Source organism: Methylobacterium organophilum (assembly GCF_022179465.1).
GTDB classification, from domain to species: Bacteria; Pseudomonadota; Alphaproteobacteria; order Rhizobiales; family Beijerinckiaceae; genus Methylobacterium; species Methylobacterium organophilum.
In genome coordinates this window covers 226,477-282,533 of sequence record NZ_BPQV01000004.1, presented here as the reverse complement: position 1 = coordinate 282,533, position 56,057 = coordinate 226,477, and the positions used below count along the sequence as shown (strand labels likewise).

Sequence of the window (56,057 nt, the reverse complement as noted above, 5' to 3'; positions counted from 1 at the left end):
AGAGCAACACCGCCCTGCCGGGGGTGTTCGAGGGCAATCCCTATCGCAGCCCCCTCGGCACGGTCTGGACCCTGAAATACGAGGTGATCTGCTATTGCGGCGTGCTCGCCGCGGGGCTCCTCGGCGCGTTCAGGGCCCGCTGGCCCGTGGCCCTGCTGGCGGCTGGCCTCGCCCTGGGGCTCGTCGGGGCCGAGATCGCTTATCCGGACCTTCCCAAGCACATCGAGACGAGCCTGCGCCTGCCCTTGATCTTCGCCGCGGGCGCCGCCCTCTATCTCTGGCGCGCCAGAGTCCGGCTCGTCGCCTGGCCCCTGCTCCTGCTCGCCCTCGCCCCGCTGCTCCAGGGAACGCCGTTCTACCGGGCGACCCTGTTCCTGGCGGAGAGCTACGCGGCGATCTGGCTCGGCCTCGCGCCCTTCCTCGGCCGCGCCCTCCTCGACCCGCCGGCCGACCTCTCCTACGGGGTCTATCTCTACGGCTGGCCGATCCAGCAGACGCTGCACGCCCTGGTCCCGGCCCTGTCCGCCTCCGTCCTGCTCGGGCCCTCGCTGGTCCTCGCCCTGCTCGTCGCGGCCCTGTCCTGGTATGCGGTCGAGAAGCCGGCCCTGCGGATCAAGGCCCGCGCCATGGGCCGGCGCACCCTCGGCACGATCGAGCCGGCCGGGCCGTGAGGCGAGGCCCGTGAGCGCCCTGTCCCCGGAGGCCGCGCGGGCGCTGGCCCTGCGCCTCCTCGAAGCCGAGGGCTTCGCCCTCGCCGCCCGCAACGAGCGCGGCGACAGCCTTTACCTGACCCGCCCCGGCGAGGACTGGTCCCTGCGCGTCTCGAACCATGCGCGCCGGCCGAAGCAGCGGCGCGGCCATCCCGAGGTGCTGGCGAGCCTGATCCTGCGCACGCCCAAGACCGCGCCGCAGGTCGCAGCGATGGTCGCCGCCGCGATCCGCGATTTTTCCGCGATGCGGCTCCGAAGGAGCGCGCCGGCCGATCAGGCCTCCGCGGAATCGTCCCGGAAATAGGGCTCGACGCTGCCCTTCAGCTTCACCGTCATCGGGTTGCCGGCCCGGTCGAGGGCCTTGCCGGCGGAGAGGCGCACCCAGCCCTCGCTGACGCAATATTCCTCGACATTGGTCTTCTCGACGCCCTTGAAGCGGATGCCGACCCCGCGGGCCAGCGCGGCCTCGTCGTAGAAGGGGCTGTTCGGGTTCACCGAGAGGCGGTCGGGGGGCGTGTCGGACATGGCGGCGTGACTTCCTGGCGGACGAGCCGGCCGGTTACGGCAATCGAGCCGGACGGGCAATGCCGCTCGGGGGCAGGCGTCGCGATCTTGATATCGATCGGCTGCTATGATGGCATGGCTGTCCTCGCGCCGGGATGCCATCGATGCGCTCCGTCACCATTCGCAATATTCCCGAGGACGTCCACCGTGCGCTGCGGGTCCGGGCCGCGCGGCACGGGCGCAGCACCGAGGCCGAGATCCGGGACATCCTCGAGCAGGCGGCCAAGCCCGAAGGCCGCCTGAAACTCGGTTCGCTGCTGACCTCCATCGCCCGCGAGGCCGGACCCTTGTCGGAGGAAGAGGCGGAGAATTTCGATCAGCTTCGCGACAGGAAGCCGGTCGAGCCGCTCCGCTTCGAATGATCGTCCTCGACACCAACGTCATTTCCGAATTGTGGAGGGTGGTGCCCGATCCCGCCGTGCGGGCTTGGATCGATGCCCAGGTCGTCGAGACCCTCTACCTCTCGGCCGTCACCGTTGCCGAACTCCGTCTCGGCATCGCGGTGATGTCGGCCGGCAAGCGGCAGAGGACCTATCGGGATCGGCTGGAGCGGGAGGTGCTGCCTGCCTTTGCCGGTCGCGTGCTTCCCTTCGACCTCGATGCCGCGCGGCATTACGCGGACTTCATGGCGCAGGCGCAGACGGCGGGACGGGCAATTGTCCAGGCAGACGGCCACATCGCGGCCATCGCCGCGGCACGGGGCTTCATCGTCGCCAGCCGCGACACGAGCCCATTCGAGGCCGCCGGGGTGAGAGTCGTCGATCCCTGGAAAGCCGAGGCATGAGATGAGGGGCGCGTGACGCCGCCCCGCGGGCCAGGCTCTTACGTTGCCCTCGCCGCCCGCGCCGCCGCGACGACCTCCTCCACCCGTCCGCTCTGGAGCAGCGGGACCCAGCGCGTCACCGTCTCGTGCGGAAACGCCCACCAGGCCGTCTCGACCAGGGCCGCCACCGTCGCCGGGTCGAAGCGCATCCGCACCACCCGGGCGGGGTTGCCGGCCACCACCGCATAGGCCGGCACGTCGCGGGTGACGACGGCCCGGGCCGCCACCACGGCGCCGTGGCCGATGGTGACGCCGGACAGGATCATGCAGCCCGAGCCGAGCCAGACGTCGTTCCCGATCGTCACGTCGCCCCGGGAGGCATGGTAATCCTCGGGCGCCTGCGCCTCCGGCCAGAGCCCGCGCATCGCCGCGAAGGGATAGGTCGAGACCCAGTCCAGGCGGTGGTCGCCGCCGAGCAGGATCTCGACCTTGTCGGCGATGGAACAATAGCGGCCGATCGTCAGGCGGCGCCCCGATTCGGGGAAACGCACCTTCGGACAGCCGTAAGAATAAGCGCCGATTGAGAAATTCCAGCGCTTGGCGAGTTTTTCGAGATGCCGCCGCGTCTCGTTGTGCGGGTTGCGCCCCCGCTTCAGGCGTTGCAACAGAGCCTTCAACGATGCGGGTCCCGCCTTGAGCGCAGGGCCGGCGCAGGCGCACGACCCGGAGAGGATGCCGAAGCGATGGCCGAAAACATGTCCGAGGACCTGAAATCCGGCGCGCTCGTCTACCACCGCCTGCCGAAGCCCGGGAAGCTCGAGATCCAGGCGACGAAGCCCCTGGGCAACCAGCGCGACCTCGCCCTCGCCTATTCCCCGGGGGTGGCCGCCGCCTGCATGGCGATCCACGACGACCCGCAGGAGGCCGCGACCCTCACCATCCGCCAGAACCTCGTCGCCGTGCTCTCGAACGGCACCGCGGTGCTCGGCCTCGGCGATATCGGCCCGCTGGCCTCGAAGCCGGTGATGGAGGGCAAGGCCGTCCTCTTCAAGAAGTTCGCCGGCATCGACGTGTTCGACATCGAGGTGAACGAGAAGGAGGTCGACAAGCTCGTCGACGTCGTCTGCGCCCTGGAGCCGACCTTCGGCGGCATCAACCTGGAGGACATCAAGGCCCCCGAGTGCTTCGAGGTGGAGGAGCGCTGCCGGGAGCGGATGAACATCCCGGTCTTCCACGACGACCAGCACGGCACGGCGATCATCGTGGCGGCGGCCGTCCTCAACGGCCTCGAGTTCGCGGGCAAGAAACTGGAGGACGCCAAGATCGTCACCTCCGGCGCGGGCGCGGCGGCGCTGGCCTGCCTCAACCTGCTCGTCTCCCTCGGCGCCCGGGTCGAGAACATCACCGTCACCGACATCAAGGGCGTGGTCTACAAGGGCCGGCCCGAGCTGATGGACCGCTGGAAGGACGTCTACGCCAAGGAGACCGAGGCGCGGACGCTGGCCGAGGTGATCCCCGGGGCCGACATCTTCATCGGCCTCTCGGCGGGCGGCGTGCTCAAGCCCGAATACCTGGAGAAGATGGCCGAGAAGCCGCTGATAATGGCGCTCGCCAACCCCTATCCGGAGATCATGCCGGATCTGGCCGAGAAGGCCCGCCCGGACGCGATGATCTGCACCGGGCGCTCGGATTTCCCGAACCAGGTCAACAACGTCCTCTGCTTCCCCTACATCTTCCGCGGCGCGCTCGATGTCGGCGCGAGCAAGATCAACGAGGAGATGAAGAAGGCGGCGGTGAAGGCGATCGCCGCGCTCGCCCGCGAGACGCCCTCGGACGTGGTCGCCCGCGCCTATGGCGGCGAGGCCCGGCCCTTCGGCCCCCGCTCGCTGATCCCGAGCCCGTTCGACCCGCGCCTGATCCTGCGCATCGCCCCCGCCGTGGCCAAGGCCGCGATGGAGTCCGGCGTCGCCGGGCGCCCGCTCGAGAACATCCAGGCCTATACCGAGTCGCTCGACCGCTTCGTGCACCGCTCCGGCTTCATCATGAAGCCGCTCTTCTCCAAGGCGAAGGAGGCCCCGAAGCGGGTCATCTACGCCGAGGGCGAGGACGAGCGCGTGCTGCGCGCGGCGCAGGTGGTGGTCGAGGACGGGGTGGCCAAGCCCATCCTGGTCGGCCGTCCCCGGGTGATCGAGACCCGGATCAAGCGCTTCGGCCTGTCCCTGCGCCAGGGCGAGCATTTCGACCTGATCGATCCCGAGGACGATCCCCGCTACCGCGCCTATGTCGCGACCTATCTCGAGGTCGCCGGCCGGCGCGGCATCACCCCGGATCTCGCCCGCACCCTGGTGCGCACCAACAACACGGTGATCGGCGCCCTGGCCGTGCGCCGCGGCGAGGCGGATGCCCTGATCTGCGGCCTGGAGGGCCGGTTCGAGACGCGCCTGCGGGTGATCCGCGACATCATCGGCCTGAGCCCGGGCGTGCTCGACTTCGCCGCGATGAGCCTGATCGTGACGAAGAAGGGCGCCTATTTCCTCGCCGACACCCATGTCCGCCCGAACCCCTCGGCGGAGGAGATCGCGGACGTGGCCGTCGCCTGCGCCGACCACGTCACCCGCTTCGGGCTGACGCCGAAGATCGCGCTGCTCAGCCACTCGGATTTCGGCCAGTCGGACAGCGAGTCGGCCCGCAAGATGCGCAGCGCCCTCGACCTGATCCGTACCCGCGCGCCCCAGCTCCAGGCGGAGGGCGAGATGCAGGCCGATTGTGCCCTGTCCGAGCTGATCCGCGACCGGGTGCTGCCGAATTCGAACCTGAAGGGAGCGGCCAACGTGCTGATCTTCCCCAACCTCGACTCGGCCAACATCTCCTTCCAGTTCGCCAAGGTGCTGGCCGATGCCCTGCCGGTCGGCCCGCTGCTGATCGGGCCGGCCAAGCCCGCCCACATCCTCACCCCCTCGGTGACGGCCCGCGGCATCGTCAACGTCACGGCGGCGGCGGTGGTGGAGGCCCAGGCGAGCGATACCGCCCTCCTGACCGACGCCGCCGAGCCGGGGGCGGGGCCGATCTCGGAGTAATCCGACGCTTCGGGGCGGGATCCGCGCAGACTCAGGCTTGCCGCTTGTGTGCGCCGCAATAAGCTGAGGTCCCGCCCTCGAAAAGCGAATCGGTCGATCATGCTTCGCGCAGGCTCCGCGTTCGGTAGGGATCCCGTCCTGGCGCCGGGCCGGCCGTGACCGGCGCCGCCTGGGCCTTCGCGGAGGCCGGCCCTGCCGCCCCCCTCGATGCGGACGACCTGCCGCGCGGCGTCCGCGAGAAACGCATCGGGCCCGACACCCTGCTCGTCCCGCCGGGCGGGACGGCGGGCAGCCCGGCCGGCGAGCTCCTGCCCGCCCTGTTCCAGCGGCCGCCGCCGGACAGCCTGCCGGCCCGCCTCGATTTCCGGGACACGAGCCCCCATCCCTGGCGGCGCTACGCGGCCCGCCTCCTCGACTTCAACCTCGCCGCGGTCTGTCTCCTGCTCCTGCTCCTGGCGGTGTCGGTGCTGCTCGGCCCCGATCGCTTCGCGGCGCTGAAGGCCTTCGCGGGCACGAAGGCCGGCGGCTTCCTCATCGGGTTCGCGGCGCTCGTTCTGACGATCCCGCTGAATGCCGAGCTCCTGGCCCGGTTCGGCGCGACGCCCGGCAAGGCGGTGCTCGGCCTCCGCGTGCTGCGGGACGGGCGGCGGATCGATCGCGGCACGGCCCTGCGCCGGGAGCTCTCCGTCGCGCTGCGGGGGCAGGCGGTCGGCCTGCCCGTCCTCGACGGGGTGGCCATGGCGCTGGCCTATCGGCGCCTGAAGAAGACGGGCCGCACGGCCTGGGACGAGGCCCAGGCCCTGACGGTGCATCACCGTCCGCGGGACTGGGCCATCGCGCTCTGGCTCGCCGTCATCCTTCCCCTCGCCCTCCTCCAGATCACGGCCCTGCTGCGATGACGAACGAAGGTGTCTGGTGGCGGATCGGGCCGGACGGGCACCCCGAGGGGCCTTTCCTCGCCGCGGAGATCCGGGCGCTGCTGCGCCGCGGCCGGATCTGGTGCGCGGATCCGGTCTGGTCGGCGCAGACCGGCGCCTGGGCGGCGCTCGAACGGACGCCGCTCCTCGACGGTGACCGCGCCACCCGGCCTCCCCTGCTCGCCCTGGCCGTCGCGGCCCTCGCCTTCGGCGCGATGGTCTTCGCGGGCTTGCAGATGGGCAGCCTCGTCGCCTTCGCCGAGGCCGTCGCGCCGGCCGCGACCTGGCTGCCGCGCGCGGCCCTGGTCGGCGAGGCCCTGGTGATCGTCGCGGTGGCCCTCGCCCTGTGCCGCCTCGGCCGCCTCTGCGCGGCGCGCCTGCGGGGCCGTCCGGGAGCGGCGCGGGCCCTCCGCCTGGGGACGGGCGTCGCCGTGATGTGCGCCGTCCTGCTGGGCGGCGGCCTGATCGGCGCGACCGCGCTGCTGCCGCAGGACGCCACCGCCTTCGGGGCGGAGGCCTACACGATCGAGACCGGGCCCGATCCGTCGCGGATCGTGGTCAGGGGCGTGATCGGCCGCGGCTTCGGCCGGGCGATGCGACAGGCCCTCGACCGGGCGCCCGACCCGGTGCGGATCGAGATCGACAGCCCCGGCGGCCTCGCCGGCGAGGCGCTGGAGGCGGCCCTCGCCATCGAGCAGCGCCCCGGCGCCACGGTGGTGGCGGGCGAGACCTGCGACAGCGGCTGCATCGTCGTGCTGATGGGCGGGACGCGCCGCCTGGCGCCGAAGGGGAGCACCCTCGGCTTCCATGCGCGCTCCGACATCCGGGCGCGGAGCGAGCGGCTGGTGCTGTTCGGCTACGATCTCGAGGCGGCGCTGATCGATGTGCCGACGGACGCCTTCCTGATCCGCCGCGGCGTCCCCGCCCAGATCATCGACATCGTCAACCGGCGGGGGACGCGCTTCGTGTACAGGGTCTCCAACGAAGTGCTCGTGCCCTTCGACGTGCTGACCGACCTCGTCGATCCGCCGCAGGAGTGAGGCCGCTTCCGGATGCGGGAAGCCGTCGCCGTGTATTCTCCTCGCCCCCTGCCCTGCCGGGCTCGAAGCGCCGACAGACCGGGCCGGATTGTCACGTCCGGTCGATGACTTGTCCCGCGTCCGGTCCATCATGCCTCACCGCCCGACGGGAGGCGGTGGGAACGGGGAACTGTCGATGACGAGGACGATCAGCCGTGGCGCCGCGGCGCTTGTGGCGCTCGCGCTGCTTCCGGGGCCGGCCCTGGCGGCGGGGGATGCGCGGCTCACCGGGCTGTGGAAGCTCGTCTCCTACGTCGTGGAGGTGAAGGAGACCGGCAAGACCGAACCGGTGATGGGCGAGCACCCGACCGGCTACGCCTATTTCACCCCGGAGGGCCGGGTGTTCTTCAATCTCACCGGCGAGGGCCGCAAGCCGGCCGGCGACGAGGCCGGGCGGGCGAAGCTCCTCGACACCATGGTCGCCTATACGGGCACCTTCACCACCGAGGGCGACAGCTGGACGGCCAAGCTCGACGTGGCCTGGAACCCGGCCTGGGTCGGCACCGCCCAGACCCGCCGCTTCACCCTCGACGGCAAGCGCCTGCGCGTGCTGACCCCCTGGCGGATCATGCCGAACTGGGCCCAGCACGGGGAGACCCGCAGCATCGTCACCCTGGAGCGGGCCGAGGGCGAGTGAGGCCGTTTCCGCTCGGACGCGAGCGAAACGGCAAGCCGGCGCGGCCCTTGAGCGAAGCCCCCTCCGCCCTCCCGAAGGGATCGACCGGAGGGGGATGGGGCTGCGCCCTCACGGCGCCGGCTCGATCGCCAGGAGGCCGGCGCCGATGGCGAGCCAGACGAGATGGGCGTCGGTGCGGGCGCCGATCTTGGCCTTGATGGCGTAATGGTAGTTCTGCACCGTCTTCTGGCTGAGGTTGAGCGCCCGGGCGATGCGGTCGCTGGTCTGGCCGGAGGCGACCAGGCGCAGGATCTCGACCTCCCGGGGGCCGAGGTCGCGGATCGCGTCGTAGCCGCTCGACAGGCGGTCGGCGGCGATCTCGCGGGCGATGTCCTCGCTGAGCGCCCGTCCGCCGCGGGCGACGGTGCCCACCGCCCGCACCAGCTCGGAGGGTGCGCTGCTCTTGGTCACGTAGCCGGAGGCGCCGGCCTCGAAGGCCTTGAGGGCGAAGGCCGCGCCGCCATGCATGCTGAAGACGAGGATGCGGGCCTGCGGGTCCCATTGCCGGATGTGGCGCAGGGCCTCGATCCCGCTCGGGCCGGGCATGGCGATGTCCATGACGACGAGGTCGGGCTTGGCCGCCTTGTAGGCGCGGTAGGCGCCGGCCGCGTCCTCGGCCTCCGCCACCACCCGATAGCCGGGCTGGCGCTCCAGGAGCAGGCGGTAGCCCTCGCGCACCACCGGATGGTCGTCGACGAGGAGGATCGCGAGGCTCATCGCTCCGGCCTCACGCGGCGGCGACCTGGGGCACCAGCCGGGGGCCGGCCAGTGGGATGATGGCGGCGATGCGCAGGCCGCGCTCGGCCCGGCCGATGGCGAGCGAGCCGCCGAGCGCCGCGATGCGCTCGCGGATGCCGAGGATGCCGTGGCCGCCCCCGCCCTCGACCCGGGCCGGGTCGCCGCCGCCCTCGTCCTCGACGGTGAGGCGGATCTGGGGCAGGCCCTGGCCCGCATGCTCCACCCGCAGCCGCACCTCCGCCGGGCGCCCGTCCGCCCGCGGCCGGCCGTGGCGGGCGGCGTTGGTCAGGCATTCCTGGGCGATGCGGTAGACGCTCAGGGCCGCCTGCGCCGGCACCGCGCCGAGATTGCCGGCCACGTCCAGGCGGTAGACCGAGCGCTTGGCGTCGCGGGCGTTCCAGCCGGCGACGAGCTGGGCGAGGCTCGCCTCCAGGCCGAGCTCGTCGAGATCCTGGCTGCGCAGCCGGGCCAGTGCCTCCTTCAGGCTGCCCATCATCCGTGCGGTGACCCGGGAGATCGAGCGGGCCTGGGCGGCGAGGTCCGGCCGCCCTTCCTCGGCGCCCGCCTCGATCGCCGCGGCCAGCGCCGCGCTGGCGGTGAGGCATTGACCGAACTCGTCGTGCAGATCGCGGGCGAGCGCCCGGCGCTCCTCCTCCTGCACCTGGAACAGGCGCTTGGTCAGCGCCGCCCGCTCGGCCGTGGTGCGGGCCAGCCGCTCGGCGAGGTCCTCCACGGCGCGGGCGATGTGCCGGAACTCCTCCCCGGCGAAGCGCGGCAGGCGCGCGGCGTAATCCCCCGTCTCCAGCCGGCGCAGGGCCCGCACGATGGTCCGGGCCGGCATCACCGCCTGCCCGATCAGGAGCGCGGCGAGCAGCGCGATGCCCGCCGCCATGGCGCCGGCGAGGCCGACCACGATGCGCACCTGCCCCCAGACCTGGCGCAGGGCGGCGTCCCGGTCCGGCGCGGCGCTGACCGTGCCGGACCGGCGCTGGCGCACGGTGAGCGGCAGGCTCACCGCGGGATGCGCGCCGAAGGCGGCGCCGTAGAGGGTGGCGAACCAGTCCGGCGGCGCCGCGCCGAGGCCCTCGACCTGGCTGCACAGGGGAGCGGGGTCGCGGCCCTGAACCGCGAAGGTGACGCAGATGCCCGGGGAGACGACCCGCAGGGTCGAGACCGTCTGCCAGTCCGGCCGCGGCAGGATCGTGCGGCGGTCGAGCCCGTCGCGCCAGAGCAGGTCGCGCCAGTAGAGATTGGCGAGGTCGCGGGTCACCCGCGCGGCGGAGGCCTGAGTCTCCGCCCGGATGCCCCGGTCCGCCTCGTAGACGATCCAGCCGATCGCGCAGGCGAGGCAGAGCAGCACCACGCCGACGAGGCGCAGGATCAGGTGGGCGAGCAGGCGCATCGGCGCGGTCCTCCCGGTCTCTTTCGGGGAAGTTGGAGCCGGGCCGTGCGGGCTTGGCAAGCGCCGATCGCGGCGCTCGGGCAAATTGCCCGGCCTCTTCCGGGCGCGCTGCCCGTGCGGGGGCCGCGCGCGCCGCCGATCCTCCCCGGTCTCGACACCGTGAGGAGACCGCCGATGCCCGCCCGCCTGCCCGGATTCCTCCGGCTCTGGTTCGCCCTCGACGTGGTGCTGGCGCTGGCCCCGCCCCTGCACTGGCGCCTGAACGGGGCCGCCCCCGTCCTCGGCCTGCCGCCGGTGCTCGCCTATCTCTGGGGCACGAGCCTGTTCATCGCCGCGAGCACGGTCGCCGCCTATCTCGCCGAGCGGCGGGAGGCCTGAGCATGGGTCTCCTCGTCACCTACGGTGCCCTGGCGCTGTTCTTCGCCCTGGTCGTGCTGATCCTGCAGCGCTCCTACGTCGCCGACCGGGACTTTTCCGATTTCACCGTGGCCGGCCGCTCCTTCGGCGGCTTCTTCCAGGCCATGGCCTTCTTCAACACCTACCAGCCGGGCACGGTCTTCCTCGGCGCCTTCGGCTTCATCGTCGGCAGCGGCGTGGTCGGCCTCGGCGTCTCGACGCTGCTCGCCCCGGTGGTGATGTATCTGATGGCCGCCCGGGTCTGGACCTGGGGCGCGACCCACGACCTCAAGACCCAGCCCGACCTGATGGCCCTGCGCTACCGCTCGCGCGGCATCCGCGTCGTCGCCGCGCTGATCGGCGTGCTCGGGCTGTTCCCCTGGATGGTGCTCGGCATGCAGTCCCTGGGGGCGGTGTTCCACGCCCTGTCCCTCGGGTATCTCGGCTTCACCGCCGCCGTGGTGCTCGGGGTCGTGGTGATGTCGGTGCGCCAGGTCTGGACGATCCGCATGGGCATGCGCGGCATCGTCATTTCCGACGTCTTCCAGGGCGCGGTGGCCTATCTCGCCGGCAGCGCCCTGATGATCGGGCTGATCGCCTGGCTCTTCGCCACCGGCGCCTCCCTCGACGCGCTGCCCGCCGAGAAGCTCGCCCTGCCGGATCTGGGCACGGACCAGCCGCTGCTGTTCTTCTCCCTGACCCTGCTGCCGCTCCTCTGCTCCCTGTGCTGGCCGGACCTGTTCATCCGGCTCTATACCGGTTCGGGCATCGAGGCGGTGAAGCGCTCCTCGGCCTATTGCGCGCCCCTCGCCCTGGTCTTCGTGACGAGCCTCGGCTTCCTGGCTCTGCTCGCCTCGACCCGCCCGGACGTGCTGGCGAGCCCGGAGACCGCCTGGTTCACCCTCAACCGCGCGGCCGGCGGCGTGCCCCTGCTGGCCTTCGCCGGCGTCGTGGTCTTCGCCGCCTCCATGGGCAATATCGACGCCACCGTGCAGTCGATGGGCGCGCAGATCGCCAACGACGTGGTCGCCCCCTACCGGGCCTTGAGCGAGCGCGGGCTGGTGCGCGTCTCGCAAGGGGCGATGGCGGCGATCACCGGGATCTCGGCGCTGATCGCCTGCCTGCCCCTGCCCTCCCTGTTCTCGATCGCCCTGTTCGCGTTCCAGGTGATGGTGCAGATCGCAGTGCCGCTCTATCTCGGCATCTTCTCCCGCCTCGGCAGCGCGGCGGGGGCACTCGCCGGCATGGTCGCGGGCATCGTCACGGTCGCCCTGCTGCAGGGGCTCTATCCGGTCGGCATCCCCTGGGCCTACGGGCTGACCTCCGGCTTCGTCGGGCTCGTCGTCAATCTCGCGATCTATCTCGCGGCGGCGCTCTGGCTGCCGAACGACCGGGCGGAGCGGGCGCGGCTCGATGCCCTGTTCGCGACGGCCTCGCCAGCGTCACGCCTGCCGGAGGCGATGCCCGTTGCGGAAACCGCCTGAGACGCGACAGCCCCCGGATCCGGGATCCGGGGGCCGCGCGAAGCGTGACGGGGCGTGAGGCGGGGCGCTCTCAGGCGTGGAGCCTGCGCACCGTGCCCAGGAAGCCGCCGAAGAAGGCGGCCAGCGCGCCGAGCACCAGGGCGAGGGCGGCGTAGAGGGCGCCCTGCGCGGCGGCGCGGCGGGTCTCCTCGGCCGTGGTCTTGGCCTTCTGCTTGGCGTCGGCCAGGGCCTGCGCGTACTGCTTCTCGTAGGTCTGGATCTGGGTCTTGGCCTGATCGACCGGGATGTTCTGGGCCTTGGCGAGGGCGTCGGCGGCCCGGTCCTCGGCCTGCTGCTTCTGGGCCTGGTCGCCGGTGAGCAGGGCGCGGATGGCGCTCACCGCAGCGTCGCGGGCGGCCTGCGGATCCTGGCCGGCGGCCTGCTGGCGCACCTGCTGCTCGATGCTCTCGATCGGGTTCGAGATCTTGGACAGGGAGGGGGCCGCGGCCTGGGCCGCCGTCTGCACCGTGCCGCCGACCGCCTGGCCGGCTCCGCCCAGCACGCTGCCGAGGGTGCCGAAGGCGCCGCCGACGAGGCCGCTCAAGGCCGAGGTCAGGAGGTAGAGCACGAAGAGCGTCGTCACCGCCCAGGAGACCAGGCCGTGATAGGCCGCGGTCGAGGCCGAGGGGCGGCCGGAGAGGCGCCCGGCCAGGTAGCCGCCGATCAGCGCCGCGACGATGCCCGAGCCGACCCACCAGCCCGCCGCCGCGAGGGAGGCGGTGCCGGCGCTCGGATTGCCGCCGCCGTCCACGTCGAGGGCGGACAGGCCGAGCCCGACGCCGGCGAGGTTGATGACGATCTGCGCGACGAGGGCCGTGGCCGCGCCGGCGAAGATGGCTCCCCAGGAGACCGAATGCATCAGGGGCAGGCGCGTCTCCGCGGCCGGGGCGAGGGGTGTTGAGACAGCCAAAGAACGAACTCCCAGTCGGATCGTCAGGACCGGGCGGCCGGAGGGGCGGGATCGCGCCCCCGGAGCGCCCGAATGCCGGCGGCCGGGAGCGTGGGGCCCCGGGCCGAGCATTGTGCGCTCGCTGAACGCGCGATCTTGCAATTCGTTCTGAGAGAAATGCGCGAAGCTGTTCGAATTTTCGGATTATTCAAAATCATCCGGCGGGGCGGCGGGGCTGCCCCCGCCGGTCACGCGATGTCGACGCGTCCGTCCAGGCCGACCACGCGGCCGAGGCCCCGCACCCGGTTGAGCAGGCGCTCGCCGGAGAGGGCGCGCCATTCCGCGGGCAGGCGCAGGACCACCTTGCCGTCCTCGATCGTCAGCTGGATGCGGCTCAGGGTCCCCTCCATCCCGGCGGAGATCGGGAAGGCGACCCGCAGGAGGCCGCCGATCAGCCGCGCCCGCTCGAACAGGCGGGGGCCGGCCATGGCGCGCAGGGTCGCGCTCGCCTTTTCCGGGGCGATGCCCTCGTGCCGGAAGAAGCCGGACAGGGCGAGATAGGCCCGGCCCGGATGGTCGATGCCGGTGAAGGTGGCGTTGGCGATGACGTTGAGCCCCTGCTCGCCCCGGTAATCGGGATGGGCGCGCCAGCTGATGTCCGAGAGCAGGCAGGCGGCGTGGCGCAGGCGGCGCTCGTCGGCGGTCTCCGGCCCGTCGAGGGTGGCGACGAAGGCGTCGGTCCAGGCCCGCAGCTCCTCGCCGTGGCCCGGGGAGCGCGCGCGCTGGCGGTTCAGCTCCTGCGCGGAGACGATCAGGGTGTCGAGGGCGCGGGCATCCCGGTCGAGCCGCTCGTAGAGCAGGCCCTCGCGCACGCCGGTGGCCGAGATCGCCACCTCCCGCGGGCGCCCGGCCCGGATGATCTCCTCCAGCACCACGGCGCCGTAGGCGAGCAGCGGCCGGCGCGCCTCGGAGATGGCGTCCACGTCCTGGAGCTGGGCGGCATCGACCCGCTCGACGATCTCCAGGAAGCTCAACTCGTCCGAGGGCTCGACGCTGTAGCCGTGCATGACGTGGAGCGGATAGCCGCGGGCGGCCATGTGCAGCCGGGCCAGCGCCCGCCAGGTGCCGCCCACCGCGTAGAAGGAGCGCCCGCGCAGGGTCTCGAGCTGCGGCTCGGCCTTCTTCAGGTTCTCGCGGACGATCTTGGTGGCCTTCTTGAGGGAGCCGCCGGAGAGGTCCTGCAGGGCGAGGCCGCCGAGCGGCATCGTCACCCCCTGCCCCACCGTGGCGCCGCGCACGTCGACGAGCTCCAGGGAGCCGCCGCCCATATCGCCCACCACCCCGTCCGGGGCGTGGAAGCCGGAGACGACGCCGAGGGCCGAGAGCTCGGCCTCGCGCCGGCCGGAGAGCAGCTCGATGGGGCAGCCGATCGCGGCCTCCGCCGCCTCGATGAAGGCGGGCCCGTTCTCCGCGTCGCGGGCGGCGGCGGTGGCGAGCACGAAGAGCTGTCCGACCTTCATCGTGTCGCACAGCACCCGGAAGCGGGCCAGCGCCGCGAGCGCCCGCTTCACCGCCTCCCCGTTCAGGCGGCCCGTCGAGAGCACGTTGCGGCCCAGGCCGCACAGCACTTTCTCGTTGTAGAGCGGGGCGGGGGCCCGCGTGAGCCCGTCATAGGCGACGAGGCGGACCGAGTTGGAACCGATATCGACAATCGCGACGGGAGCGATGCGCAAGGCGGCCGGCTCTTCGGAAAGATGGGCGAGGGCGAGGTGGGGGCGGGTCTGTCCCATGGGCATGGCCTAGCCGAGGAGGGGGCCGCAGGGCAGGCGGGGGTCACGCCTGCGGGTCGCGTCGGCTGCCATGGTCCGCCTCGCCGTTGGATCAGGCGCGCTGCGCACGGCGGCTGAGCGCGCGGGGGCTCGACTTCTTCGACGACTTGCCGCGCCCGGACAGGCTCGGATTCGTCATGAAGTACTTGTGCGCGTTGAACGGCTCTTCGCCCTCGGCGGGGATGATCCGTTCGCTGGCGCCCGACGCCAGTACACGCCAGCTCTGCCGGTTGTCGAGGAGATTGGCGAGCATGATCTGGTCGAGCACCTGCTGGTGCACGGTCGGATTGAGGATCGGCAGCAGCGCCTCGACGCGCCGGTCGAGGTTGCGGCTCATCAGGTCGGCGGAGGAGATGTAGACGATGGCCTTGGGGTGGGGCAGGCCGGCGCCGTTGCCGAAGGCGTAGATGCGCCCGTGCTCCAGGAAGCGCCCGACGATCGACTTCACCCGGATCGTCTCCGACAGGCCGGGGATGCCGGGCCGGAGGCAGCAGATGCCGCGCACCACGCAGTCGATCTGCACGCCCTCCGCGCTGGCATCGTAGAGCGCGTCGATGATCTGCGGGTCGACCAGCGAGTTGCACTTGATCCAGATCGCCGCCGGCCGCCCGGCCCGGGCATGCAGGATCTCGTCCTCGATATGCTGCAGCAGCTTCGCCTTCAGGGTGAGCGGCGAGACCGACATGCGCTCGAGCTCGGCCGGCTCGGCGTAGCCGGTGATGAAGTTGAAGATGCGCGACACGTCCCGGGCGATGGCCGGGTCGGCGGTGAAGAAGGACAGGTCCGTGTAGATGCGCGCGGTGATCGGGTGATAGTTGCCCGTGCCCACGTGGCAGTAGGTGACGAGACGGTCGCCCTCGCGGCGCACCACCATCGACAGCTTGGCGTGGGTCTTCAGCTCGACGAAGCCGAACACCACCTGCGCGCCCGCCTTCTCGAGGTTGCGCGCCCAGCGAATATTGGCCTCCTCGTCGAAGCGGGCCTTCAGCTCGACGAGGGCGGTGACCGACTTGCCGGCCTCCGCGGCCTCGGCCAAAGCCGCCACGATCGGCGAGTTGGAGGAGGTGCGGTAGAGCGTCTGCTTGATCGCGACCACGTTCGGGTCGCGGGCGGCCTGGGCCAGGAACTGCACCACCGAGTCGAAGGACTCGTAGGGGTGGTGGACGATGAAGTCCTTCTGGCGGATCGCCGCGAAGACGTCGCCGCCGGATTCGCGGATGCGCTCGGGGAAGCGCGGGTTGTAGGGCTTGAACTTGAGGTCGGCCCGGTCGATCCCGACGATCTGGGAGAGCTCGTTGAGCGCGAGCATGCCCTCCACCAGGAAGACCGCGTCGGCGGCGATCTCCAGCTCGTCGATCACGAAGGCGCGCAGCTCCTCCGCCATGCCCGCCTCGATCTCCAGGCGGATGACGACGCCGCGCCGGCGCCGCTTCAGGGCGGATTCGAAATGCAGGACGAGGTCCTCGGCCTCCTCCTCGATCTCGAGATCGGAATCGCGCACGACGCGGAAGGCGCCCTGCCCCTTCACCGTGTAGCCGGGGAAGAGCCGGCCGACGAACTTCACGATCACCTGCTCGATGGCGAGGAAGCGGGCGGTGGGGTCGCCCTCCACCTCCGGAAGGCGCACGAAGCGCTCCAGCAGGGCCGGCAGGCGGATCAGCGCCCGCAGGGTGCGCCCGTCCCGGGGCCGCGACAGCATCAGCGCGACGGTCGAGCCGAGATTCGGGATGAAGGGGAAGGGATGGGCCGGGTCGATGGCCAGCGGGGTCAGCACCGGCAGCACGTGCTGCAGGAAGTAGTCGTCGAGCCAGGCGGCATGGGCCTCGGAGAGGTCGTTCGGATCGACGAGCTCGATGCCGGCGCCCTGCAGGTCGACGCGCAGGCTGCGCCAGCGCTCCTGCTGGTCGAGGGCCAGGCGGGAGACCTCGCTGGCGATGCGGGCGAGCTGCTCGGAGGGGGAGAGGCCGTCCTGGGAGGGCACGGTCAGCCCGGCCCGGACCTGGTCGTGCAGGCCGGCCACGCGCACCATGAAGAACTCGTCGAGATTGTTCGCCGAGATCGAGAGGAAGCGCAGCTGCTCGAGCAGCGGGTGATTCGGGTTGGAGGCCTCCTCCAGCACCCGGCGGTTGAACTGGAGCCAGGACAATTCGCGGTTCACGAAGCGCTCGGGCGAGTGGCGCAGATGGCGCCCCGCCTCGATCACCGGCTCGCGGGCGGCCTCCCCGGCGGTGCCGCGCTCCGACGCGGCGGGGGCGGGCTCGGCGGCCTTCTCGGCGGCGAGGATGCGCGCGGCACGGGCCGTGCGGGCGCGGGCGGTCTCGCTGCGCACGCCACGCTCGGTGGCGAGGCTCGTCTCCTCGACCTCGGCGGTCTCCCTCTCGTTCAAGGGCGCATCCGCTTCCGTGTCCTGCAACGCCGATCCTCCAGTCTTCCGCCTGCGGGGGCGGCTCCCTAGCACAGGCGCCGCCGTGCCGTTTGACGTTTTCGTGACGGTGTTCCCTGTTCGTAAACCTCCGCCCGGCGCGGCGGGTCGGGGCTTACTCTCCGTCATCGGGATCCTCGTCGGCGGCGACCGCGCCGGGGAGCCGGGCGAGCACGTCGAGGGCCAGGGGCCGGGTGATGCGGCGGCGGCGCTGCAGGGCGTCCCGGTCGAGCTCGGCCACCACCTCCCGGGCGCGGGCGAGGGAACGGTCGATCCGCAGGGCGAGGGCATCGATCACGCGCAGGTCGACCACGAGCTGGCGGTCGACGAAGAGCTTCACGATCACCGCCCGCAGCAGCGCGTCGTCGGGGGGCAGGATGCTGGCGCCGGGGGCGAGCCGCAGTCGCGAGCGCAGATCCGGCACCTGCAGGCCGAAGCCGTCCACGGGGCCGCCCGCGGTGAGCAGCACCGGGCAGCGCCGCTCCCGGGCGAGGTTGAGCAGATGGAACAGGGCGGCCTCGTCGCGGCCCTCCGGCCGGTCCACATCCTCGATCACCAGGGCGCCGTTGGAGATCAGATGCGTGACCCGGCCCGCGCTCACCTCCGCGGCGGTGACCGTCCAGGCCCGGGCGCGGCTCGCCCAGATCGAGGCGAGATGGCTCTTGCCGCTGCCGGGCGGGCCGGAGAGCAGGAACACGGTGTCGGGCCAGTCGGGCCAGGCCTCGATCAGGCCATAGGCGACCTCGTTCGAGGGGCTGACCAGGAAATCCTCCCGGCCGTAGCGGGGATCGAGGGGCAGCTCGAAGGCGAGCTGCTTCGGGAGGGCGATTTCGCGCATGGGCGAATCATACATCCCGGGCGGTGAAGATTTCGAGCCCGCCGAGCCGCGCGTTCCGCGCAATTCACCCGTACCCCCTGATCGGTGCCAAGCTTGCGGTCCGATGCGTTGACAGACGCCGGGAGAGCGAAAGATTCAGAAATCTTCCCGTCTGGAGTGTGCGATTGGCCGGCGACGACCTTCGATACGGGCTGCTCGTGGGGGCCGCCGTCGCCGCAACGCTCGCCGCCTGGTTCCTGCTCCCGGTCGAGGAGTGGTTCCGGGCCTTCGGCCACTGGGCCCGGGGGCTCGGGCCCCTCGGGCCGGCGGTCTATGCCGGCCTCTTCGTGGCCGCGACCCTGCTCGTGATCCCCTGCACGCCGCTGACCATCGCCGGGGCCCTGGCCTTCGGCTGGTGGGCGCTGCCGATCACGCTCGCTTCGGCCACCCTCGCCTCCTGGCTCGCCTTCGTGGCGGGGCGCCACCTCTTCCGCGAGCGGGTGCGCCGCCTGGTGGCGCGCAAGCCGGCGCTGCGCGCCACCCTCGAGGCGGTGGGGGACGGCGACTGGCGGCTCCTCACCCTGATGCGGCTCAGCCCCTTCGTGCCCTTCAACGCGCAGAACTACGCGCTCGGTGCGACCGGGATCACGACGGGGGCCTATCTCGTCTCCACCATGGTGGGGATGCTGCCGGGCACCGTGGTCTGCGTCTATCTCGGCGTGATCGGCCGCGCCGCCGGCAGCGACGAGCCGACCCACTGGCTGATGCTCGGCCTCGGGCTCGCGGCCACGGTCGCGGCGGTGGTGCTGACCCGGCGGCGGGTCCAGGCCAAGCTGCGGGCCCGGGCGATCGGGGCGCGGGCATGAGGATGGAGCGCGACCTCTTCGCCGAAGGGCCGGCCGGGCCGAGCGGGATCCTGCGGCCCGGCGAGACCTGCTGGCGCATGGCGCGGGCCGGGCGGGTCGCCCTGCTCCATGACGGGGCGGCCTATTTCCGGGCCGCCCGCGCGGCGATGCTGCGGGCGCGCGCCTCCATCACCCTGATCGGCTGGAGCCTCGATCCGCGGGTGCGCCTGACGCCCGACGCGGCGGGCGCGGCCGGGCAGGAGACCCTGGCGGCCTTCCTGCAGGGCCTGAAGGCCGCGCGGCCGGAGCTGGCGATCCGCCTGCTGATCTGGCGGATGCCCTGGGCCTTCTCCCTCGGCAACGAGATGAAGCCGGACCGGATCCGCGCCCTGCTCGGCCCCGGCATCGACTACCGGCCCGATGCGAGCCTGCCCTTCGGCGCCTGCCAGCACCAGAAGATCCTGCTGATCGACGACCGGCTCGCCTTCTGCGGCGGCAGCGACTTCGAGGCCAACCGCTGGGACACGCCGGCCCATCGCGACCGCGACGCCCGCCGGCGCCTGCCCAGCGGCGAGGGCTATCCGCCCCGGCACGACGTGATGATGGCGGTGGACGGGCCGGCCGCCCGGCTGCTCGCCGCCCTCGCCCGGCAGCGCTGGCAGGAGGGCACCGGCGAGGTCCTGGCCCCGGCCGCGCCGCCGCCCGGCCCGGAGGACGATCCCTGGCCGGAGGGGCTCGCCCCGGCCCTGGAGGATGTCGCGGTCGCCGTGGCGCGCACCGTGCCGGCGCGCGGCGGGGGCCCGGCCCTCCTCGAGAGCGCGGCGCTCTACCAGGCGGCGATCGCCGCCGCCCGGCGGGTGATCTATCTCGAGAACCAGTACTTCACGGCGCCGGCCATCGGCGCGGCGCTGGCCGCGCGGCTCGCCGAGCCGGACGGGCCGGAGGTGGTCGTCGTCGTCTCCGAGCACAGCCCCAACGCCTTCGACCGGCTCACCATGGACAGCGCCCGCCGCGGCCTGATCCTGCGCCTGCGCCGGGCCGACCGCTTCGACCGCCTGCGCATCGTCTCGCCGCACACCGCCCGGTCCCGGCCGATCCTGATGCATTCCAAGGTCGCGATCTTCGACGACCGGATCCTGCGCGTCGGCTCGACCAACCTGAACAACCGCTCCCTGGGCTACGACACCGAATGCGACCTCGCCCTCGAGATCCCGGAGGGCGCGGCGCGGATCACGCAGGTGCTGCACGGCCTGCTCGCCCATCATGCGGGCCTGGAGCGCGAGGTCTTCTCCGCCGCCGTCGCCGCGCGGGGCAGCCTGAGGCAGGTGCTCGACGACCGCCTCGCGGCCGCGCCCGGGCGGCTCTGCCGGGTGGTCCCCTCCCGGCGCGGGCCGCTGGCGCGCTTCGTCGAGGGCTGGCATCTCGGCGATCCCGTCGGGGCCGCCGATGCCTGGCGGCCCTGGCGCCGCCCGCAGGCCCTGCGCCGGGCGCCGGATTAGGCTCTCCCCGTCAGACGGGGGCCACCGGGCCCGCCTCCCCGCGCACCCGAGCGGGCCCAAGCCCGACCTGGCCGCGCTCGTCTCCGGCCCGTCAGGCGGCCTGACCGCCGGAGGCCGTCACCGTCCCGCCCGCCGCCGCCGCGGCGGCGGGGCGCGCCGAGGCGGGGACGCGGATCTCCGCCAGGAGCGGCAGGTGGTCGGAGGCCCGGCGCGGCCCCCGCCCCCGCAGCACCCGCACCCGTCCCACGCCGAGGCCGCCGCCCACGAAGACGTGGTCGATCCGCAGGATCGGGCAGCGGCTCGGGAAGGTCGCCTCCCCGCGGTTGCCGGCAAGGCGCCCGGCATCGTCGAGCCGGCCGGTCAGGCGGCGATAGGCCCGCGACCAGCGCGTCGCGTTGAAGTCGCCGAGCAGCACGGTCGGCCCCCGGCAGGCGGGCGCGCCGAGCCAGTCCGGCCCGAGGAGTTCCTCGGCCTGGGCGATCCGCTCGCCGCCGAGCAGGCCGAGATGGGTGGTGAGCACCTGCACCGGGCCGGCCGCGGTGGCGATCTCGATCCAGAGCGCCCCCCGCGGCTCCAGGCCGGGCCGCCGGTGCAGCCCCGGCAGCGCCCCCGCCCGCACGAGGCGCGAGGGCAAGGCGGTCAGGATCGCGTCGCCGTAGCGCTCCTCCTCCACATGCAGGGCCGGGTGGAAATGGTGCGTCATCCGCAGGATGCGGGCGAGGGTCTCGGCCTGGTCGTGCCCGCCGGTGCGGGCCCGGCCGACATCGACCTCCTGCAGGGCCACCACGTCGGGTCTCGCGTCGGCGATCACCGCCGCGACCCGGTCGGGATCGACCCGGCCATCCGTGCCCCGGCAATGGCGGATGTTGTAGGTGAGGAGCCGCAGGCCGGTCGTCCCCGGCCCCGTCACACCTCGCGCTCCGGCAGCAGCACCGGCGAGTCCCCCTCGAGATAGAGCCGGCTCTGCAGGTAGCGCTCCACGCCGAAGCGCACGATCACGCCGATCGAGGCGGCGATGGGCACGGCGATCAGCAGGCCGAGGAAGCCGAACAGGGAGCCGAAGGCGAGCAGGGCGAACATCAGCCAGACCGGGTGCAGGCCGACCGAATCGCCCACCAGCTTGGGCGAGATGATGTTGCCCTCGAGGAACTGGCCGACCACGAAGACGCCGAAGGTGAGCCCGATCTGCAGCCAGTCGCCGCTGGGCCACCATTGCACCAGGGCGACGCCGATGGAGAGCAGGAAGCCGGTCAGGGTGCCGACATAGGGGATGAAGGTGAGGAAGCCCGCGATCATCCCGATCAGCACGCCGAAATTCAGCCCGACGAAGAACAGGCCCACCGCGTAGAAGCTGCCGAGGATGAGGCAGACCAGGGTCTGCCCGCGCACGAAGCCCGTCACCGCCCCGTCGATCTCGCCCGCGAGCCGGCGCACGGTCGGGCGGTGGCGCGGCGGCACCCAGCGGTCGAGGGCCGCGATCATCCGGTCCCAGTCGTGCAGCAGGTAGAAGGCGACGACCGGCGTCACCACCAGCAGCGAGGCGATCGAGATCAGGGTCTGGCTGCCCGACCAGACCGATTTCAGGAAGGCCAGGAACCAAGTGCCCCCCTGCCCCACCAGGGTGCCCACCGAGGATTGCAGCTCGCTGACCACGTCGCTGCCGCCGATCCTCTGGAGGAGCGGCCCGGCCCGCTCGACCAGGATGCCCTGGAGCTTCGACACCATCCCCGGCAGGGCGTTGACCAGCCCGGCGATCTGGCCCGCGACAAGGGGCACCACGATGATGAGGAGCACCACGAAGCCGACGACGAAGGCGGCCAGGATCAGCAGCGTGGCGGCGAGCCGCCCGAGGCCGAGGCGCTCCAGCCGGTCGGCCAGGGGATCGAGCAGATAGGCCAGGGCGAGCCCCGCCGCGAAGGGCAGGATGACCTCGCGCAGGGCATAGAGCAGGAAGACGAGGACCGCGAGGACCGAGAGCCCGATGATTGCCCGCCCGCGCATCGAGTCCCCTTCTGCCGCCGTCCGTCGCGGGGGAGAGTGGGAAGCGCGGGGGCGCCGGTCAAGGCACCGGCCGCGCTTCGCAGGGAGGCAGCTCTGGAGGTGGGGCCGGCCCGACGGTGGCGCTTTCCGCGGGAATCTTCGTCGCGCGCGGCGGATGAGGCCGTGGCCCGGCGCGGGAGGTGGTGGTCATTCCGGCCGCGATGTGGCAGCGGAAGGCGCAGGATCGACGACAGCCGGACAATGGGACAGTGATGACGGCGCAGGACGGGACGGGGCTGACCTACGCGCAGGCGGGCGTCGACATCGATGCCGGCAACGCGATGGTCGAGACGATCAAGCCGCTGGTGCGGTCCACGCGCCGGCCGGGCGCGGATGCGGAGATCGGCGGCTTCGGCGGCCTGTTCGACCTCAAGGCGGCGGGCTTCAAGGACCCGATCCTGGTCGCCGCCAATGACGGCGTCGGCACCAAGGTGAAGATCGCCATCCTGACCGGGCGCCACGACACGATCGGCATCGACCTCGTGGCGATGTGCGTGAACGACATCATCGTCCAGGGCGCCGAGCCCCTGTTCTTCCTCGACTATTACGCGACGGCCAAGCTGGTGCCGGGCGTCGGCGCCGACATCGTGCGCGGCATCGCCGAGGGCTGCCGGCAGGCGGGCTGCGCCCTGATCGGCGGCGAGACCGCGGAGATGCCCGGCCTCTACGACGGCGCCGATTACGACCTCGCCGGCTTCGCCGTCGGCGCGGCCGAGCGCGGCACGCTGCTGCCGCGGCCGGGCATCGCCCCGGGCGACGTGGCGATCGGCCTGCCCTCCTCCGGCGTGCATTCGAACGGCTTCTCGCTGGTGCGCCGCATCGTCGAGCGCGCCGGGCTCGGCTACGACGCCCCCGCCCCCTTTGCCCCGGGCAAGAGCCTCGGCGAGGCCCTGCTCGCCCCGACCCGGATCTACGTGAAACCGCTGCTCGCCGCCCTGAAGCAGGCGGGCGGCATCAAGGCGCTGGCCCACATCACCGGCGGCGGCTTCCCCGACAACCTGCCCCGGGTCCTGCCCGAGGGCGTCGGCATCGAGGTCGATCTCGACGCGGTCGCCGTGCCGCCGGTCTTCGGCTGGCTCGCCCGCGAGGGCGGCGTGGCGGAGGCGGAGATGCTGCGCACCTTCAACTGCGGCATCGGCATGGTCGTGGTGGCCGATGCCGACGCGGCGGAGGCGGTCTGCGACGCCCTCGCCGCCGCCGGCGAGGCGCCGGTGCGGCTCGGCCGGATCACCCCCCGCGGGGCCCAGCCCGTCACCTTCACCGGGTCCCTCGCCCTGTGAGCGCCGCCCCGGGCCGGCCCCTGCGCGTCGCGATCCTGATCTCGGGGCGCGGCTCCAACATGGTCTCGCTGATCGAGGCCGCGGCGGCGCCGGATTTTCCCGTCGAGATCGTGCTGGTGCTGTCGAACCGGCCCGAGGCCGGGGGGCTCGACCGGGCGCGGCAGGCCGGCCTGCCGGCCCGCGCCCTCGACCACCGGGCCTATGGCAGCCGCGCCGCCTTCGACGCGGCGCTGGATGCGGCATTGCGGGCGGCGCAGGTCGATCTGGTCTGCCTCGCCGGCTTCATGCGCATCCTGACCGACGGCTTCGTCGAGGCCTGGGCGGGCCGGATGATCAACATCCACCCCTCCCTGCTGCCGCTGTTCCGCGGCACCCACACCCACGAGCAGGCGCTCGCCGCCGGGGTGCGGCTGCATGGCTGCACGGTGCATTACGTGGTGCCGGAGCTCGATGCGGGGCCGATCATCGCGCAGGCCGCGGTGCCGGTGCTGCCGGGGGACGATGCCGACGCCCTGGCCGGCCGGATCCTGGTGCAGGAGCACCGGCTCTATCCCGCCGCCCTGCGTCTCATCGCCGAGGGCAAGGTGCGCCTCGACGGGGGGCGTGTGGTGTTCTCGGACGGCACGAAGGGCGCCGAGGGCGCCCTCCTCTCGCTCTGATCCGGCCGCGCCGGGCGCCTCGGGCGCCGGCGCGGCCCTGTTCCCGTGATCAGACCGGACGCGGCAGCTTGCAGGCGTCGAGCGCCTCGTAGGCCTTCGCGGTGGCGGTGTCGTTGAAGTAGCCGGTGCTGCGGTAGGCGGCGATCTCCGCCGGGGTCATCGCGCGCACGGTCTGCTTGGCGTAGCAGCCGCAGGGGGCGGCGAGGGCGGCCGGCTCGACCTTCTGCTGGCGGCCCTGGACGATGGTGCAGGCGTTCTGCACGCGGGCGACCAGGTTGCTCTTCGGCGCGGTCTTCAGCGCCGGATCCGGCGTGTAGCCTTCGAGGGAGGCGTTCGCGGTCGGGACCGACTTGCCGGCATTGCAGGCGGCGAGCAGGGAGAGGAGGCCGGCGCCGAGGAGGAGCCGGGCTGTGCGCGGAAGGCTGGAGCGCATGGGGGTGATTTGTCCGCAAAGGAGATTCGGAAACGAACCTTCCTTCGGGCCGCGGTGAGTCCGGCGCAATGGCGCCGGAGACACACCGATTCAGCGAATGCGGGCGGCCCGTCGCCGGACCGCCGCGCGGGCCGGATCAGCCGGCGATGTCGGCATCCGTGAAGAACTGGGCGATCTCGATCTGCGCGTTCTCGGCGCTGTCCGAGCCGTGCACGGTGTTCTCGCCGACGGATTCCGCGAAGAGCTTGCGGATGGTGCCCTCGGCGGCCTGGGCCGGGTTCGTCGCGCCCATCACCTCACGGTACTTGGCCACGGCGTTCTCGCCCTCGAGCACCTGCACCACGACCGGGCCGGAGGTCATGAACTCCACGAGCTCGCCGAAGAACGGGCGCTCCTTGTGGACCTCGTAGAACTTCTCCGCCTGCGCGCGGCTCATGCGGATGCGGCGCTGGCCGACGATGCGCAGGCCCGCCTTCTCGATGACCGCGTTGACCGCGCCCGTCAGGTTCCGCCGGGTGGCGTCGGGCTTGAGGATGGAGAAGGTGCGCTCGGTCGCCATGATCGTCCCGACTTTTTTCTGAAGAGATGGAGAGAGCCGAAAACGGCTGTCGCGGCGGGCTTATAGCGGCGCGATCCCGCCGCCTCAACCGGCCGGGCGGAAGCGGTGCCATGGCTTCTGCGCCACACTGCCGAAAATTCGCCCGATTGCGGCGATGTCCTGTGCGCGACGACACGACGACGCGCCTGCCCCCCTTCCCGCACCGCCTGCCCCCAGGCCGAGCCAAGGAGACTCCGTTATGCGTTTCGCCCGCCTCCCCGTGCTGTTCTCCGTGCTGGCCGCCTCGCTCGGCACCACCGCCGCCGTCGCGGCGCCGAAGGATCCGAGCGGCACCTGGCTCACCGAGGACGGTCGCGCGAAGATCCGCATCGACCGCTGCGGCCCGAACGCGGCCCATGCCTGCGGCAAGGTGGTGTGGCTGAAGTCGCCGAATTCCCCCGCCGGCACGCCGCGCACCGACATCAAGAATCCCGACCCGACGAAGCGCGGCCGCCCGGTGATCGGGCTCACGCTCCTCGACAAGCTCGCCCCCGAGGACGAGAAGTTCTCCGGCGAGATCTACAACGCCGAGGAAGGCAAGATGTACCAGGTCAGCCTGGAGCGCGAGAGCGAGGCCGAGCTCAGCGTCCAGGGCTGCCTGCTCAAGGTCCTGTGCGGCTCGCAGACCTGGACCCGGGTGCCGGACGTGAACCAGCAGGCGGCGATGGTGCCGGCCTCCGAAGCCCCCGCTTCCGCCGCTCCGAAGCCGGCCAAGGCCGCCCCGAAGCCGGCTTCGGCGCCCAAGGCGGCCTCCGCCGTCCCGGAGCCGTGAGAAAAGGAGCCCGAAACGAAGGGAGGCGCGCCGTTTCCGGTGCGCCCCAAGTCGCTGCCTCACCTTGATGGGGGTTCAGGCCCGAGGGAGATAGCTTAACCGTCGGAGGCGGCAAGGGGGCTGGCGTCGGGTTCTCCCCCCGCCCGGCCCCGACGGCCTCCGGCGCCTGTGGATGGCCCCTGCCCTCTGGCGTCGGGATCGCGCAAGCGCCACAACGGGACGCCCTGTCGGTCCCGCTTGGACACCCCGTTGGACATCACGCCCGAGATCCTGCTGAAGGCCTATGCCGCGGGCATCTTCCCGATGGCGGAGGATGCGGACGACCCGACCATCTACTGGGTCGAGCCGCGGGCCCGGGGCGTGCTGCCCCTCGACCGTTTCCACGTGCCGCGCCGCCTCGCCCGCACCGTGCGCTCCGACGTGTTCGAGGTGGTCTCCGATCGCGACTTCGAGGCGGTGATCGACGGCTGCGCCGCCCCGCGCCGCGACACCGCCCGGACCTGGATCAACGGCCGCATCCGGGCGCTCTACGGGGCCCTGTTCGATCTCGGCCATTGCCACACCGTCGAGGTCTATGCCGGCGGCCGGTTGGTGGGCGGCCTCTACGGCGTCTCGCTGGGCGCCGCCTTCTTCGGCGAGAGCATGTTCCACGAGGCGCGGGATGCCTCGAAGGTCGCCCTCGTGCATCTCGTCGCCCGGCTGCGCGCCGGCGGCTACCGCCTCGCCGACACCCAGTTCCTCACCGACCATCTCAGCCAGTTCGGCGTCGAGGAGGTGCCGCGCCACGTCTACAAGCGCCGCCTCGCCGAGGCGATCGCCCGGCCGGCGCGCTGGACGGTCTGGCCGCCCGCCACGCCCGTGGCCGGCGCGGCGATCCTCGCCGCCCTGGGGCCGGAGACGGCCACGCAGGCGTGAGGCCGCCCTCAGCAGGGCTTCAGAATCGGATCGAGATGCAGGAGGCGCTCGGCCAGCGCCGCCGCCGTTCCCGCGTCCTCCCCGCCGATCTGGCCATCGAGGGCGAGGTCGGCCAAGCCGTGCACCAGGGCCCAGCAGCGCAGGGTCCAGTCCGCCGCGCTCTTCGCCGGGACCAGGGCCGCGACCCGTTCGGCCAGCACCGCGTGGCTCGCCTGCGCCGCCGCGACCAAGGCCGGCGGCTTGCCGCCGGGCCAAGGGCCGAACATCAGCCGGAACAGGGCCGGGTTCGCACAGGCGAAGCCGACATAGGCCACCCCCTGCCCGATCAGGGCCTCGCTTCCCCGTCCCGCCCCGTCCGCCGCCGCGAGCGCCGCCCGCAGCCGCTCGAACCCCACCACGGCCACGGCGGCGAGCAGGGCGTCCTTGTCGGGGAAATGCCGGTAGGGTGCCATGGCCGAGACCCCCGCCCGCCGGGCCGCCTCGCGCAGGCCGAGGCTGGCGGGGCTGCCCCCCTCCTCCAGGATGGCGAGACCCGCCGCGACCAGCGCCTCGCGCAGGCCGCCATGGTGATAGCCCGGTTTCGCGGGCGCTTCGGCGCGATCAGATGTTGACACTGTAATCATCCCGCGTATGTTTACGGTGTAAATCGGAGGGTGCCCTTATGCAAGCCGACGCGCACGCCACCCCGGACCCCGCCCCCCGAGGGGAAGGCGGAACCCCGCGGCACTCGATCGACCTGTCGGATTATCCCGGGCTCGTGGTGGTCTATCTCGGCTTCCGGGTCGGCACCTGGCGGGGCCTCAAGGCCCTCCTTGGCATCGGACGGGGCCTGGGCGAGATCCAGCGCCACAAGCCCGAGGGGCTGCTCGCCCACGAGAACCTGCTCTACGGCCTCAACCATATCGGGATGCGCCAGTACTGGCGGGACCTGGAGAGCCTGGAGGCCTTCACCCGCTCCGAGCCGCACAAGACCTGGTGGCGCGACTTCGCAAAGGATCCCGCCGGTTCCGGCTTCTGGCACGAGGCCTACCGGCTGCAGGGCGGGATGGAGGCGATCTATCTCGGCATGCCGAGGCCCATCGGGCTCGGGTCCTTCGCCCCCGCACGGGCACCAATCGGCCCCTTCATGAGCTCGCGCCAGCGCCTCGCTGCCTAGGACGGGTCCTCGCTCGGTCGACGATCGTCCGATTACCGGAAGAGGGCGTCGAAGAGGTTTTGGGGTTCGCGGGGCTGGGGCGGCGGAGCGGCTGCGGGGCCGGCGTTGTTCGGGAAGAACTTACGCGAGGGCTTCTGCTTGGGCTGCACCGGGACGCCTCGGGGCGCTTCGACGTCCACCTGGCCCTCCGGGTTGATCTGCTGGGCGGTCTTGGTCGGGTCGCCGCCGCGCTTCTTCTTCTCCGGCTTGGCGGCGAGCGCGGGCATGTCCTCCTGCTCGCGGGCCTCCGCGATCACGTCGGAGCCGCCTTTGCACTCGGTCAGCCACACGTCGTAGATCGGGTGCTCGATGGCGTGCAGGCCCGGGCTCGAGGCGAACATCCAGCCCGTGAAGATGCGCCGGTACTTGTTGTCGAGGGTCACCTCGTCGACCTCGAGGAAGGTCGTGGTCTTGGGCGTCTCGGTCGGCGGGCGCGAGTAGCAGACCCGCGGCGTCAGTTGCAGGGCGCCGAACTGCACGGTCTCGTCGATGGCGACCTCGAAGGACACGATCCGGCCGGTGATCTTGTCGAGCCCGGAGAACACGGCGGTCGGGTTCTTGATCTTGTCGGCCCGCGCGGGGATGGCGGCGGCGCCGATCACGGCGGCGGCCAGAAGCGCCCGGCTGAGGAAAGCGGCTGTCCTGCGGCTCAAGGCGCGCCCCTGTTCGAAACCCGTGGCGCGCCGGCCGAGCCCCGGGGCTCCAAGCCCCGGCCGAACGGCCGAAGCGCGCGCCCTGCGGTTAACACCGGAAGGGTGGTCGAAAAAGGGCGATGCGCGTCCCGAGGGCCCTCCCCTCAGTTCCTGATCGGTTTGGCGCCGATCTCCAGCCGGTAGATCGTGGTCGGGAAGCGGATCGCGGCCTTGCCGCCGTTCATGGCGCTGGAGCGGTTCATCTGCGCCGCCGGGATCCAGAGGCCGCCCTCCTCGTCGATCCACATCGCGTCGCCCCAGACCAGGGCCGGATCCTGCACCAGGGTGCCGATGCGCCCGTCCGGCGCGATCGTCAGGATGCGCAGGTTGTCGATGTCGGAGGCGTAGATCGTCCCGTCCGCGTCGATGGCGGTGCCGCCGGTGGAGACGGTGGCGGCGAAGAGTTCGACATGGCGGCCCCGTTCCTCGTCGCTCGCCGCCGCGTCGTCGAGCCACTTGGTCTCGATCCGGTAGAGCGGGCCGGTGCAGGCCTGGTAGTAGAGCCATCTTCCGTCCGGGGAGACTTCGAGCTGATCGGCATGGATCGCGATCGGCTTGCCGTCCTCGCCGAGGATCACCTTGTTCTCGCCGGTGAGCGGGCGCTGCGCCACCGTGGAGGGATGCCCGTCGAGGACCCGCCGGAGCGAACCGTCGTCGAGGTCGAGCACGATCAGCCCCGGCTGGCCGGCATCGGTCAGGTAGACCTTGCGGCCGTTGAAGCGGAAATCGTCGATGAAACTCTTGGCGGTGGTGGCCGCCTCGAGGGGATAGGTCTTGGCGATCCTGTTCGTGGAGAGGTCGATGTGCACGAGCTTCGGCCCGCCGGGCAGCGGCGCCTCGCCCAGGCCGGCCGCGCCCTTGTCGACCACCCAGAGCGCCCCGTCCGGCCCGATCCGGATCGCATTGACGCCGACGAAGCCGCTTGCCGGGTCCTCTCCCGGCTTCCAGGAATTCCAGGCGGCGTCGGGATAGGCGACCGGCTTGCCGTCGACCCATTCGCCGAGCTCGATCCCCCGGTCCTTCTGCTGGCGCTGAAACGGGGAGAACAGCCGCCCGTCCCGGGAGCGGGTGATGCCGTTGAAGACGAGGCTGTCGGAGCGCAGCGCCGGGGTGAGCTGCGCCGGGGCGGTGGCGACGTCCTCCTGGGCCTGCGCGGCCGTGCCGAGAAGGGCAGCCAGAAGCGCGGCGCCCAGCGCCGGCAGGATCGTTCGCATCGCATTCCCCGTCATCACAGGCTGACGGTGGGAAATGCCTTTCTAGGCCGGGAGGTTCAGGGTCGGGGGCGGTTGGCCGCGCTCACTGCCCCGGCGACCACGGCACGTAATCGCCGGTCGCGGCGGGGCGGGCGCCCCAGGAGAGCTGGGAGCCCTTCGGCCGGTAGGCCTGAGCCGTGCCGGTGAGGTTCTCCTCGTGCGGCTTCTGCCACTCGCGCGGGACGTAATCCTCCTCGCTCGGGGGCACGTCGCCGTTGTGGCAGAGCCAGGCGCGCCAGCCCGGGGGCACGCGGGAGGCATCGGCATAGCCGTTATAGACCACCCAGCGCCGCTCCGGCCCGACCGAGCGGTCGATCAGCGGCCCGAGCGCCTTGTAGTACTTGTTGCCGAGCTCGTCCGACCCGACGAACTGGCCGCTGCGCGCCGTGTAGAGCGCGAGCGAGGTCGTCTGCCCGTTCCACCAGGTGAAGATCCGCAGCAGCGTGTCCTTGAGGGCCATGGTTCCTCTCATGTCCGATCCGCGTCCCTGAGGGGGGATGCGGGTCCGGGTCTCGCTCAAGCGCCGCGCGGACTTGGCTGGCCCGGATCCCGTGTCGAGCGCGGGGAAGGCCGGATCAGGCGGCGTCGGATGCCGCCCGGTTTATGGAGAGAGGCGGCGGTCAAGTCCAGCGCCGCGTTGCGCCGCACCGCCGCCGCACGGGCGCCGGCCCGAAGGGCCGCCCTCCCCCGCCGCCTGTTGCGCGGGAGTCACGGGGCGGCGCCACGCGCGGCGCCCCGGGGGCCGCTTCGGCCGCCTGCCCCCGCTCCGGGGCCCGTCAGGCTGTGTGCGAAAAATTTTCCCGGCGGAAATCGCCGAGGGCGGAAGAGGGGTTAGCGGATCGTTGAGGATATCCACAGGAAACGCGCCACTCCTACCACATCTAGTCGGGAACACGCCCCCTCGGCACTAGTTATTGACGCATGAACGGGGTGGGCAGTAGTCTTCCCTCACTGCTTCGGACGGCCGCAAGCGGGGCCTCGGCTCCGCCCGCTGGCGCGGAATCGTAAGGTCGCGGAAGGTCCGGTACGGACCGCCGGTCGGTCGGGGCAGAGTTCCGAAACGTGTCACGAGGCCCGGCGCAGGACGCCGGCGGCCGGGGCGTCCGCCCCGTACGGAGAGGGATTCATGCGGTTCGAGCGGCGCTACACCACGGCTGGACAGTCGCCCTACGCGACGATCGCCTTCCGCGAGGCGGTGAGCGAGATCCGCAACCCGGACGGTTCGATCGTCTTCCGGCTCGACGGCATCTCCGTGCCGGAGAGCTGGAGCCAGGTCGCCGCCGACGTGCTGGCGCAGAAGTATTTCCGTAAGGCCGGCGTGCCCGCGCGCCTCCGGAAGGTCGAGGAGAACGACGTTCCGAGCTTTCTGTGGCGCTCCGTCGCCGACGAGACGGCACTGGCCGCGCTGCCCGAGGACGAGCGCTACGTCTCGGAGAGCTCCTCCACCCAGGTCTTCGACCGGCTCGCCGGCTGCTGGACCTACTGGGGCTGGAAGGGTGGCTATTTCTCCTCGGAGGAGGATGCCTCCGCCTTCCTCGACGAGCTGCGCTTCATGCTCGCCCGGCAGATGGTGGCGCCGAACTCGCCGCAATGGTTCAACACCGGCCTGCACTGGGCCTATGGCATCGACGGCCCCGGCCAGGGCCATTTCTACTGCGACTGGAAGACCGGTGCGCTGACCAAGTCTGCTTCGGCCTACGAGCATCCGCAGCCGCATGCCTGCTTCATCCAGTCGGTCGCCGACGACCTCGTCAACGAGGGCGGCATCATGGACCTCTGGGTGCGCGAGGCGCGCCTGTTCAAGTACGGCTCCGGTACCGGCTCCAACTTCTCGATGCTGCGGGCCGAGAACGAGAAGCTCGGCGGCGGCGGCAAGTCGTCGGGCCTGATGTCCTTCCTCAAGATCGGCGACCGGGCGGCGGGCGCGATCAAGTCGGGCGGCACCACCCGGCGCGCCGCCAAGATGGTGATCGTCGACATCGACCACCCCGATATCGAGGCCTTCATCGACTGGAAGGTGAAGGAGGAGCAGAAGGTCGCCGCCCTGGTGACCGGCTCCAAGGTCGTCTCGAAGCACCTCACCGCTGTGATGAAGGCCTGCATCCAGTGCGAGGCCGAGGGTGACGCCTGCTTCGACGCGGAGCGCAACCCGGCGCTCAAGCGCGAGATCAAGGCCGCCCGCAAGGCGATGGTGCCCGACGCCTATATCAAGCGCGTCGTGCAGTTCGCGCGCCAGGGCTTCACCAAGATCGAGTTCCCGGTCTTCGACACCGACTGGGATTCGGAGGCCTATCTCACCGTCGCCGGCCAGAACTCCAACAACTCCGTCTCGCTCACCGACGACTTCCTGCGGGCGGTCGAGGCCGACCGCGACTGGAACCTGACCGCCCGCACCTCGGGCAAGATCGCCAAGACGGTGAAGGCCCGCGAGCTCTGGGAGAAGATCGGCGAGGCGGCCTGGGCCTCGGCAGATCCGGGCCTGCACTTCAACACGACGATGAACGACTGGCACACCTGCCCGACGGGCGGGCGGATCCGGGCCTCGAACCCGTGCTCCGAGTACATGTTCCTCGACGACACGGCCTGCAATCTCGCCTCGGCCAACCTCCTGACGATGTACGACCGGGAGACGAAGCGCTTCGACGTGGAGGCCTTCGAGCACCTGAACCGGCTCTGGACGGTGGTGCTCGAGATCTCGGTGATGATGGCGCAGTTCCCGTCCAAGGAGATCGCGGAGCTGTCCTACAAGTACCGCACCCTCGGCCTCGGCTACGCCAATATCGGCGGCCTGCTGATGACCATGGGCCTGCCCTACGACTCCGCCGAGGGCCGGGCGCTGGCCGGGGCGCTGACCGCGATCATGACGGGCGTGGCCTATGCCACCTCCGCCGAGATGGCGGCCGAGCTCGGCACCTTCGCGGCCTATGAGGACAATGCCGACGCGATGCTGCGGGTGATCCGCAACCATCGCCGGGCGGCCCATGGCGAGGCCGCGGGCTACGAGTTCCTCAACGTCACCCCCGTCCCCCTCGACCACGCCAACATCCCGCAGGCCGATCTCGGCGCCCATGCCAAGGCGGCCTGGGACCGGGCCCTGGCGCTCGGCGAGGAGCACGGCTACCGCAACGCCCAGGCCACGGTGATCGCGCCCACCGGCACGATCGGCCTCGTGATGGATTGCGACACCACCGGCATCGAGCCCGACTTCGCCCTGGTGAAGTTCAAGAAGCTTGCCGGCGGCGGCTACTTCAAGATCATCAACCGCGCCGTGCCGGACGCCCTGCGGGCGCTCGGCTACCGGGAGGCCGAGATCGCCGAGATCGAGGCCTACGCGGTCGGTCACGGCTCCATGGGCCAGGCTCCCGCGGTCAATCCGGGCTCGCTCCGGGCCAAAGGCTTCACCGACGACAAGATCGCGGCGGTGGAGGCGGGCCTGAAATCGGCCTTCGACATCAAGTTCGTGTTCAACCGCTGGACGCTCGGTGACGACTTCCTGAAGGACACCCTCAAGGTCCCGGCGGAAAAACTCGCCGACCCGACCTTCGAGCTGCTGCCGTTCCTCGGCTTCTCGAAGAAGGAGATCGAGGCCGCCAACACCCATGTCTGCGGGGCGATGACGCTCGAGGGCGCGCCGCACCTGAAGACCGAGCATTACCCGGTCTTCGACTGCGCCAATCCCTGCGGCCGGCTCGGCAAGCGCTACCTCTCGGTCGAGAGCCACATCCGCATGATGGCGGCGGCGCAGCCCTTCATCTCGGGGGCGATCTCCAAGACCATCAACATGCCCAACGACGCCACGGTGGAGGATTGCAAGGCGGCCTATCTGCTGTCCTGGCGCCTCGCCCTCAAGGCCAACGCCCTCTACCGCGACGGCTCCAAGCTCTCGCAGCCCCTCAACGCCGCCCTGATCGCGGATGACGAGGAGGAGGCCGACGACGTGGTCGAGGCGCTGATCCAGGCCCCGGCCGCGGCCAAGGCGGCGGCGGCCGCGGAGAAGATCGTCGAGCGGGTGATCGAGCGCGTCGAGCGCATCCGCTCGCGGGAGAAGATGCCCGACCGTCGCAAGGGCTACACCCAGAAGGCGGTGGTGGGCGGCCACAAGGTCTACCTGCGCACCGGCGAGTACGAGGACGGCCGCCTCGGCGAGATCTTCATCGACATGCACAAGGAAGGCGCGACCTTCCGCAGCCTGATGAACAACTTCGCCATCGCGATCTCGCTCGGCCTCCAATACGGCGTGCCGCTGGAGGAATATGTCGAGGCCTTCACCTTCACCCGCTTCGAGCCGGCGGGCTTCGTGCAGGGCAACGACGCGATCAAGAACGCGACCTCGCTGCTCGACTACGTGTTCCGCGAGCTCGCCGTGTCCTATCTCGGCCGCACGGATCTCGCCCACGTTAACCCGTCCGAGATCGGCGGCACGGTGCTCGGCGGCGGCGAGGGCGACACCACCCGCGAGGCCGGCAAGGCGACTCCGGCCGCCTCGACCATCGTCTCCCGCGGCCTGCTGCGCGGCTCGGCCGACCGGCTCACCCTGATCCAGGGCGGTCCGGCCGGCGGCACGGTCGGCATGGGCGCGGCCTCCACCGGCCAGAGCGCCCCGGCGGGCGGCACGGTGCACGCCCTGCGCGGCGCCACCGCCCTGAAGGCGGAGCCGCAGAGCCTCGGCAGCGTCGAGGCCCTGCCCTTCGCCGCCCCGGAAGCCAAGGCGGAGCGCAGCGTCGCCGACCGCCGGGCCGAGGCGAAGATGAAGGGCTATGTCGGCGAGGCCTGCCCCGAATGCGCGAACTTCACGCTGGTCCGCAACGGCACCTGCCTGAAATGCGACACCTGCGGTTCGACCACCGGCTGCTCGTGACGGGACCCTTGAGGGGACATACCTCAAGCATCGTTCGGAGCGGAGGCCAGCTCCTCGACGAGCGTTGGGCCAGGGACTGACGAGGAGGGCGCCGATCCGGCGCCCTCCTCGTGCATTTGAGAACAAATCAAGTACATCCCGGCTTGAGGCGAGACAGCGCTGCCCTGCAATGGCCAGCGCGGACCACACCAGAACCAAGCTTGACGAGCGGCCGGACCGCTCGTAAGCAATCTCGGTCCTAATTGGGATCCCAAACAGAATTTACCTGTATCGATCGCCCGCGGGTGCATTCGCCTGATCCTGAGAGCCGACCATGACCGACACGATGATGCGCTTGGCCCTGTTCCTGTTTCCGGGACAGCATCTGGGCGCTTGGCGCCTGCCCGAGGCGATCCCGGAGCTCGATGTGGGCATCGAGCACTATGTGCGGGCGGCCCAGCTCGCCGAGGCGGCAAAGCTCGACGCAATCTTCTTCGAGGACCAGGCCGCCGTCCCGCGCAGCAACCACATTGTGAAGGGCGATACCTACGGGGCGGCGCATCCTCGCGCGATCCACTTCGACCCCACCATGCTGCTTCCCGCGCTCGCCATGAAGACGAGGCATCTCGGGCTCGCGGCGACGTCGACGGCGACCTACAATGAGCCTTACAACACCGCCCGTCGCTTCTCCTCGATCGACTTCATCAGCAATGGGCGGGCCGGCTGGAATCTCGTCACCTCGTTCAACGAGAACGAGGCGCAGAATTTCGGGCTCGACGCCCATGTCGAGCACGGCCTTCGTTACGAGCGCGCGAGCGAATTCATCGATGTCGTGACGGGACTCTGGGATTGCTGGGAGCCCGGCGCCGTCACGCGCGATAAAGACAGTGGCCGCTATTTCGATGTCGAGAAGATGCATTTCCTCCAGCATGAGGGGCGCTTCTTCAAGGTCCGGGGTCCCCTGCCGATGGGCCGCAGCCCGCAGGTGCGCCCCGTCATCTTCCAGGCGGGCTCGTCGGAGCCGGGTCGCGAGCTTGCGGCGCGCACCGCCGACGTGGTGTTCACGCTGCAGACCGACATCACGGCAGCCCGCGCCTTCCGCGAGGACATCCGCAAGCGCGCCGAGCGCTTCGGCCGCGATCCCGACATGATCAAGGTGCTCCCCGGCATCACGCCGATCGTCGGCCGCACCGATGCGGATGCGGAGGCCTTCCGCACGAAGATGCGTGACCTCATCCCCGTCGAACTCGCCATCAGCCACCTGACGCCGCATTCAGGCGGCCTGAACTTCCTCGATTACGATCTCGACGGGCCGATGCCCGAGCTACCGCCGACCAACGCGGGCAAGTCGCACCGGGAGGCGATCATGGCCCTCGCGCGCAAGGGCAACCTCTCGATCCTCCAGACCGCGCGCTTCTTCGCCGAGGGCAGCTATATGAAGCTCGTCGGCGCGCCGAGCACCATTGCCGACATCATGCAGGAATGGCTCGAGGCCGGCGCCTGCGACGGCTTCCTCGCGGTACCGACCCATTTCCCGACCGGCGTGGAGGACTTCACCGGCCTCGTGGTGCCCGAGCTGCAGCGCCGCGGCATCTTCCGGAAGGAGTATTCCGGCCCACATCTGCGCGACCATCTCGGCGTCACCCGATACGCCTGAGCGGGGGGCGAGACCCGTGCGAAAGACCGGATATGAATAAAGCGACGCCGACGGCGGAGATCCATGTCCTCGGAGAAGGCAAGCGCGGCAAGCTCTCCGAGGAGGCCTATGCCCAGCTGAAGCAGCGCATCTTCGACTTCCGCTTGCCGCCCGGGCAACGCTATTCGGAGGCCGCGCTTGCCGAGATGCTCGCGATCTCGCGGACGCCGTTGCGCCTCGCCCTGCACATCCTCGAGCATGAAGGCTACCTGCAGAACGTCGGCGGGCACAATTGCTGGCAGGTGCGCGCCCTCGACCTGTCCTATTACGAAGATCTCTACGACTTCCGGTCCGAGCTCGAGGCGCTGGCGATCCGCCTCGCCTCGAAGGCCGGCTCGCCGCCGCGGCTCGATGCTCTCGCGGCGCTATGGTGCGCCGACAAGGCCGAGCGCCGGCTCGACTCGGATTTCGTGGCCGATAGCGACGAGGCGTTCCACCTCGCGATCGTGGGTCTCGCGAACAACACCTCGATGGCGCGCACGTTCGCCGAGATCACCGACAGGATCCGGATCATCAGGCGCGTCGACTTCGTCTCGGAGCGGCGGATCGAAGAGACTTACGACGAACACGGCGAGATCATCCGTGCGCTCCTCGCGGGGCGTTTCGAGGCCGCGGAAGATCTCGTTCGGAGGCACATCGACAAGTCGCGAGAAGAGATCCGAAAGATCACCGTCTACAACATGAGCATGAAGAGGTAGGCAACGGCGCGATGCGGAACGGCGAGCATAAGGCGTCTCTCAAGGCGGCGATGCGGCGGATGCCGGGGGCGGTCTCGCTGGTGACCACGGTCGACCCCAACGGTGCGCCCGCGGGGCTCGCCGCCTCGGCCGTCATCCCGATCTCGATGGACCCGCCCTCGATGCTGGTCTCGATCAACCGCAACGCCAGCGCCCATGGGCCGATCTCCCGCGCGGGCCGGTTCTGCATCAACCTGCTGGCAGCCGATCAGGCGAGGCTGGTCGGACCCTTCGCCGACAGCGCGCGGCGTGATGAGCGGTTCTCCGAAGGCGATTGGTCGGCGCATGAGGGCGTGCCCTACCTGCCCGACGCTTGCGCGGCGATCTTCTGCGAGGTTCGTCAGGAGATCCCGTTCGGCACCCACAGCCTTTTCATCGGCGAGGTCACCGGCGTGGTCGGCCGCGACGGCGGCGCTGCTCCGCTCGGCTGGATGGAGGGAGGTTTCGTGGCCATGGCCCCGCTCACGCCTGCCGCCGTGAGCAAAGACGCGGCGGTCACCTAATCCTGCGGCATGCCGGTCGCGCGGCGGTCGTCATGCGCCGCGACAACGCGCTGGAGCAGCTTCATCAGCGTTTTGCGGTCGTCGACGCCGAGACTGGCGATCGTGGCCTCGTGGGCCTCGCGCGCGGGGGCCTGCATGGCGGCCAACAGCGCGGTTCCTTCGGGGGTCATCCGGCAGTCCTGCGCGCGGCGATCCTGCTCCGACGGAATGCGCTGGATGAGGCCCCGGCTCTCCAAGCGTTTCAAGGCACCCGTGGTGGTGGTGCGGTCGAGCGCGACGGCGCGCGCGAGCGTCGACTGGTCGGCCGCGCCGTGCTCCGAAAGCGTCGAAAGAAGGCTGTACTGCAGCGGCGTGATGCGAAACTCGGCGCAGAGCTCCATGAACAGGCTCACGTGGATCTGATGAAGCCGCCGGACGAGAAATCCCGGACGCTGGGAGAGCGGCCAACTCTCACTGGAAGACCTTGAACGCGCGCGCTCTTTCATCGCTGTCCCATTCCCTCTCCTCGTCCGTTTCTCGTTTCGCCGCCTGCACCGCTCCAGCTTCCTGGCACGCCGCGTGCATTGGGAAAAGCGAAGTGTACTTCGCTTTTCGGCGTGCCGCAGGCCCGCCGGGTTGCATACGGAGGGCCGCATGGCCGACGCGACTGGCTACGATCTGGTGCTCAAGGGCGGCAGGGTGATCTGTCCGGCTTCGGGCGTCGACGGCGTGCGCGACGTCGCGGTGAAGGGCGGCAAGATTGCGGCCGTGGAGGAGCAGATCCTGCCGAGCACCGCACGCGAGGTCGTCAACGTCGCCGGCAAGCTGGTGCTGCCCGGCCTGATCGACACTCACGGCCACGTCTACCAGTACGTCACCGGCCGCTTCGGCCTCGAGGCCGACATGGTCGGGGTGCGCTCCGGGGTGACGACGGTGGTCGATCAGGGCGGTCCGTCCTGCATGACGCTGCCGGGCTTCCGCAAGTTCATCGCCGAGCCGGCCGAGACCAACGTGCTGGCGTTTCTGTCGGCCTATCTGGTCGGTGGTCTCGAGGGCCACTTCTACCCGAACCTCTATCAGCCCGACTGCGTCGACATCGAAGCGACGGTGCGTTCGGCGACGGCCAACCGCGACATCGTCCGCGGAATCAAGGGGCACGCCGAGATCGGCGGCTTCGCCCGCTGGGGCATCAAGGTCATGGAGATGGCGGCCGAGATCGCGCGGCGCTCGGAAGTGCCGCTCTACGTCCATTTCGGCCAGCTCTGGGGCCTGCCGGAGAGCGGCGCCAACGGCGAGGACGCCGACACCATCCTCGAGCGCGTGATCCCGCTGCTGAAGGAAGGCGATGTGCTGGCCCATCCGTTCACCCGCCATCCGGGCGGGTTCGTGAACCGCGAGGGCGCAGTGCATCACGTCATCCAGGCGGCGATCGACCGCGGCCTGAAGGTCGATGTCGGCCATGGGTCCCACTTCTCCTACCGCCTCGCCAAGCAGGCGCTCGCGGCCGGCGTCGTCCCCCATACGCTCGGCGCCGACATGCACGGCTACAACACGCAGGTGCCCGAGATACCGATCCCGGCCGGTACCCCGGAAGAGCACGAGGACGACGAGAACCACCCCTTCAAGGGCCAGGCCCGCTTCAGCCTGACCCAGGCCATGAGCTCGATGATGACGCTCGGGCTCGACCTCGAATACGTGGTCAAGATGGTGACCATCCATCCGGCCCGGATGCTGCAGATGGAGGACACGCTGGGTTCGCTCGCCGTCGGCCGCACGGCGGATGTCTCGGTGCTCGACGACCTGCGCGGCCGCTTCGTCCTGCGCGACAACGAGGATTACCGCGTCATCGCCGAGCGCTTGCTGCAGCCGGCCTTCTGCCTGCGCGCCGGCAAGCGCATCGATGCCGACAGCCCGATTCTGCCGCAGGCGGTCGCCGCGTGAGCGCGATGCCGGCGCCTCAGGAGATCTGGGAGACGCTCTCTCAAGAGCAGCGCGACGCCGCGTACAACAACAACGCGGCAGTCGCGAACAGCGCCGCGCTGATCGTCGAGCGCGACCGGCTCGCGGCTGAATGGCGTGCACGGCCCGGCGCGAAGCTCGACCTCGCCTATGGAAGAAAGCCCCGCAACCGGATCGACATCTATCCGGCCAGGGACCGCGACGCGCCCTGCCTCGTGTTCGTCCATGGCGGCTATTGGCAGAGGAACTCGCGCGAGATGTTCGCGCACTACGCCGAAGGCGCGAACGCCGCCGGCTGGTCGGTCGCAATGCCGAGCCACACGCTCGCGCCTGAGGCGAGCCTCACGGAGATCGTCGCGGAGCTCGGGGAGGCGCTCGACTGGCTCGCCCGAGAAGGCCGGCAGCACGGAGTGAACGGCCCGATCGTGCTCGCGGGCTGGTCGGCCGGCGGCCACCTGACCGCCATGCTGCTCGGCCATTCTGCGGTGAGAGCCGGGCTCGCCGTGTCGGGCGTCTACGCGCTCGCGCCGATTCGCGACACGTTTCTGAACGGCGCGCTGACGCTCACTGACCGCGAGGTCGAGACCCTCTCGCCGCTTCTGCTGCCGGTCGTGAATAAGCCGATGGCGATCGCCTATGGAACTGCCGAGGTCCCGGTGCTCATCCGCGACAGCCTCGCGCTCCACGCGAAGCGCGCCGATGCCGGCGCCCCAGGCCCGCTGATCCCGATCGAGGGTGCAAACCACTTCACCATCCTCGACGGCTTCCGGTCGGCGGGAGGGCCGCTGGTCAAGGCGGCGCTCGCGATCCTCGCCGAAGCCCGCACCCGCGCGGCCGCGGCATGAGTCCGTCCGTGTCCCGATGAGCTTCCTGTTCTCCCCGTGAAGGAAACGGCCATGCCGACGTCTCGCATCGCTTCGATCGCCGTTCTGGCCCTTACGCTCGCTACCGTGCCCGCGTTTGCGGCCGACACGATCAAGATCGGGGTCAACGAGCCCCTCACCGGCCCGTTCGCCGCCTCCGGCGCCTATGTGGTCAACGGCGCGAAGATTGCGGCCGACGAGATCAACGATCGCGGGGGCGTGCTCGGCAAGAAGATCGAGCTCGTGATCGAGGACAATAAGTCGAACCCGACCGAGGCTGCCGCGGTCGCCGAAAAACTTATCAACTCGGACAAGACGCCGGTCATGATGGGCGCCTGGGGCTCGAGCCTGACGCTCGCGGTCATGCCGAAGCTCGAGGAATACGAGGTCCCGATGCTGGTCGAGACCTCCTCGTCGGGCAAGATCACGACGTCGGGGAATCCTTTCGTGTTCCGCATCTCGCCGCCGTCGGCGCTCGAGGCCGAGATGTTCGCCCCGATGGTCGAGAAGCTCGGCGTCAAGAAGGTCGACTTCCTCGTCATCAACAACGACTGGGGCCGCGGCGCCGCCGGCGATTTCGGCAAGATGCTGAAGGGCAAAGGCATCGAGGTCGGCCTGACGGAGACGATGGATGCCAGCGCCCAGGACATGAGCGCGCAACTCGCCAAGATCAAAGGCACCGACGCCGACACCCTGATGATCACCGCGGCCGTCGACCAGCTGACGCTCGTCTTCAAGCAGATGGCTGCGATGGGCGTGAAGAAGCGCGTCATCACCACGGGCGGCTCGCAGAATCCCGATCAGATCGTCGCCCAGGCGGGAGGCGCCGCCGAGAAGACGATGCACCTCACCACCTTTCTGCCCTGGGATCCGGCCAAGACCCCGGATCAGAAGGCGACCCAATACTTCCTCGGCGAATGGAAGAAGCACGGCTACCCGTTCGCCGGCGCGACCGAGAGCTTCCGCGGCTATGACGGCATCCGCACGATCGCTGCCGCGATCGAGAAGGCGGGCTCCGCCGAGCCGAAGGCGATCCAGAAAGCCTTCTGGAATGTGGAGTTCACCGGGCTGAACGGAACGATCAAGTTCACCAAGTCCGGCCCCCTGGGCAAGGAGAGCGGCCAGTCGAAGCCCGGCGTCTACCTGATCGAGATCGCCGGCGGCCAGATCGGCGAAGTGAAGCTCTGATCCGAGGGTTGCGCGCTGCGCCCGCCTCTCCCCGACGGAGAGCGGTGAAGACGCAGCGCCGGCCGGGCCCAGCACGTTCGAGCGTGCGGAGTTTCCGTGGACCAGTTCCTGCAACACCTCGTCAACGCCCTGGTGCTGGGCGGCGCCTATGCACTGCTCGGCATCGGACTGACGCTGATCTTCGGCATCATGAACGTGGTGAACTTTACCCACGGTGCTCTCTACACCGTCGGGGCCTATGCGATGTACATCGCATCGGTCACGCTCGGCTTGAACTTCTTCGTCGCGCTTCCCGTCGCAATCGTCGCTGGCCTCGCGCTCGGGGCGCTGATCGAATGGCTGCTCCTGAGACCTTTGCGGGACGCGGATATCGACACCACCATGCTGGTGATGATCGGCGCCGGCATCATGCTGCAGTCCGGCACACTTTGGATCTTCGGGGGCGTCGCCAAGGCCATTCCGAACCCGTTTCCTGAGGCACCGCTCGCCTTCGCAGGCGTCTCGATCTCCTGGATCCGTCTGTTCGTCTTTGTGGCGGCCGCCCTGCTGATCGTCGCGGCCTACGCGACGATCAACGGCACGCGGCTCGGCCGAGCCATGCGCGCGACTTTCCAGGACGCCGACACCGCGGCGTTGATGGGCGTCAATGTCGGACTGATCTACACCGCGACCTTCGCCCTCGGCTGCAGCCTCGCCGCCGCTGCCGGCGCGCTGCTCGGGCCGGTCTATGTCGTGTTCCCGCAGATGGGCGATCTCGCCGCGGTCAAGGCCTTTGCCATCGTGATCCTCGGCGGCCTCGGCTCGATCGCGGGCGCGACCATCGGTGGTTTCGTGCTCGCTATCGCCGAAGAGTTCGGCGCCGGCTACATTTCGTCCGGTTACCGCGACGCCATGGGCTTCGTCATCATCATCGCGGTTCTGCTGGCGAAGCCCACGGGCCTGTTCGCCCGCGCGGAGCGTGTCGGATGACCCGCTCCCTCCCGCTCCTCATCCTCTTGATTCTGGCGCTGCTTCCTCTCGGCCTGAAGGATCCTTACCTCCTCAATGCCCTGATGACCGGCGGCATCTTCACCATCGGGGCCATCAGCCTGAACCTGCTGCTCGGCTTCACCGGCCAGCTCAGTCTCGGGCACATCGCCTTCTTCGGCATCGGGGCCTATGCGAGCGCGCTCACCGCGCTCGGCTTCGACGTCGGCCTGTTCGGCGATACGCGCATCGTCCATGAAGGCTGGCACCCCTTCCTCGGCTTCCTCGTCGCGATCGTGGTCTCGGGCTTCTTCGGCTTCGTGGTCGGCCGGTTGTCGTTCCGCGTTCGCGGGGCGTATTTCGTGATCGTGACGATCTGCTTCGCGGAGGTCGTTCGGCTCGTCGCGCTGAACTGGATCGAGCTGACCCAGGGGCCGCTGGCGCTGACTTCGATCCCCTTCATGAGGCTGGGCTTCCCGGGCCTCGGCGAGCTGACGCTCAGGACCAAGGTCCAAAACTACTACCTGATGCTCGGCGTCGGGACGCTCGCCTATCTCGTCGTCGCGCGGCTCGTACATTCGCGTTTCGGCCGTGCCATGCGGGGGCTGAAGGAGAACGAGCAGCTCGCCCTGTCGGTCGGCATCAACGCCACCAGGACACTGACCGTCGCGGCCACCATTTCGGCCGCGATCGCGGGCGCGGCCGGCAGCCTCTACGCCCATTATTTCCGCATCATCGACCCGGACGTGTTCCTGTTCGCCTACACGATCACCATGGTGATCATGGTGGTGTCGGGCGGCAAGGGAACGCTGGCGGGCCCGATCATCGGCGGCGTGATCTTCGGCACGCTTCCCGTGGCGCTTCGACCCTACATGGCGCCGGAAGCCCAGTGGCTCGTCTATGGCGCGGTCCTGATCCTGATCCTGTTCCTGATGCCGCGCGGCATCGCCCCCTTCCTCGACGACCTGTTCAGGGGACGCACAGGGCACGCGAAGACGCCTTCACCGGCCGCCAAGCCACAGCTGGAGGGCCGGCCATGAGCGGGCGGCCGCTCCTCTCCCTCGACCATGTCGGGGTACGCTTCGGCGGGCTCATCGCCGTCGCCGACCTGCATTTCGACGTGCGCGAGGGCGAGATCCTCAGCCTCATCGGACCGAACGGCGCAGGAAAGACCACCGCCTTCAACGTCTGCACCGGCTTCCTCAAGCCGAGCCAGGGGGAGGTGCGTTTCAAGGGCGCGAGCCTTGCCGGGCTGTCGCCGAACCGCATCAACCGGCTCGGCCTCGCGCGCACCTTCCAGCGCACGAGCGTCTTCCCCGACGACACGGTGCTCGGCAACGTGCTGATCGGCCTTCACCGCGCGGACGGCGGCGCGAGCCTTCTGGATGCGATCCTCAACCTGCCGAAGGAGCGCAGGGGCGAAGTGGCCCGCCGGGCGAAGGCCCGCGAACTGATCGAGTGGGTCGGGCTCGGATCCCGCGCGGAGGAGCGTGCCGGCTCGCTTTCCTATGGCGAGCAGCGGTTGGTCGGAGTGGCGCTCGCGCTTGCGACCGAGCCCTCCATGCTCCTCCTCGACGAGCCGGTCTCGGGCATGAACGCATCGGAAACCAAGAGCTTCGTGCGGCTGATCCGGTCGGTGCGCGACCGCGGTGTCACGATCCTTCTGGTCGAGCACGACATGCCGATGGTGATGGAGGTCTCCGATCGCATCGTCGTGCTGAACCACGGCCGGCTGATCGCCGACGGGACGCCGACCGAGATCCGTCAGGATCCGGCCGTCATCGAGGCCTATCTCGGCAAGAGCGCCGCGACCCGCGAGGCCGAACGGGAGGCCGCCCATGCTTGAGATCCGCAGCCTCGAATGCGGCTACGGGCCGGTCTCGGCGCTGAAGGGCCTCAGCCTCGATGTCGGCGAGGGCGAACTCGTCGCGCTGATCGGCGCGAACGGCGCCGGCAAGTCCACGATGCTGCGCGCGATCTCGGGGCTGGTGAAGCCGAGGCGCGGGACGATCCATTTCGCGGGGCAGGACATCACGGGGGCGGATCCTGCGAAGATCCTCGCCGCCGGCCTCGCCCATTGTCCCGAGGGACGGCGCGTGTTCCCCTACATGAGCGTCGCCGACAATCTCGCGATGGGGGCCTATCTCCGGAAGGACCCGATCCGCGTCCGCGAGGACTACGACCGGGTCTATGCCGACTTCCCGCGTCTCGCCGAGCGCCGTCACCAGGCGGCCGGCACGCTCTCGGGCGGCGAGCAGCAGATGCTCGCGATCGGGCGCGCATTGATGTCGCGACCGAAGCTCGTGATGTTCGACGAGCCGTCGCTCGGGCTTGCGCCCACCATCGTCGAGCAGACGCTCGGCATCATCCGGTCCATCCGCGACGGTGGCGCGACGGTGCTGCTCGTCGAGCAGAACGCCTTTGCGGCGCTCGAACTCTGCGACCACGCCTATCTGATCGAAGGGGGGCGCGTGGTGCGGCGCGGGCTCGGCGTCGAGCTTATCGCCGACCCGCATGTCCGTCAGGCCTATCTCGGCGGCGCTCCGTCGTGAGCCGCGCGTAAGCGGCAGGGCCATCACGCGTCGCCATTTCGGCAGATCGATGCTCGCGACACGGGGCGGCGCCCGGGAGATCCCTCGCCCTCCCGCCCATGAGCGCAATGGGGACCGGCGATGCGCCGGTCCCCGCCGTTCCGGTCGATCGGACCGCGTGGTGGCTTGCCGGCACTATTCGCCCGGCACGGCCGCGGCGGTCATGGCCACGGCCGGCTTGCGGCTGAGAGCCAGATAGAGGCCGCCCGCGACGAGCGTTCCGACGAGCCAGCTCAGATCGGCGCCGCCGAGGAGGTGCACGGAGATCGGTCCCTGGAACACGGGCAACAGGCCGTTCTGAAAGAACCAGCCCGAAATCAGCCCCCCGAAGAACGCGACAATCCCGGCCCAGTTGACGTCTCCGTAGGCACTCGTCTCCGGCGACTTGTAGAGCTCCGCCACGTCGACCTCGCCCTTCCGCTTCACGTAGAAGTCGGCGAGCGCGACGCCGGCGAACGGGCTCAGCCACATGATCAGGCCGAGCATCCAGTGGTCGAAGGCCTGTGCGAAGTCCGGCGCGAAGACGAAGTAGAAGGTCACGAGATAGCCGGCCGCGCCTACGATCAGCGCGAGCAGCATGCGCCGGACGCGCACGCCGATGGAGAGCAGCGCGAGCGTCGCGGAATAGACGTTGAGGATGTTGGTCGCGATCGGCCCGTGCAGGACGAGCGCGAGCACCAGCACCGCCATCGGGCCGCCGAACACGGCGCTGACCATCTTGGCCGGGTCTGCGTCCTGCGTGACGCTGGCGATCGTGGCCCCGAGCACGCCGAGCCAGACGACCGGCACGTACATGCCGAAGAAGCTGTACCCGAAGACCGAGACGGACGACTGGCTCTTCGGCACGAAGCGCGAATAGTCCGAGGCCCAGGTGACCCAGGAGATGCCCCAGCCGACGCCGATCGCGGCCGTGAGCAGCGTGATCATGGCGAAACGCTCGCCCGGCGCCAGCGGGCTGACGAGACCCCAGTTCACGACGCCCGGTTGCGACCAGGCCGCGATGCTGATCAGGAGCATGATCGCGACCGTGGCCGGCACCGTGTATTTCTCGAAGGTCCGGATCGCGTAGAAGCCGTAGGTGCCGATCCCGACCTGGAGCGCCATGATGATCGTGATGACGATCAGGTTCGGAACCGCCGTGTCCGGCACGCCGAACTGCCCGAGGATCCCCATCGAGACCTTCACGGGGAAGTAGGTGTTCACCCCGATCCAGCCGAGCGTCATCAGGAAGACCAGCGTGGCGGGGAGATAGGCCCCGCGCCGCCCGAAGGCCGCGCGGCTGAGCACCATCTGGTTCACGCCGGTCTTGTGGCCCATGACGGTGAAGGAGGCGAACAGCGCGCAACCGACGAGGTTGCCGAGCACGATCACCGCGATCGTGTCCCAGAGCCCCAGCTTGAGGATGATGCCGAGCGCGCCGAGTGCCCAGTTGATCGGCGCGATGTTGGCGCCCGCCCAGATCCACATCTGCTGCGGGCCGGTCGAATCCCGGTCCGATTCAGGGATCGGTTCGATCGCGTGTTCGTCCAGTCGAAGTTCCGTTCTGGCCATCGTGCTCCCCCGTTCTAGCGACGCGGACATGCGCCGCGCGCCGTGGCACCCGATTTCCCGCCGCCTGCGCCGAGGCGCGGGCGGCGTTCCCCCTCTCCCTCTTCAGAAGGGGAACTCGCGCTTGCCGAGCTGAATGGTGATCCACTTCTGCTCGGTCAGCTCCTCCCAGGAGGAGCGACCGCCCTCCCGGCCGAAGCCGCTGTTCTTCACGCCGCCGAACGGCACGTGCGGTTCGTCCGTGATGGTGCAGTCGTTGACATGCACCATCCCGGATTCGAGCCGCAGCGACAGGTCCATCGCCTTCTGCAGGTCGTTGGTGATGACCGCGGCCGAGAGCCCGTATGGCGTGTCGTTCGCGATCTGCAGCGCCTCTTCCGAATCCTCGACGCGGATCAGCGACACGACCGGACCGAAGCTCTCCTCGTGGTAGATCCGCATCTCGGGCGTGACGCCGGTCAGCACGGTCGGCTCGAAATAGCGGCCCTCGTGGCGGCCGCCGGTCTCGATCCGGGCGCCCTTGCCCTTCGCGTCCTCGAGCTGGGCGTCGATGAAGCGTACCTGGCTGTCGCGGATCAGGGGCCCGATCACGCTGGTCGTCTCGCGCGGATGGCCGACCGGTACGGTCTTCGCCTTGGCGACGAAGCGCTCCTTGAAGGTGTCGAAGATCGGCGCCTCGACCATGATCTTCGAATTGGCCATGCAGACCTGGCCCTGATGCAGGAAGATCCCGAAGGCGGCCGCGTCGACCGCGTAGTCGATATCGGCATCCTTCAGCACGATCAGCGGGCTCTTTCCGCCCATCTCGAGCGTGAACTTCTTGAGATACTTCGCGGCCTCGACCGCGAGCAGGCGGCCGGTCTTGGTCGAGCCCGTGAAGGTCACGAGCTTCACGCGGGGATCGGCCATGAGGCATTCGCCGACTTCGGCCGGCATGCCGGGCACGACGTTCAGCACGCCGGCCGGCAACCCCGCCTCCTGGAAGAGGTCGGCGATCAGCGCCCCGGAGATCGGCGTCTCCTCCGACGGCTTCAGCACGAAGGTGTTGCCCGCAGCGAGCGCGAAGGCGATCTTCTTCATCGACAGCAGGAACGGCGAATTGAACGGCGCGATGCCCGCCACGACGCCCAGCGGCCGTCGCACCGACATCGAGATCTGCCCCGGCTGGGTCACGGGCATGGTTTCGCCCATGACGTGGCGCACATCGCCGGCCGCGCTCACCAGACAATCGGTGACGTAGGCGATCTCCCAGAGCGCCTTGTTGAAGACCGAGCCGCACTCGTCGATCAGCATGTCGCGGATTTCGTCGGTGCGGCGCTCGATGACCTCCGCCGTCTTCAGCAAGATCTTCTCACGTTCGCTCGCGAGCGAGGCGCCCCAGCTTCCGAAGGCCTTGTGGGCGGCGTCGATCGCGGCCACGACCTCGTCGCGGCCCGCCTGCTGCGTGCGCGCGAAGATCGTGCCGTCGGCCGGGTTCACGCTGTCCGCCACGAGGTTGCGCGAGGAGCGCAGCCATTCGCCGCCGATGAACAGCTTGTAGGTGCGGACACCATCGGACGCGTCGTACGAGGCGGGGGTCATGCGGCGGTTTCCTGGAAGCGATGGGTCGGCGATCGATCGATCGGTCGGAGGTCTGCTGCGGAGGCGAGGTCGCGCATGATGAGAGCGGCGGCGCGCTCGCCGATCAGGATGCAGGGGGCCATGGTGTTGCCGCCGGTGACCGCCGGCATGATCGAGCCGTCGGCGATGCGAAGCCCCGCGACGCCGTAGACCCGGAGCGAGCCGTCGACGACCGACAGGGCGTCCCGGCCCATCTTGGCCGTGCAGGTCTGGTGGAAGTAGGTGCCCGCCGCATCCCGCAGGAAAGCCCGCATGTCCGGCTGCGAAAGCGGCCCCGGCATGAGTTCGCGCTTCACGAACGGCCTCAGCGCCTCGGAATGGCCGATCTCGCGGCAGATCTCGACGCAGCGCAGCAGCGCGCGGATGTCGGCTTCCTCGCTGAGGAAATTCGCCTGGATCCGGACAGGGTCTTCCGGCTGCGCCCCGGTGAGCGCGACAGAGCCGCGGCTCTTCGGGCGGACCAGTCCGGGCGCCAGCGTGAAGCAGGTCGCGGGATCGGCGGGCAGGCCGTATCGCGGGCGCGTCACCTCCGAGCCGAAGGCGCATTCCTCGAGCATCGGCTGGAGGTCGGGCGACGGTTGCGCGGCCTCGGACTTGCAGAAGAAGGTGAACTCGGCCGAGTTGTTGCGCGGCGCGGTGGGCTCGCGATACTCGAACACGCAGCCGGCGACGAGGATGTGATCCTGGAAGTTCTGGCCGACGCCCGGCAGGTGCCGAACGACCGGCAGTCCGAGCGAGCGAAGCGCGGCGGCGTCCCCAACGCCTGACAGCATCAGCGTCTTCGGCGTGTTGATCGCCCCGAGCGACAGCACGATCTCGTGGCGCGCGCGGGCGAGACGGACGGCGCCGTCGCGTTCGAACTCGACCGCCACGGCGCGCCCGTCCTCGATCACGACGCGCCGGGTGACGGCGCCGGTCAAGACGGTGAGATTCGGCTGACCGATCCTGGGGGCGAGATAGGCCGACGCCGTCGAAACGCGGACGCCGTCGCGGTCGACGTTGACGTTCGCGACCGCGCAGCAGCCGTCGCCTTCCATGGCCTCGGCGTTATGGTCCGCGACGGGCGGAATGCCGAAAGCGGAGGTGGCCGCGAGCAGGCCGTCGACGACGGGGACCGGGTCCTTCGGAAGCGTGATCCGCATCGGCCCGCCGAGGCCGCGCAACGGCGAGGCCGGGCCGTCCCAGTCCTCGATCCGCTTGTAGAGGTCGATGGCGGCGCGGTAGCCCCAGCCGGGATCGCCCGTCTCGGCCTCCCAGAGATCGAAATCCGCTTTGTGCCCCCGTGCCCAGACGAGGCCGTTCACGCTCGAGCCGCCGCCGAGGACCCGACCCATCGGCAGCGGTGCGCGGCGACCGTTCAGCCCCGGGCACGGCTCCGAGAAGAAGCCCCAGTCGCGTTCGGAGCCGATGTTCCGCATCCAGAGGGTCGGGTCGCGGACCTCCCGCGCCTCGTCCGCTCCGCCGGCCTCGATCAGCAGCACGTCCAGATTCGGGTCCGCGGCGAGGCGGCTCGCCACCACGCATCCCGCCGAGCCGCCGCCGCAGACGATGACGTCGTAGTCCTTCGAGAGACGATGGGCAGCGACCATGCTCGACCTACGAAAATAGGAAGCATACTTCGCATTTTTCAAAGCAGGTTTCGTGCCACCGGATCCGGGGCGGCGGCGTTGCCCTTCCCGCCGCGACGGGATCCGGCCCGAGTCTTCCGAATACAGAACGCAGTCGCCGGCGGACCGCCTGCGCGGCCGCCGGAACGCCTTCGGCCGGGCGTCGCGGGGCGGTAAGGCTTGATTTTTCCGGCCCGATTGCCCTCAAAGGTGGCATGAGCGACACCGTGGTCTCCCTGCCCCCCTCCGCCCTCCGGCATGACTGGACGCTCGCCGAGATCCAGGCGATCCACGACATGCCGCTGCTCGATCTCGTGCATCGCGCGGGCAGCGTGCACCGTGCCCATAACGATCCGGCCGACATCCAGCGGGCGGCCCTGCTCTCGATCAAGACCGGCGGCTGCCCCGAGGATTGCGCCTATTGCCCGCAATCGGCCCACCACAAGGAGGCCGGGCTCCCGCGCGAACGGCTGATGCCGGTGGAGCGGGTGCTGCAGGAGGCCGCCGCGGCCAAGGCCAACGGCGCGCACCGCTTCTGCATGGGCGCGGCCTGGCGCCAGCCCAAGGACGGGCCGGATTTCGACGCGGTGCTGGAGATGGTGCGCGGCGTGCGCGGCCTCGGCATGGAGGCCTGCGTCACCCTGGGCATGCTCACCGCCTCCCAGGCGGAGCGCCTCGCCGAGGCCGGGCTCACCTCCTACAACCACAACCTCGATACCGGCCCGGACTTCTACGGCGACATCATCTCGACGCGCACCTACGAGGACCGGCTGAAGACGCTGGAGAACGTGCGCCAGGCGGGCATCGGCGTCTGCTGCGGCGGCATCGTCGGCATGGGCGAGCGGGTGCGCGACCGGGTCGAGATGCTGATGGTGCTCGCCAACCATGCCCCCCATCCCGAGAGCGTGCCGATCAACGCCCTCGTCGCCGTGGGTGGCACGCCCCTGCAGGACCGGCCGCCGGTCGATCCCCTCGACCTCGTGCGCATGTGCGCCACCGCCCGCATCGTCATGCCCAAGGCCCGGGTGCGCCTCAGCGCCGGCCGCAAGAGCCTGACCCGCGAGGCGCAGATCCTCTGCTTCCTGGCCGGCGCCAACTCGATCTTCTACGGCGAGCGCCTGCTCACCACGGCCAACAACGAGGCCGACGAGGACGCCGCCCTGCTCCGCGACATCGGCGTGCGCGTGCCGGAGATCACCCTCGCCGCGGCGGAGTGAGGGGCGCCCGCCCACGCGCCACCGGCCCCGCGCGGCAATCCGCCGGGGCGCTCATGCTTGACGACAGGGGACGCGGGACGCCGCGGAAACCCTTGTACTCTGTCATGCGCGTGGATCCGGTTTCCCCGGCGTCCCGCGGCTCGGGGGGCAGACGCCGCCTCGAACCGATTTTGCGTCGCGGTTTTTTGCTCGCCCTGGCACGCCCCTGTCTCTCGGCACGGGAGGTGTCCTGCCCTCCCGGGCTCGGCTCGCGGAACCGCCGCGGCGACCCGGCCCTCGTAGTGGGGGCGGGCAGATCAGGTCCCTTGTAAGGCTCGAGCCGGCTTGCGGGATGAACCCGCCGCTCCGGCCGCCTCCAGCGCGCACGACGCCCGGGGCGTGGGTCGATCGCCACCCACGACGCGGGAACCGCCTCGCCGCCCCCGAAAGCACCCCCGGCCGATCCTCCGGAAGGCTTCCCTGTGCCGTGTCGCCGGGACCCTGACAAAGGCCCCGCCGCGGCGGCGAGCGGGACGACACCTAAGACATCAGACCCAGAATGTCAAGATATTATTCTTAGAATATAGGATATGAAGGCTGATTGTATATGTGACAAAGCAGACTTGAGGGTATAAGTCCTATCTATCAAACGGACCTGCCCCGCTATGTCGCTCTCTCAGCCCCGCTTCACCGACGAGACTGCCGCCCGCGCGTGGCTTGAAGCACAGCGCTGGCCCGAGGGTCGGACCTGCCCTCACTGCGGCAACGCCGATCAGGCCAAGATCAGGGCTCTAGCCGGCAAGTCCCATCGCCCCGGCGTCTACCAGTGCAACGAGTGCCGCGAGCAATTCACAGTCACGGTCGGCACGGTGATGGAGCGTTCCAAAATCCCGCTGACCAAGTGGGTGATGGGCCTGCATCTCATGGCTTCCAGCAAGAAAGGCGTCTCAGCCCATCAGCTGCACCGCATGCTCGGCATCACCTACAAGACGGCGTGGTTCATGTCCCACCGTCTACGCGAGGCCATGCGCCCGCTCCCCGGCTCTCAGGAGCCCATGGGCGGCCCCGGCAAGATCGTTGAGGCTGATTAGACCTACATCGGCAAGGTCGAAGAGGCACAGCCGTCCAAGCACCGCAAGGGCCGCCCGCACCTCAAGTCCGGTGGCGGCTACGACAAGTGCGTCGTCGTCTCGCTGGTCGAGCGTGGCGGCACCGTCCCCGCTCATTCCACCCGGCGACTGCGACCAAGGCCAACGTGCAGGAGATCGTGAAGGCAAACATCTCCAAAGACAGCCGCTTCATGACCGACGAGAGCTGCCTTTACACGGGCCTCTCAACGCATTTCGTGGAGCATTCCACGGTCAAGCCTCGGCCGGTGAGTACGTCCGCTTGGACGACCGCGAGGTCCATTCCAACACGGTCGAGAACTACTTCTCCGTCTTCAAGCGCGGCATGCGCGGCATCTACCAGCACTGCGCGGAGAAGCATCTGCACCGCTACCTCGCGGAGTTCGACTTCCGCTACAACACCCGCACGAAGCTCGGCTATTCGGATTGCGAGCGTTCCTGCAAGCTCGCGGCTAGCATCGCCGGTAGGCGCCTTACCTAACGGCGGACTGACGAAGCCGGTCGACCTACATGGCTGAGAGGCATCGCCTCAGGCTGACGAAGCGCAACGGGTAAGATTATTTCTTTGTCTGCCGTTTCATGCCCTGTAGGCGCTGGGGATGAGTAGACCGACCGATGAAGAAGTTAGAAACCTCATCGGCTTGGACCTTGATTGCGCTTACAAGATCGTCAACGAGCCTCGGGTCGCTATTCGGCTGTCCGATCTCTGCGCTGATGCGTTCCGCCTCTCGGCTGTAGGACTGGACGGGCCTTCTTGAGACAACGTCTTCCATGACAACCTCCCGCGACGAACCCCTCATATAACACCGGACGGGGGTTTTGGCTTGGCCGTTTCCACAAGTTCTTCGAGGTCGGCCTGATCGTAGGCGAGGTAGATAAGCGCGGCAATCGCGCTAGCGGCATGACGGAGTGGTAGGGCTGAGCCGAAGTTGAAACGATCCGCCGAGTTGCTGGTTGCAACCAGCACTCCATACGGCACCTTACGTGAACCATACGGACCAATTGGTTCTGACACAAACGACACGTATGTCGCTGCGTCGTAGCCAGTTTTCTTGCTCGTTGGAGAAAACATATCCGCTACGCCGGGAACAGATATGTCGGGGCATATTTTACCCTCCCCCTGAGCCCATGCAATGCCGACATGGCCTTGGCCAGGACTCCAGACCCTACCCATAGATTTCGAAGGGTGCTTTTCATGGCGCTCCCTCCAAACGGGATACAGTAGGCCATCTTTCTCACTGTATATATAGACCGCGAAGCTCCAAAGCTCTCTAGACTCAAACTCAAAAAGGTTATCTCTGTTTGCCGCCATCAAAGAGCATATTTCGTCAACTGCCTCTTTGAGGCCCCCTTGCTGCTGCAGCTTCCTTTTGACTTGTTCGCGGACCATGGCCCCAAGAACCAGCGCCTGTTCCTGCAATGTGCTTAGGAACCGCGTAGTCTTTGATAGGTCAGATATTTGGTGCTTTGCATCGTCTAGTTCGAAATAAACCTCGGGTGCTAATTTTACATCATAGTTAAGCCATGCAGTTACCCAAGCAGTAACCACCAGAACTACAAATGGGATCCAAAAAACAAATTGACTAAACGCAGTCAACTCCTTGTAAAATCCAGATAAAAGGCCAAGCAATGTTGGTATAACAAGGGAATATATTAGAGCATTGATTTTATTCTGCCGAGCAAGAACGGTAATTGTGCGCCTGACATCAGGCATTGAGACTGGCATGGCACAAAATTCCCAAGCCACATTCAGGGTGTATATTATTTAAGTTCTTTGACCTAACTGTCTATCGTTCTGTGCGCTTTTGCGCTCCTTGGCTCCTTACATTGTTATCGCGTTCTGGAGCATCCCTAAGCAACCGCTTCGCCGCTTGTCCCATCCGCTCCCAATCGGGCTCGGCTTCTAGGGGTGCCTTGTCAGCTTCGGTGAGTTCGGGCTTTTTGGTTGTACGTTGCTGCCTAGGCCCGTCAGTCATGGTCCAGAACCCGCTCTTGTGGGATGCCAACACGCCGTTGATGCGCAAGGCTCGCACCGGCATGTCCGACGAACAGCTAGCGATCCTAGGATACATAAGCGTCCTGTGGAACGCCCTGGAGCGCAATCTGGTGGCCGCAATATGGGCCGCAGCCAATTGGGATCAAGAAACCGGCGAGCTTGTCACGGCTGATATGCCCAACGTCAGCCGAGCCGATTTGCTTTTAAATTTGATGAATAAAAATATTGTCGATGATGCTAAGCTGATGGAAATCGCCAATGTCACTGTAGCGCTCTACAATTTGTTGAGAGGCGCCAGGAACGACCTGATGCATGGATTTCATTTTAATAAATTTTACCAGTCAGTGAATCCGCCATCTTTAATGAAGATCTCTGCAAAACGCAGGACGGGAGCGGCTGAGATTAAATCTATAGCAGTTGATCTATCCGTACTAGAGGAACTGGCAACTGACCTGTCACTTTGCGAAGAATCATTTAATGACTTGTATCACAGGCTGTTTTTTCGCAATCTGTGGAATGCTGGTGAGCGTGGGGTTTTTGCCCAAAATTACGAGGATGCTGTCCATGGCTGGCGAGCACCATCCTTTGAAATATCGTACGTGCAAGAAAGTCTAAGGATACGTTCTCAGCGCCTAAATCCGCCGCAGCCGAACCCCCCGCGGCCACCATCTCGTCGGAAGGCTCGCCAGTCAAAAACGACTCAGGAATAAAATCCTTAATCTTAACATCGTTCGCCATAGCGAACTCACCCTGTCTGCTCAATGCTTTAGCTAATGCATTGTACGCCCAAGGGGTGCTAGTATCTGCTTTCTCAGGTATATAATTAGGATATGAAGCCCTGCTTGTCATGACGCGGAGGGGGAGTGATCGACCTTTTCTCCAACGCTGGGGGCGGTGGCCGCGAGGCGGAGGGAGGGGGCGCCGTGAGAGCCGGCCTCGCGCCCGGCAAAAAGCCCACTCCCCCGCGCTGCGCGCGGTCCCCCTCGCCCAGGGGGCGAGGAGAGGCGCGGAGACCGCTTCCGCCGTCCGGAAACGGTCCGGATCGATTCGGCCCCGCGGGGCGTCGGCGCAACAAAAAACCTCCCGGACCGCGGGGTCCGGGAGGTTCCGTCCGGGGTTGGGCCCCGGCCCGAAGGCCGGGGTCTGCCGGATCACTCGTTGTCGGAGCGGGCCTTCTTCATGGCCGCGCCGAGGATGTCGCCGAGGGAGGCGCCGGAATCGGCGGAGCCGAACTGGGCCATCGCCTCCTTCTCCTCGGCCACCTCGAGCGCCTTGATCGACAGCTGGACGCGGCGCGCCTTGCGGTCGAACATGGTCACGCGGGCGTCGAACTTCTCGCCGGCGGCGAAACGCTCGGGACGCTGGTCGCCGCGGTCACGGGCGAGCTCGGCGCGACGGATGAAGGTCGACAGGTCGGTGTCGACGATCTTCGCCTCCACGCCCGAATCCTTCACCTCGATCACCTCGCAGGTGACGACCTGACCCTTCTTGATCTCGCCGGCTTCCGCGAAGGGGTCGCCGCCGAGCTGCTTGATGCCGAGCGAGATGCGCTCCTTCTCGACATCGACGTCGAGAACCTGGGCACGCACCATGTCGCCCTTCTTGAACTCCTCGATGACCTGCTCGCCGGGACGGTTCCAGTCGAGATCCGACAGGTGGAC

General features: G+C 69.5%; 52 protein-coding genes and 1 pseudogene (2 of these 53 only partly in view). 31 read left to right on the top strand and 22 right to left on the bottom strand.

Features of this window, described 5'->3' with window-relative positions; genetic code table 11:
- Positions 1-671, top strand: the 3' portion of a protein-coding gene (locus MFF21_RS08780) for an acyltransferase family protein (RefSeq protein ID WP_238310763.1). Its footprint begins 403 nt before the window's first position; the window shows 671 of its 1,074 coding nt (coding positions 404-1,074); its start codon lies off the left edge, out of view; its stop codon occupies positions 669-671.
- 10 nt (positions 672-681) lie between these two features.
- A complete protein-coding gene (locus MFF21_RS08775; protein ID WP_238310762.1) occupies positions 682-1,014 on the top strand; it encodes a hypothetical protein in 333 nt (110 codons plus the stop codon).
- On the opposite strand, the gene MFF21_RS08770 is transcribed toward MFF21_RS08775, so the two are convergent.
- Entirely contained in the window at positions 984-1,235 is a 252-nt protein-coding gene (locus MFF21_RS08770) for a DUF3297 family protein (RefSeq protein WP_238310761.1), read from the bottom strand. The genes MFF21_RS08775 and MFF21_RS08770 overlap by 31 nt on opposite strands.
- Before the next feature lie 143 nt (positions 1,236-1,378).
- On the opposite strand from MFF21_RS08770, the gene MFF21_RS08765 reads away from it, so the two are divergent.
- Both MFF21_RS08765 and MFF21_RS08760 read left to right on the top strand, forming a co-directional pair.
- On the top strand, positions 1,379-1,636 hold the full coding sequence (locus tag MFF21_RS08765; protein WP_238310760.1) for a FitA-like ribbon-helix-helix domain-containing protein: 258 nt from the start codon (positions 1,379-1,381) through the stop codon (positions 1,634-1,636).
- Positions 1,633-2,058, top strand: a complete 426-nt coding sequence (locus MFF21_RS08760) for a type II toxin-antitoxin system VapC family toxin (protein WP_238310759.1) — start codon at positions 1,633-1,635, stop codon at positions 2,056-2,058. Before MFF21_RS08765 ends, MFF21_RS08760 begins: the two co-directional genes overlap by 4 nt.
- Before the next feature lie 38 nt (positions 2,059-2,096).
- Here MFF21_RS08760 and MFF21_RS08755 read toward each other — a convergent pair whose 3' ends face one another.
- Complete coding sequence (locus tag MFF21_RS08755; protein ID WP_238310758.1) at positions 2,097-2,702, bottom strand: CatB-related O-acetyltransferase; 606 nt, start codon at positions 2,700-2,702, stop codon at positions 2,097-2,099.
- 78 nt (positions 2,703-2,780) lie between these two features.
- On the opposite strand from MFF21_RS08755, the gene MFF21_RS08750 reads away from it, so the two are divergent.
- From MFF21_RS08750 to MFF21_RS08735, 4 genes are all read left to right on the top strand, one after another.
- A complete protein-coding gene (locus MFF21_RS08750; RefSeq protein WP_238310757.1) occupies positions 2,781-5,114 on the top strand; it encodes an NADP-dependent malic enzyme in 2,334 nt (777 codons plus the stop codon).
- Between the two features lie 155 nt (positions 5,115-5,269).
- Complete coding sequence (locus MFF21_RS08745) at positions 5,270-6,013, top strand: RDD family protein (protein WP_238310756.1); 744 nt, start codon at positions 5,270-5,272, stop codon at positions 6,011-6,013.
- Positions 6,010-7,071, top strand: coding sequence for a hypothetical protein (locus tag MFF21_RS08740; RefSeq protein WP_238310755.1), 1,062 nt, complete (start codon positions 6,010-6,012; stop codon positions 7,069-7,071). The genes MFF21_RS08745 and MFF21_RS08740 overlap by 4 nt, the downstream gene beginning before the upstream one ends.
- Positions 7,072-7,246: 175 nt before the next feature.
- Positions 7,247-7,747, top strand: a complete 501-nt coding sequence (locus tag MFF21_RS08735) for a lipocalin-like domain-containing protein (RefSeq protein ID WP_238310754.1) — start codon at positions 7,247-7,249, stop codon at positions 7,745-7,747.
- 108 nt (positions 7,748-7,855) lie between these two features.
- Here the strand turns inward: MFF21_RS08735 and MFF21_RS08730 are convergent, their stop codons facing one another.
- Together MFF21_RS08730 and MFF21_RS08725 are read right to left on the bottom strand one after the other, a co-directional pair.
- Positions 7,856-8,503, bottom strand: coding sequence for a response regulator (locus tag MFF21_RS08730; RefSeq protein ID WP_238310753.1), 648 nt, complete (start codon positions 8,501-8,503; stop codon positions 7,856-7,858).
- 10 nt (positions 8,504-8,513) lie between these two features.
- A complete protein-coding gene (locus MFF21_RS08725; RefSeq protein ID WP_238310752.1) occupies positions 8,514-9,926 on the bottom strand; it encodes a sensor histidine kinase in 1,413 nt (470 codons plus the stop codon).
- Between the two features lie 174 nt (positions 9,927-10,100).
- On the opposite strand from MFF21_RS08725, the gene MFF21_RS08720 reads away from it, so the two are divergent.
- Together MFF21_RS08720 and MFF21_RS08715 are read left to right on the top strand one after the other, a co-directional pair.
- Positions 10,101-10,304: a hypothetical protein gene (locus MFF21_RS08720; protein ID WP_238310751.1), complete on the top strand. Its 204-nt coding sequence runs from the start codon at positions 10,101-10,103 to the stop codon at positions 10,302-10,304.
- Between the two features lie 2 nt (positions 10,305-10,306).
- Positions 10,307-11,806 (top strand): sodium:solute symporter family protein, encoded by a 1,500-nt coding sequence (locus MFF21_RS08715; RefSeq protein WP_238310750.1) that lies wholly within the window; start codon positions 10,307-10,309, stop codon positions 11,804-11,806.
- A 70-nt stretch (positions 11,807-11,876) separates the two neighbouring features.
- On the opposite strand, the gene MFF21_RS08710 is transcribed toward MFF21_RS08715, so the two are convergent.
- The 4 genes from MFF21_RS08710 to MFF21_RS08695 form a co-directional block, all read right to left on the bottom strand.
- Entirely contained in the window at positions 11,877-12,755 is an 879-nt protein-coding gene (locus MFF21_RS08710; protein WP_238310749.1) for a PhnA-like protein, read from the bottom strand.
- Positions 12,756-12,982: 227 nt separating this feature from the next.
- Positions 12,983-14,524 carry an exopolyphosphatase gene (gene ppx, locus MFF21_RS08705; RefSeq protein WP_238310748.1) on the bottom strand — a complete coding sequence of 514 codons (1,542 nt, stop codon included), beginning with the start codon at positions 14,522-14,524 and terminating at the stop codon, positions 12,983-12,985.
- 91 nt (positions 14,525-14,615) lie between these two features.
- On the bottom strand, positions 14,616-16,976 hold the full coding sequence (locus MFF21_RS08700; protein ID WP_444543580.1) for an RNA degradosome polyphosphate kinase: 2,361 nt from the start codon (positions 16,974-16,976) through the stop codon (positions 14,616-14,618).
- A gap of 124 nt (positions 16,977-17,100) precedes the next feature.
- On the bottom strand, positions 17,101-17,823 hold the full coding sequence (locus MFF21_RS08695; RefSeq protein ID WP_238310746.1) for a P-loop NTPase family protein: 723 nt from the start codon (positions 17,821-17,823) through the stop codon (positions 17,101-17,103).
- Positions 17,824-18,014: 191 nt separating this feature from the next.
- On the opposite strand from MFF21_RS08695, the gene MFF21_RS08690 reads away from it, so the two are divergent.
- On the top strand, positions 18,015-18,668 hold the full coding sequence (locus tag MFF21_RS08690; RefSeq protein ID WP_373324973.1) for a TVP38/TMEM64 family protein: 654 nt from the start codon (positions 18,015-18,017) through the stop codon (positions 18,666-18,668).
- 2 nt (positions 18,669-18,670) lie between these two features.
- Positions 18,671-20,146: a phospholipase D-like domain-containing protein gene (locus MFF21_RS08685; RefSeq protein ID WP_238310744.1), complete on the top strand. Its 1,476-nt coding sequence runs from the start codon at positions 18,671-18,673 to the stop codon at positions 20,144-20,146.
- A gap of 91 nt (positions 20,147-20,237) precedes the next feature.
- On the opposite strand, the gene MFF21_RS08680 is transcribed toward MFF21_RS08685, so the two are convergent.
- Positions 20,238-21,056 carry an endonuclease/exonuclease/phosphatase family protein gene (locus MFF21_RS08680; RefSeq protein ID WP_238310743.1) on the bottom strand — a complete coding sequence of 273 codons (819 nt, stop codon included), beginning with the start codon at positions 21,054-21,056 and terminating at the stop codon, positions 20,238-20,240.
- A complete protein-coding gene (locus MFF21_RS08675; RefSeq protein WP_238310742.1) occupies positions 21,053-22,147 on the bottom strand; it encodes an AI-2E family transporter in 1,095 nt (364 codons plus the stop codon). Before MFF21_RS08675 ends, MFF21_RS08680 begins: the two co-directional genes overlap by 4 nt.
- A 251-nt stretch (positions 22,148-22,398) precedes the next feature.
- Here MFF21_RS08675 and purM point away from each other — a divergent pair, with 251 nt between their 5' ends.
- Complete coding sequence (gene purM / locus MFF21_RS08670; RefSeq protein ID WP_238310741.1) at positions 22,399-23,466, top strand: phosphoribosylformylglycinamidine cyclo-ligase; 1,068 nt, start codon at positions 22,399-22,401, stop codon at positions 23,464-23,466.
- Complete coding sequence (gene purN, locus MFF21_RS08665) at positions 23,463-24,125, top strand: phosphoribosylglycinamide formyltransferase (RefSeq protein ID WP_283206514.1); 663 nt, start codon at positions 23,463-23,465, stop codon at positions 24,123-24,125. Before purM ends, purN begins: the two co-directional genes overlap by 4 nt.
- Before the next feature lie 49 nt (positions 24,126-24,174).
- On the opposite strand, the gene MFF21_RS08660 is transcribed toward purN, so the two are convergent.
- Both MFF21_RS08660 and ndk read right to left on the bottom strand, forming a co-directional pair.
- Positions 24,175-24,558, bottom strand: coding sequence for a hypothetical protein (locus MFF21_RS08660; protein WP_238310740.1), 384 nt, complete (start codon positions 24,556-24,558; stop codon positions 24,175-24,177).
- Positions 24,559-24,694: 136 nt separating this feature from the next.
- Positions 24,695-25,117 carry a nucleoside-diphosphate kinase gene (ndk, locus tag MFF21_RS08655; RefSeq protein WP_238310739.1) on the bottom strand — a complete coding sequence of 141 codons (423 nt, stop codon included), beginning with the start codon at positions 25,115-25,117 and terminating at the stop codon, positions 24,695-24,697.
- A gap of 238 nt (positions 25,118-25,355) precedes the next feature.
- Here ndk and MFF21_RS08650 point away from each other — a divergent pair, with 238 nt between their 5' ends.
- Both MFF21_RS08650 and aat read left to right on the top strand, forming a co-directional pair.
- Positions 25,356-25,928, top strand: coding sequence for a DUF2147 domain-containing protein (locus MFF21_RS08650; RefSeq protein ID WP_238310738.1), 573 nt, complete (start codon positions 25,356-25,358; stop codon positions 25,926-25,928).
- A 249-nt stretch (positions 25,929-26,177) separates the two neighbouring features.
- Entirely contained in the window at positions 26,178-26,843 is a 666-nt protein-coding gene (aat, locus tag MFF21_RS08645) for a leucyl/phenylalanyl-tRNA--protein transferase (protein ID WP_283206513.1), read from the top strand.
- A gap of 8 nt (positions 26,844-26,851) precedes the next feature.
- On the opposite strand, the gene MFF21_RS08640 is transcribed toward aat, so the two are convergent.
- The gene (locus MFF21_RS08640) at positions 26,852-27,457 is read right to left on the bottom strand and encodes a TetR/AcrR family transcriptional regulator (RefSeq protein ID WP_373324968.1); all 606 of its coding nucleotides are present in this window, start codon (positions 27,455-27,457) and stop codon (positions 26,852-26,854) included.
- A gap of 47 nt (positions 27,458-27,504) precedes the next feature.
- Here MFF21_RS08640 and MFF21_RS08635 point away from each other — a divergent pair, with 47 nt between their 5' ends.
- Entirely contained in the window at positions 27,505-27,999 is a 495-nt protein-coding gene (locus MFF21_RS08635) for a monooxygenase family protein (RefSeq protein ID WP_238310736.1), read from the top strand.
- A 32-nt stretch (positions 28,000-28,031) separates the two neighbouring features.
- Here MFF21_RS08635 and MFF21_RS08630 read toward each other — a convergent pair whose 3' ends face one another.
- From MFF21_RS08630 to MFF21_RS08620, 3 genes are all read right to left on the bottom strand, one after another.
- On the bottom strand, positions 28,032-28,652 hold the full coding sequence (locus MFF21_RS08630) for a DUF2155 domain-containing protein (RefSeq protein WP_238310918.1): 621 nt from the start codon (positions 28,650-28,652) through the stop codon (positions 28,032-28,034).
- A 182-nt stretch (positions 28,653-28,834) separates the two neighbouring features.
- Positions 28,835-29,944, bottom strand: a complete 1,110-nt coding sequence (locus tag MFF21_RS08625; RefSeq protein WP_238310735.1) for an L-dopachrome tautomerase-related protein — start codon at positions 29,942-29,944, stop codon at positions 28,835-28,837.
- 82 nt (positions 29,945-30,026) lie between these two features.
- On the bottom strand, positions 30,027-30,443 hold the full coding sequence (locus tag MFF21_RS08620; protein ID WP_238310917.1) for an NADH:ubiquinone oxidoreductase subunit NDUFA12: 417 nt from the start codon (positions 30,441-30,443) through the stop codon (positions 30,027-30,029).
- A 666-nt stretch (positions 30,444-31,109) separates the two neighbouring features.
- Between MFF21_RS08620 and MFF21_RS08615 the strand changes: the two genes are divergently transcribed.
- From MFF21_RS08615 to MFF21_RS08600, 4 genes are all read left to right on the top strand, one after another.
- Positions 31,110-34,841: a vitamin B12-dependent ribonucleotide reductase gene (locus tag MFF21_RS08615; protein WP_238310734.1), complete on the top strand. Its 3,732-nt coding sequence runs from the start codon at positions 31,110-31,112 to the stop codon at positions 34,839-34,841.
- 313 nt (positions 34,842-35,154) lie between these two features.
- Positions 35,155-36,477 carry an LLM class flavin-dependent oxidoreductase gene (locus MFF21_RS08610; RefSeq protein ID WP_238310733.1) on the top strand — a complete coding sequence of 441 codons (1,323 nt, stop codon included), beginning with the start codon at positions 35,155-35,157 and terminating at the stop codon, positions 36,475-36,477.
- A 32-nt stretch (positions 36,478-36,509) separates the two neighbouring features.
- On the top strand, positions 36,510-37,214 hold the full coding sequence (locus tag MFF21_RS08605; protein WP_238310732.1) for a GntR family transcriptional regulator: 705 nt from the start codon (positions 36,510-36,512) through the stop codon (positions 37,212-37,214).
- Between the two features lie 11 nt (positions 37,215-37,225).
- Positions 37,226-37,756 carry a flavin reductase family protein gene (locus MFF21_RS08600; protein WP_238310731.1) on the top strand — a complete coding sequence of 177 codons (531 nt, stop codon included), beginning with the start codon at positions 37,226-37,228 and terminating at the stop codon, positions 37,754-37,756.
- Here MFF21_RS08600 and MFF21_RS08595 read toward each other — a convergent pair.
- Positions 37,753-38,148 (bottom strand): MarR family winged helix-turn-helix transcriptional regulator, encoded by a 396-nt coding sequence (locus tag MFF21_RS08595; RefSeq protein ID WP_308445658.1) that lies wholly within the window; start codon positions 38,146-38,148, stop codon positions 37,753-37,755. The genes MFF21_RS08600 and MFF21_RS08595 overlap by 4 nt on opposite strands.
- A gap of 241 nt (positions 38,149-38,389) precedes the next feature.
- On the opposite strand from MFF21_RS08595, the gene MFF21_RS08590 reads away from it, so the two are divergent.
- The 7 genes from MFF21_RS08590 (at position 38,390) to MFF21_RS08560 (ending at position 45,263) form a co-directional block, all read left to right on the top strand.
- The gene (locus MFF21_RS08590) at positions 38,390-39,676 is read left to right on the top strand and encodes an amidohydrolase/deacetylase family metallohydrolase (RefSeq protein ID WP_238310729.1); all 1,287 of its coding nucleotides are present in this window, start codon (positions 38,390-38,392) and stop codon (positions 39,674-39,676) included.
- Between the two features lie 5 nt (positions 39,677-39,681).
- Entirely contained in the window at positions 39,682-40,539 is an 858-nt protein-coding gene (locus tag MFF21_RS08585) for an alpha/beta hydrolase (protein WP_238310916.1), read from the top strand.
- A 51-nt stretch (positions 40,540-40,590) separates the two neighbouring features.
- On the top strand, positions 40,591-41,745 hold the full coding sequence (locus MFF21_RS08580; RefSeq protein WP_238310728.1) for an ABC transporter substrate-binding protein: 1,155 nt from the start codon (positions 40,591-40,593) through the stop codon (positions 41,743-41,745).
- A 96-nt stretch (positions 41,746-41,841) separates the two neighbouring features.
- Positions 41,842-42,714, top strand: a complete 873-nt coding sequence (locus MFF21_RS08575; RefSeq protein ID WP_238310727.1) for a branched-chain amino acid ABC transporter permease — start codon at positions 41,842-41,844, stop codon at positions 42,712-42,714.
- On the top strand, positions 42,711-43,751 hold the full coding sequence (locus MFF21_RS08570) for a branched-chain amino acid ABC transporter permease (RefSeq protein WP_238310726.1): 1,041 nt from the start codon (positions 42,711-42,713) through the stop codon (positions 43,749-43,751). Before MFF21_RS08575 ends, MFF21_RS08570 begins: the two co-directional genes overlap by 4 nt.
- Positions 43,748-44,557 (top strand): ABC transporter ATP-binding protein, encoded by an 810-nt coding sequence (locus tag MFF21_RS08565; protein ID WP_238310725.1) that lies wholly within the window; start codon positions 43,748-43,750, stop codon positions 44,555-44,557. The genes MFF21_RS08570 and MFF21_RS08565 overlap by 4 nt, the downstream gene beginning before the upstream one ends.
- Positions 44,550-45,263 (top strand): ABC transporter ATP-binding protein, encoded by a 714-nt coding sequence (locus MFF21_RS08560; protein ID WP_238310724.1) that lies wholly within the window; start codon positions 44,550-44,552, stop codon positions 45,261-45,263. The genes MFF21_RS08565 and MFF21_RS08560 overlap by 8 nt, the downstream gene beginning before the upstream one ends.
- A gap of 174 nt (positions 45,264-45,437) precedes the next feature.
- Here the strand turns inward: MFF21_RS08560 and MFF21_RS08555 are convergent, their stop codons facing one another.
- The 3 genes from MFF21_RS08555 to MFF21_RS08545 all read right to left on the bottom strand — a co-directional run bounded on the left by MFF21_RS08555 (position 45,438) and on the right by MFF21_RS08545 (position 50,059).
- The gene (locus MFF21_RS08555) at positions 45,438-46,853 is read right to left on the bottom strand and encodes a purine-cytosine permease family protein (RefSeq protein WP_238310723.1); all 1,416 of its coding nucleotides are present in this window, start codon (positions 46,851-46,853) and stop codon (positions 45,438-45,440) included.
- A 102-nt stretch (positions 46,854-46,955) separates the two neighbouring features.
- Positions 46,956-48,431, bottom strand: a complete 1,476-nt coding sequence (locus tag MFF21_RS08550) for an aldehyde dehydrogenase family protein (RefSeq protein WP_238310722.1) — start codon at positions 48,429-48,431, stop codon at positions 46,956-46,958.
- A complete protein-coding gene (locus tag MFF21_RS08545; RefSeq protein WP_238310721.1) occupies positions 48,428-50,059 on the bottom strand; it encodes a GMC family oxidoreductase in 1,632 nt (543 codons plus the stop codon). The genes MFF21_RS08550 and MFF21_RS08545 overlap by 4 nt, the downstream gene beginning before the upstream one ends.
- Positions 50,060-50,292: 233 nt before the next feature.
- Between MFF21_RS08545 and bioB the strand changes: the two genes are divergently transcribed.
- Positions 50,293-51,294: a biotin synthase BioB gene (gene bioB / locus MFF21_RS08540; protein WP_238310720.1), complete on the top strand. Its 1,002-nt coding sequence runs from the start codon at positions 50,293-50,295 to the stop codon at positions 51,292-51,294.
- A 644-nt stretch (positions 51,295-51,938) separates the two neighbouring features.
- Positions 51,939-52,881 (top strand): annotated as a pseudogene (locus MFF21_RS08535) (IS1595 family transposase).
- Between the two features lie 315 nt (positions 52,882-53,196).
- Here MFF21_RS08535 and MFF21_RS08530 read toward each other — a convergent pair.
- On the bottom strand, positions 53,197-54,126 hold the full coding sequence (locus tag MFF21_RS08530) for a hypothetical protein (RefSeq protein ID WP_238310719.1): 930 nt from the start codon (positions 54,124-54,126) through the stop codon (positions 53,197-53,199).
- A gap of 248 nt (positions 54,127-54,374) precedes the next feature.
- Between MFF21_RS08530 and MFF21_RS08525 the strand changes: the two genes are divergently transcribed.
- Entirely contained in the window at positions 54,375-55,106 is a 732-nt protein-coding gene (locus MFF21_RS08525) for a hypothetical protein (RefSeq protein ID WP_238310718.1), read from the top strand.
- Between the two features lie 441 nt (positions 55,107-55,547).
- On the opposite strand, the gene rpsA is transcribed toward MFF21_RS08525, so the two are convergent.
- Positions 55,548-56,057, bottom strand: the end of a protein-coding gene (gene rpsA, locus MFF21_RS08520) for a 30S ribosomal protein S1 (protein ID WP_238310717.1). It continues 1,206 nt past the right edge of the window; 510 of the gene's 1,716 nt are visible here — the last part of the coding sequence; its start codon lies beyond the right edge, outside the window; it ends in the stop codon at positions 55,548-55,550.

Coding starts and splice junctions, on each gene's coding strand:
- MFF21_RS08770 (WP_238310761.1), bottom strand. CDS start 1,235: ATGTCCGACACGCCCCCCGACCGCCTCTCGGTGAACCCGAACAGCCCC.
- MFF21_RS08765 (WP_238310760.1), top strand. CDS start 1,379: ATGCGCTCCGTCACCATTCGCAATATTCCCGAGGACGTCCACCGTGCG.
- MFF21_RS08760 (WP_238310759.1), top strand. CDS start 1,633: ATGATCGTCCTCGACACCAACGTCATTTCCGAATTGTGGAGGGTGGTG.
- MFF21_RS08750 (WP_238310757.1), top strand. CDS start 2,781: ATGGCCGAAAACATGTCCGAGGACCTGAAATCCGGCGCGCTCGTCTAC.
- MFF21_RS08740 (WP_238310755.1), top strand. CDS start 6,010: ATGACGAACGAAGGTGTCTGGTGGCGGATCGGGCCGGACGGGCACCCC.
- MFF21_RS08735 (WP_238310754.1), top strand. CDS start 7,247: ATGACGAGGACGATCAGCCGTGGCGCCGCGGCGCTTGTGGCGCTCGCG.
- MFF21_RS08730 (WP_238310753.1), bottom strand. CDS start 8,503: ATGAGCCTCGCGATCCTCCTCGTCGACGACCATCCGGTGGTGCGCGAG.
- MFF21_RS08725 (WP_238310752.1), bottom strand. CDS start 9,926: ATGCGCCTGCTCGCCCACCTGATCCTGCGCCTCGTCGGCGTGGTGCTG.
- MFF21_RS08720 (WP_238310751.1), top strand. CDS start 10,101: ATGCCCGCCCGCCTGCCCGGATTCCTCCGGCTCTGGTTCGCCCTCGAC.
- MFF21_RS08715 (WP_238310750.1), top strand. CDS start 10,307: ATGGGTCTCCTCGTCACCTACGGTGCCCTGGCGCTGTTCTTCGCCCTG.
- ppx (WP_238310748.1), bottom strand. CDS start 14,524: ATGGGACAGACCCGCCCCCACCTCGCCCTCGCCCATCTTTCCGAAGAG.
- MFF21_RS08695 (WP_238310746.1), bottom strand. CDS start 17,823: ATGCGCGAAATCGCCCTCCCGAAGCAGCTCGCCTTCGAGCTGCCCCTC.
- MFF21_RS08685 (WP_238310744.1), top strand. CDS start 18,671: ATGGAGCGCGACCTCTTCGCCGAAGGGCCGGCCGGGCCGAGCGGGATC.
- MFF21_RS08675 (WP_238310742.1), bottom strand. CDS start 22,147: ATGCGCGGGCGGGCAATCATCGGGCTCTCGGTCCTCGCGGTCCTCGTC.
- purM (WP_238310741.1), top strand. CDS start 22,399: ATGACGGCGCAGGACGGGACGGGGCTGACCTACGCGCAGGCGGGCGTC.
- MFF21_RS08660 (WP_238310740.1), bottom strand. CDS start 24,558: ATGCGCTCCAGCCTTCCGCGCACAGCCCGGCTCCTCCTCGGCGCCGGC.
- ndk (WP_238310739.1), bottom strand. CDS start 25,117: ATGGCGACCGAGCGCACCTTCTCCATCCTCAAGCCCGACGCCACCCGG.
- MFF21_RS08650 (WP_238310738.1), top strand. CDS start 25,356: ATGCGTTTCGCCCGCCTCCCCGTGCTGTTCTCCGTGCTGGCCGCCTCG.
- MFF21_RS08635 (WP_238310736.1), top strand. CDS start 27,505: ATGCAAGCCGACGCGCACGCCACCCCGGACCCCGCCCCCCGAGGGGAA.
- MFF21_RS08625 (WP_238310735.1), bottom strand. CDS start 29,944: ATGCGAACGATCCTGCCGGCGCTGGGCGCCGCGCTTCTGGCTGCCCTT.
- MFF21_RS08620 (WP_238310917.1), bottom strand. CDS start 30,443: ATGGCCCTCAAGGACACGCTGCTGCGGATCTTCACCTGGTGGAACGGG.
- MFF21_RS08615 (WP_238310734.1), top strand. CDS start 31,110: ATGCGGTTCGAGCGGCGCTACACCACGGCTGGACAGTCGCCCTACGCG.
- MFF21_RS08610 (WP_238310733.1), top strand. CDS start 35,155: ATGACCGACACGATGATGCGCTTGGCCCTGTTCCTGTTTCCGGGACAG.
- MFF21_RS08605 (WP_238310732.1), top strand. CDS start 36,510: ATGAATAAAGCGACGCCGACGGCGGAGATCCATGTCCTCGGAGAAGGC.
- MFF21_RS08600 (WP_238310731.1), top strand. CDS start 37,226: ATGCGGAACGGCGAGCATAAGGCGTCTCTCAAGGCGGCGATGCGGCGG.
- MFF21_RS08590 (WP_238310729.1), top strand. CDS start 38,390: ATGGCCGACGCGACTGGCTACGATCTGGTGCTCAAGGGCGGCAGGGTG.
- MFF21_RS08585 (WP_238310916.1), top strand. CDS start 39,682: ATGCCGGCGCCTCAGGAGATCTGGGAGACGCTCTCTCAAGAGCAGCGC.
- MFF21_RS08580 (WP_238310728.1), top strand. CDS start 40,591: ATGCCGACGTCTCGCATCGCTTCGATCGCCGTTCTGGCCCTTACGCTC.
- MFF21_RS08570 (WP_238310726.1), top strand. CDS start 42,711: ATGACCCGCTCCCTCCCGCTCCTCATCCTCTTGATTCTGGCGCTGCTT.
- MFF21_RS08565 (WP_238310725.1), top strand. CDS start 43,748: ATGAGCGGGCGGCCGCTCCTCTCCCTCGACCATGTCGGGGTACGCTTC.
- MFF21_RS08560 (WP_238310724.1), top strand. CDS start 44,550: ATGCTTGAGATCCGCAGCCTCGAATGCGGCTACGGGCCGGTCTCGGCG.
- MFF21_RS08555 (WP_238310723.1), bottom strand. CDS start 46,853: ATGGCCAGAACGGAACTTCGACTGGACGAACACGCGATCGAACCGATC.
- MFF21_RS08550 (WP_238310722.1), bottom strand. CDS start 48,431: ATGACCCCCGCCTCGTACGACGCGTCCGATGGTGTCCGCACCTACAAG.
- MFF21_RS08545 (WP_238310721.1), bottom strand. CDS start 50,059: ATGGTCGCTGCCCATCGTCTCTCGAAGGACTACGACGTCATCGTCTGC.
- bioB (WP_238310720.1), top strand. CDS start 50,293: ATGAGCGACACCGTGGTCTCCCTGCCCCCCTCCGCCCTCCGGCATGAC.
- MFF21_RS08530 (WP_238310719.1), bottom strand. CDS start 54,126: ATGCCAGTCTCAATGCCTGATGTCAGGCGCACAATTACCGTTCTTGCT.
- MFF21_RS08525 (WP_238310718.1), top strand. CDS start 54,375: ATGGTCCAGAACCCGCTCTTGTGGGATGCCAACACGCCGTTGATGCGC.